The organism is Lacticaseibacillus sp. 22 (assembly GCF_055413445.1).
In genome coordinates, this window is sequence record NZ_JBVAYD010000001.1 from 115343 (window position 1) to 173013 (window position 57671).

At 46.9% G+C, this 57671-nt stretch carries 55 protein-coding genes and 1 riboswitch (2 of these 56 running past the window's edge); of the genes, 48 read left to right on the forward strand and 7 right to left on the reverse strand.

Annotated features, from left to right (window positions below):
• The 3 genes in view from ACWP87_RS00510 to ACWP87_RS00520 are tightly spaced (at most 9 nt apart) and all read right to left on the reverse strand, a layout consistent with a single transcriptional unit that may run on beyond the window.
• A protein-coding gene (locus ACWP87_RS00510; RefSeq protein ID WP_005686490.1) for a PTS fructose transporter subunit IIABC crosses the window boundary here: on the reverse strand, positions 1 to 1732 show its 5' portion. It extends 242 nt beyond the left edge of the window; only the first 1732 of its 1974 coding nucleotides appear in the window; the start codon lies at positions 1730 to 1732; its stop codon lies off the left edge, out of view.
• A 9-nt stretch (positions 1733 to 1741) separates the two neighbouring features.
• A complete protein-coding gene (gene pfkB / locus ACWP87_RS00515) occupies positions 1742 to 2656 on the reverse strand; it encodes a 1-phosphofructokinase (RefSeq protein ID WP_014569620.1) in 915 nt (304 codons plus the stop codon).
• Positions 2653 to 3402 carry a DeoR/GlpR family DNA-binding transcription regulator gene (locus tag ACWP87_RS00520; protein WP_005686487.1) on the reverse strand — a complete coding sequence of 250 codons (750 nt, stop codon included), beginning with the start codon at positions 3400 to 3402 and terminating at the stop codon, positions 2653 to 2655. The genes pfkB and ACWP87_RS00520 overlap by 4 nt, the downstream gene beginning before the upstream one ends.
• 249 nt (positions 3403 to 3651) lie before the next feature.
• Here ACWP87_RS00520 and obgE point away from each other — a divergent pair, with 249 nt between their 5' ends.
• The 10 genes from obgE to ACWP87_RS00570 all read left to right on the forward strand — a co-directional run bounded on the left by obgE (position 3652) and on the right by ACWP87_RS00570 (position 15764).
• Positions 3652 to 4938 (forward strand): GTPase ObgE, encoded by a 1287-nt coding sequence (gene obgE / locus ACWP87_RS00525; RefSeq protein WP_005686485.1) that lies wholly within the window; start codon positions 3652 to 3654, stop codon positions 4936 to 4938.
• Between the two features lie 40 nt (positions 4939 to 4978).
• Positions 4979 to 6973 (forward strand): acyltransferase family protein, encoded by a 1995-nt coding sequence (locus ACWP87_RS00530; RefSeq protein WP_029943882.1) that lies wholly within the window; start codon positions 4979 to 4981, stop codon positions 6971 to 6973.
• 214 nt (positions 6974 to 7187) lie between these two features.
• Positions 7188 to 8147 (forward strand): ribonuclease Z, encoded by a 960-nt coding sequence (rnz, locus tag ACWP87_RS00535; protein WP_005686481.1) that lies wholly within the window; start codon positions 7188 to 7190, stop codon positions 8145 to 8147.
• Positions 8148 to 8324: 177 nt separating this feature from the next.
• The gene (locus ACWP87_RS00540) at positions 8325 to 9110 is read left to right on the forward strand and encodes an SDR family NAD(P)-dependent oxidoreductase (RefSeq protein ID WP_014569622.1); all 786 of its coding nucleotides are present in this window, start codon (positions 8325 to 8327) and stop codon (positions 9108 to 9110) included.
• Between the two features lie 13 nt (positions 9111 to 9123).
• Positions 9124 to 9450 carry a LapA family protein gene (locus tag ACWP87_RS00545; RefSeq protein ID WP_005686475.1) on the forward strand — a complete coding sequence of 109 codons (327 nt, stop codon included), beginning with the start codon at positions 9124 to 9126 and terminating at the stop codon, positions 9448 to 9450.
• Positions 9451 to 9563: 113 nt separating this feature from the next.
• Positions 9564 to 12170, forward strand: a complete 2607-nt coding sequence (gene clpB, locus ACWP87_RS00550; protein ID WP_014569623.1) for an ATP-dependent chaperone ClpB — start codon at positions 9564 to 9566, stop codon at positions 12168 to 12170.
• Between the two features lie 180 nt (positions 12171 to 12350).
• Positions 12351 to 12542, forward strand: a complete 192-nt coding sequence (rpmF, locus tag ACWP87_RS00555; protein ID WP_005686472.1) for a 50S ribosomal protein L32 — start codon at positions 12351 to 12353, stop codon at positions 12540 to 12542.
• A gap of 168 nt (positions 12543 to 12710) precedes the next feature.
• Positions 12711 to 13265, forward strand: coding sequence for a DUF1836 domain-containing protein (locus ACWP87_RS00560; RefSeq protein WP_005686471.1), 555 nt, complete (start codon positions 12711 to 12713; stop codon positions 13263 to 13265).
• A complete protein-coding gene (locus ACWP87_RS00565) occupies positions 13262 to 14815 on the forward strand; it encodes a bifunctional metallophosphatase/5'-nucleotidase (RefSeq protein WP_014569624.1) in 1554 nt (517 codons plus the stop codon). The genes ACWP87_RS00560 and ACWP87_RS00565 overlap by 4 nt, the downstream gene beginning before the upstream one ends.
• An 88-nt stretch (positions 14816 to 14903) precedes the next feature.
• A complete protein-coding gene (locus tag ACWP87_RS00570; RefSeq protein WP_014569625.1) occupies positions 14904 to 15764 on the forward strand; it encodes a hypothetical protein in 861 nt (286 codons plus the stop codon).
• A gap of 113 nt (positions 15765 to 15877) precedes the next feature.
• Here the strand turns inward: ACWP87_RS00570 and ACWP87_RS00575 are convergent, their stop codons facing one another.
• Entirely contained in the window at positions 15878 to 16072 is a 195-nt protein-coding gene (locus ACWP87_RS00575; protein ID WP_005686465.1) for a YjzD family protein, read from the reverse strand.
• A 95-nt stretch (positions 16073 to 16167) separates the two neighbouring features.
• Here ACWP87_RS00575 and dnaE point away from each other — a divergent pair, with 95 nt between their 5' ends.
• The 11 genes from dnaE (at position 16168) to ACWP87_RS00630 (ending at position 28351) form a co-directional block, all read left to right on the forward strand.
• Positions 16168 to 19464, forward strand: coding sequence for a DNA polymerase III subunit alpha (dnaE, locus tag ACWP87_RS00580; RefSeq protein WP_014569626.1), 3297 nt, complete (start codon positions 16168 to 16170; stop codon positions 19462 to 19464).
• Positions 19465 to 19575: 111 nt separating this feature from the next.
• On the forward strand, positions 19576 to 20535 hold the full coding sequence (gene pfkA / locus ACWP87_RS00585; RefSeq protein ID WP_005686462.1) for a 6-phosphofructokinase: 960 nt from the start codon (positions 19576 to 19578) through the stop codon (positions 20533 to 20535).
• A gap of 59 nt (positions 20536 to 20594) precedes the next feature.
• Entirely contained in the window at positions 20595 to 22361 is a 1767-nt protein-coding gene (pyk, locus tag ACWP87_RS00590) for a pyruvate kinase (RefSeq protein WP_005686460.1), read from the forward strand.
• A gap of 227 nt (positions 22362 to 22588) precedes the next feature.
• Complete coding sequence (locus ACWP87_RS00595; RefSeq protein ID WP_005710606.1) at positions 22589 to 23050, forward strand: DUF441 domain-containing protein; 462 nt, start codon at positions 22589 to 22591, stop codon at positions 23048 to 23050.
• A 33-nt stretch (positions 23051 to 23083) separates the two neighbouring features.
• Entirely contained in the window at positions 23084 to 23968 is an 885-nt protein-coding gene (locus ACWP87_RS00600) for a CvfB family protein (protein WP_014569627.1), read from the forward strand.
• 1 nt (position 23969) lies between these two features.
• Positions 23970 to 24851, forward strand: a complete 882-nt coding sequence (gene xerD / locus ACWP87_RS00605) for a site-specific tyrosine recombinase XerD (RefSeq protein WP_005686455.1) — start codon at positions 23970 to 23972, stop codon at positions 24849 to 24851.
• Between the two features lie 191 nt (positions 24852 to 25042).
• Positions 25043 to 25429, forward strand: coding sequence for a hypothetical protein (locus ACWP87_RS00610; protein ID WP_005686453.1), 387 nt, complete (start codon positions 25043 to 25045; stop codon positions 25427 to 25429).
• Positions 25404 to 26129, forward strand: a complete 726-nt coding sequence (locus ACWP87_RS00615) for a segregation and condensation protein A (protein ID WP_005689268.1) — start codon at positions 25404 to 25406, stop codon at positions 26127 to 26129. The genes ACWP87_RS00610 and ACWP87_RS00615 overlap by 26 nt, the downstream gene beginning before the upstream one ends.
• Complete coding sequence (gene scpB / locus ACWP87_RS00620; RefSeq protein ID WP_014569628.1) at positions 26129 to 26746, forward strand: SMC-Scp complex subunit ScpB; 618 nt, start codon at positions 26129 to 26131, stop codon at positions 26744 to 26746. Before ACWP87_RS00615 ends, scpB begins: the two co-directional genes overlap by 1 nt.
• Positions 26730 to 27476: a pseudouridine synthase gene (locus tag ACWP87_RS00625; RefSeq protein ID WP_005686446.1), complete on the forward strand. Its 747-nt coding sequence runs from the start codon at positions 26730 to 26732 to the stop codon at positions 27474 to 27476. The genes scpB and ACWP87_RS00625 overlap by 17 nt, the downstream gene beginning before the upstream one ends.
• Before the next feature lie 76 nt (positions 27477 to 27552).
• A riboswitch (FMN riboswitch) is annotated at positions 27553 to 27674 on the forward strand.
• A gap of 98 nt (positions 27675 to 27772) precedes the next feature.
• Positions 27773 to 28351: an ECF transporter S component gene (locus tag ACWP87_RS00630; protein WP_005686444.1), complete on the forward strand. Its 579-nt coding sequence runs from the start codon at positions 27773 to 27775 to the stop codon at positions 28349 to 28351.
• A 170-nt stretch (positions 28352 to 28521) separates the two neighbouring features.
• Here ACWP87_RS00630 and ACWP87_RS00635 read toward each other — a convergent pair whose 3' ends face one another.
• The gene (locus tag ACWP87_RS00635; protein WP_005689273.1) at positions 28522 to 28779 is read right to left on the reverse strand and encodes a ferredoxin; all 258 of its coding nucleotides are present in this window, start codon (positions 28777 to 28779) and stop codon (positions 28522 to 28524) included.
• Positions 28780 to 28858: 79 nt separating this feature from the next.
• Here ACWP87_RS00635 and ACWP87_RS00640 point away from each other — a divergent pair, with 79 nt between their 5' ends.
• The 8 genes from ACWP87_RS00640 to ACWP87_RS00675 all read left to right on the forward strand — a co-directional run bounded on the left by ACWP87_RS00640 (position 28859) and on the right by ACWP87_RS00675 (position 37485).
• A complete protein-coding gene (locus tag ACWP87_RS00640) occupies positions 28859 to 29848 on the forward strand; it encodes a YpbB family protein (protein WP_005713853.1) in 990 nt (329 codons plus the stop codon).
• Positions 29835 to 31244, forward strand: coding sequence for a RecQ family ATP-dependent DNA helicase (locus ACWP87_RS00645; protein ID WP_014569629.1), 1410 nt, complete (start codon positions 29835 to 29837; stop codon positions 31242 to 31244). The genes ACWP87_RS00640 and ACWP87_RS00645 overlap by 14 nt, the downstream gene beginning before the upstream one ends.
• A 59-nt stretch (positions 31245 to 31303) precedes the next feature.
• On the forward strand, positions 31304 to 31945 hold the full coding sequence (locus tag ACWP87_RS00650; RefSeq protein ID WP_014569630.1) for a LysM peptidoglycan-binding domain-containing protein: 642 nt from the start codon (positions 31304 to 31306) through the stop codon (positions 31943 to 31945).
• A 65-nt stretch (positions 31946 to 32010) separates the two neighbouring features.
• Positions 32011 to 32679, forward strand: a complete 669-nt coding sequence (gene cmk, locus ACWP87_RS00655) for a (d)CMP kinase (RefSeq protein WP_014569631.1) — start codon at positions 32011 to 32013, stop codon at positions 32677 to 32679.
• An 84-nt stretch (positions 32680 to 32763) separates the two neighbouring features.
• Positions 32764 to 34074, forward strand: a complete 1311-nt coding sequence (gene rpsA / locus ACWP87_RS00660) for a 30S ribosomal protein S1 (RefSeq protein WP_005686432.1) — start codon at positions 32764 to 32766, stop codon at positions 34072 to 34074.
• A gap of 146 nt (positions 34075 to 34220) precedes the next feature.
• Entirely contained in the window at positions 34221 to 35528 is a 1308-nt protein-coding gene (gene der / locus ACWP87_RS00665) for a ribosome biogenesis GTPase Der (RefSeq protein WP_005686431.1), read from the forward strand.
• A 233-nt stretch (positions 35529 to 35761) separates the two neighbouring features.
• Positions 35762 to 36037: an HU family DNA-binding protein gene (locus tag ACWP87_RS00670; protein ID WP_005686429.1), complete on the forward strand. Its 276-nt coding sequence runs from the start codon at positions 35762 to 35764 to the stop codon at positions 36035 to 36037.
• Between the two features lie 182 nt (positions 36038 to 36219).
• Positions 36220 to 37485 carry a tetratricopeptide repeat protein gene (locus tag ACWP87_RS00675; RefSeq protein ID WP_014569632.1) on the forward strand — a complete coding sequence of 422 codons (1266 nt, stop codon included), beginning with the start codon at positions 36220 to 36222 and terminating at the stop codon, positions 37483 to 37485.
• An 18-nt stretch (positions 37486 to 37503) separates the two neighbouring features.
• Here the strand turns inward: ACWP87_RS00675 and ACWP87_RS00680 are convergent, their stop codons facing one another.
• Complete coding sequence (locus ACWP87_RS00680) at positions 37504 to 38382, reverse strand: YitT family protein (RefSeq protein ID WP_005686424.1); 879 nt, start codon at positions 38380 to 38382, stop codon at positions 37504 to 37506.
• 100 nt (positions 38383 to 38482) lie between these two features.
• Here ACWP87_RS00680 and ACWP87_RS00685 point away from each other — a divergent pair, with 100 nt between their 5' ends.
• From ACWP87_RS00685 to ACWP87_RS00705, 5 genes are all read left to right on the forward strand, one after another.
• On the forward strand, positions 38483 to 39679 hold the full coding sequence (locus ACWP87_RS00685) for a CCA tRNA nucleotidyltransferase (protein WP_014569633.1): 1197 nt from the start codon (positions 38483 to 38485) through the stop codon (positions 39677 to 39679).
• Positions 39680 to 39803: 124 nt separating this feature from the next.
• Positions 39804 to 40259 carry a hypothetical protein gene (locus ACWP87_RS00690; protein ID WP_005686420.1) on the forward strand — a complete coding sequence of 152 codons (456 nt, stop codon included), beginning with the start codon at positions 39804 to 39806 and terminating at the stop codon, positions 40257 to 40259.
• A gap of 148 nt (positions 40260 to 40407) precedes the next feature.
• On the forward strand, positions 40408 to 42321 hold the full coding sequence (locus tag ACWP87_RS00695) for an ABC-F family ATP-binding cassette domain-containing protein (protein WP_014569634.1): 1914 nt from the start codon (positions 40408 to 40410) through the stop codon (positions 42319 to 42321).
• Between the two features lie 16 nt (positions 42322 to 42337).
• On the forward strand, positions 42338 to 43288 hold the full coding sequence (locus ACWP87_RS00700) for a thymidylate synthase (RefSeq protein ID WP_005686416.1): 951 nt from the start codon (positions 42338 to 42340) through the stop codon (positions 43286 to 43288).
• 116 nt (positions 43289 to 43404) lie between these two features.
• Complete coding sequence (locus tag ACWP87_RS00705; RefSeq protein WP_014569635.1) at positions 43405 to 43896, forward strand: dihydrofolate reductase; 492 nt, start codon at positions 43405 to 43407, stop codon at positions 43894 to 43896.
• 135 nt (positions 43897 to 44031) lie between these two features.
• On the opposite strand, the gene trhA is transcribed toward ACWP87_RS00705, so the two are convergent.
• Positions 44032 to 44673 carry a PAQR family membrane homeostasis protein TrhA gene (gene trhA / locus ACWP87_RS00710; protein ID WP_005686412.1) on the reverse strand — a complete coding sequence of 214 codons (642 nt, stop codon included), beginning with the start codon at positions 44671 to 44673 and terminating at the stop codon, positions 44032 to 44034.
• 240 nt (positions 44674 to 44913) lie between these two features.
• Here trhA and ACWP87_RS00715 point away from each other — a divergent pair, with 240 nt between their 5' ends.
• From ACWP87_RS00715 to trmFO, 14 genes are all read left to right on the forward strand, one after another.
• A complete protein-coding gene (locus tag ACWP87_RS00715; protein WP_005686408.1) occupies positions 44914 to 45756 on the forward strand; it encodes a DegV family protein in 843 nt (280 codons plus the stop codon).
• Between the two features lie 262 nt (positions 45757 to 46018).
• Positions 46019 to 46864, forward strand: a complete 846-nt coding sequence (locus ACWP87_RS00720) for an SGNH/GDSL hydrolase family protein (RefSeq protein ID WP_005686405.1) — start codon at positions 46019 to 46021, stop codon at positions 46862 to 46864.
• 4 nt (positions 46865 to 46868) lie between these two features.
• On the forward strand, positions 46869 to 47510 hold the full coding sequence (locus ACWP87_RS00725) for a YpmS family protein (protein WP_014569636.1): 642 nt from the start codon (positions 46869 to 46871) through the stop codon (positions 47508 to 47510).
• 25 nt (positions 47511 to 47535) lie between these two features.
• Complete coding sequence (gene msrA, locus ACWP87_RS00730; RefSeq protein ID WP_014569637.1) at positions 47536 to 48054, forward strand: peptide-methionine (S)-S-oxide reductase MsrA; 519 nt, start codon at positions 47536 to 47538, stop codon at positions 48052 to 48054.
• A gap of 2 nt (positions 48055 to 48056) precedes the next feature.
• The gene (locus ACWP87_RS00735; protein ID WP_005686399.1) at positions 48057 to 48299 is read left to right on the forward strand and encodes a YozE family protein; all 243 of its coding nucleotides are present in this window, start codon (positions 48057 to 48059) and stop codon (positions 48297 to 48299) included.
• The gene (locus tag ACWP87_RS00740) at positions 48268 to 49710 is read left to right on the forward strand and encodes a S41 family peptidase (protein WP_014569638.1); all 1443 of its coding nucleotides are present in this window, start codon (positions 48268 to 48270) and stop codon (positions 49708 to 49710) included. The genes ACWP87_RS00735 and ACWP87_RS00740 overlap by 32 nt, the downstream gene beginning before the upstream one ends.
• Before the next feature lie 100 nt (positions 49711 to 49810).
• Complete coding sequence (locus tag ACWP87_RS00745) at positions 49811 to 50140, forward strand: DUF6176 family protein (protein WP_014569639.1); 330 nt, start codon at positions 49811 to 49813, stop codon at positions 50138 to 50140.
• Positions 50141 to 50202: 62 nt separating this feature from the next.
• Positions 50203 to 50751, forward strand: coding sequence for a hypothetical protein (locus ACWP87_RS00750; protein ID WP_014569640.1), 549 nt, complete (start codon positions 50203 to 50205; stop codon positions 50749 to 50751).
• A gap of 85 nt (positions 50752 to 50836) precedes the next feature.
• Positions 50837 to 51547 (forward strand): uracil-DNA glycosylase family protein, encoded by a 711-nt coding sequence (locus ACWP87_RS00755; protein WP_014569641.1) that lies wholly within the window; start codon positions 50837 to 50839, stop codon positions 51545 to 51547.
• Positions 51548 to 51561: 14 nt separating this feature from the next.
• A complete protein-coding gene (gene ylqF / locus ACWP87_RS00760; RefSeq protein WP_087307817.1) occupies positions 51562 to 52422 on the forward strand; it encodes a ribosome biogenesis GTPase YlqF in 861 nt (286 codons plus the stop codon).
• Complete coding sequence (locus ACWP87_RS00765) at positions 52406 to 53164, forward strand: ribonuclease HII (protein ID WP_005688024.1); 759 nt, start codon at positions 52406 to 52408, stop codon at positions 53162 to 53164. Before ylqF ends, ACWP87_RS00765 begins: the two co-directional genes overlap by 17 nt.
• Before the next feature lie 47 nt (positions 53165 to 53211).
• Positions 53212 to 54027: a DNA-processing protein DprA gene (gene dprA, locus ACWP87_RS00770; protein ID WP_005688023.1), complete on the forward strand. Its 816-nt coding sequence runs from the start codon at positions 53212 to 53214 to the stop codon at positions 54025 to 54027.
• A 245-nt stretch (positions 54028 to 54272) separates the two neighbouring features.
• The gene (topA, locus tag ACWP87_RS00775) at positions 54273 to 56357 is read left to right on the forward strand and encodes a type I DNA topoisomerase (RefSeq protein WP_005688022.1); all 2085 of its coding nucleotides are present in this window, start codon (positions 54273 to 54275) and stop codon (positions 56355 to 56357) included.
• Positions 56358 to 56526: 169 nt separating this feature from the next.
• Positions 56527 to 57671: the 5' portion of a methylenetetrahydrofolate--tRNA-(uracil(54)-C(5))-methyltransferase (FADH(2)-oxidizing) TrmFO gene (gene trmFO, locus ACWP87_RS00780; RefSeq protein WP_005688020.1), read on the forward strand. Its footprint extends 175 nt past the window's final position; 1145 of the gene's 1320 nt are visible here — the first part of the coding sequence; the start codon lies at positions 56527 to 56529; the stop codon falls past the right edge of the window.

Below are 57671 nucleotides of genomic sequence, written 5' to 3' on the forward strand. Positions count from 1 at the left end.
CTTCAGTAATGAACGTTAAACCAAGCGCATAGTTAGATAAGCCGGCATTGCGTTCCTGTAGGGTGAATTTCTTCGGGAAGAAAGTGGAAGCAACCGCGATAGCCAATGGTGGAATCATACCGCCGATCATAACGGCAGCCATCCAGCGACCATCTTTAAAGCCAGATGCTTGATAAACGCCAATTGCAAACGTATAGGCCGCTTTGTTGAAAGGACCACCCATATCGATACTCATCATGGCGGCTAGGATGACGCCAATGAGAATGGCATTGCCAGTACCTAAACCTTCAAGGAAGTTAATGAGTGCACCGTTGATCGCTGCAAAAATCGGGTTGATAATGAAGAACATTAACAGCCCCATAATCGCAAGACCGATGACCGGATAAAGGAGAATGGTCCGCATACCGTCTAATGAGCGCGGCATCTTAGCCAATGCTTTTTTAAGACCCACGATCATCCAGCCGGCAGCAAACCCGGCAACCAGACCGCCAAGGAAGCCGGCCGGGTTTTGCGCTTTCACAACCGATGCCGAGGCAACGGTTGCCATATAACCACCGACAAACCCAGGCATCAAGGCAGGGCGATCACCGATAGATTCGGCAATATAAGCAGCTAATACCGGGACCAAGAAACTAAAAGCAAAAGAACCCAGATTATTCGTGAACGTGAACCACATAGAGGTCTTACCCAGCCATTGTTCCAGGATGAATGAGATCGCCATGATAATCCCGCCGCCAACAACGAATGGTAACATGTTGGAGACACCATTCATGAGGTCTTTATAAATGCGATTCCAGAGGGTGCCGCCGGAAGTCTCTTCACTTTCACTGGTTTCGGTGTTGGCTTCACCAGCAGCGTGAAAGACTTGGCCTTGACCTTTAAGGGTTTCTTCGATCAGTTCTTGCGGTTTCTTAATGCCATCAATGACAGGGCGATTCAGCAATTTCTTGCCATTAAACCGATCCATCGCAACTTTTTTGTCTGCGGCAACGATGACACCGGCCGCACGGTTGATGTCAGCATCGGTTAGCTTGTGCTTGATGCCTTCAGAGCCGTTGGTTTCGACTTTAATATCAACGCCCATTTTCTCGGCAGTTTCTTTTAAAGCTGCTTCGGCCATGTACGTATGGGCGATTCCAGTTGGGCAGGCAGTAACGGCAACGATAAATGGCCGTTCTTTGCGCTTTTCGTCTTTAAACTCAGCTTGCTTAGCGGCTTTGTCCTTGGCTTCTTGGGCTTTTTCCGCTTCTTCTTCAGCTTTGTCCTTGGCTGCTTTTTCCGCTTGTGCTTTTCCAAAAAGATCGATGACTTCATCAGGGGTTTTAGCCTGCTTTAAGTCAGCGACCAGTTTTGGATTGATCAAAAGTGAAGACAAGGCAGCTAGAGCAGCTAAGTGTTCGTTATTGGCGCCTTCGGGAGCGGCAATCATGAAGAACAAGTGCACGGGCTGGCCGTCTAATGCGTTAAAGTCAACGCCTTTGGTACTTTTGGCAAACAGAACCGTTGCCCGGGTAACCGCGCTGTCTTTGGCATGCGGCATCGCAATGCCTTCACCGATTCCGGTAGTTGATTCTGATTCACGCTTTAAAATGTCATTGCGATATTCGTCAGCGTCAGTCACAATGCCTTCCGCGTGGTATTTAGCAACCATTTCATCAATCACGGCCTCTTTGGTGGTGCCTTTGAGGTCCATGATCATGACATTTTTTAGTAGTAAGTCACGAATGTCCATTTTGTCCTCCTAAACTTCTTTAATGTTAATCGTCTGCTTGACGGCAGCGATCTTATCGGCAGTGGCAAGATCCTCAGAAAAAGCAGTTGCAGAACCGCATGCGATTCCAACCTTAAAGCTTTCCAGAACATCATGTGTTTGCGCAAAAGTTCCGGTGAAACCCGCTAACATACTGTCGCCTGCACCGACCGAGTTCACAGCAGGTTGCTTTGGTACGTTACCGAACCAGGCATGATCCTGCTCAATCATGAGGGCACCACCGCCTGCCATCGAGATCAAAACATGTTGTGCGCCTAAATCAAGTAAGCGGCGACCGGCTTTGATAATTGCCTCATGACTGGTATATGGTGCGTCATTGAACAGAGCAGCTAATTCATGGTGATTTGGTTTCACAACAAGGGGATGATCGGGAAGGGTATCCAGTAGTGCCTGACCGGTGGTGTCAATCACGAAGTCTGCGTCATGCGCATGAATTAAGGGGATAAGGTCCCGATAAAATGTGCTTGGTAATCCTTTAGGCAAACTTCCGGACATAATAACGACATCACCTGATTTTAGGTTGGCCAGCTTAGCTTTAAAGTCGGCAATTTCGGTCTCGCTGATAGCAGGGCCGCTGGCGTTGAGTTCGGTTTCCGATTCTGCTTTGAGCTTGACGTTAATCCGGGTATCACCTTTGACTTTTGTAAAATCGCAAGGCATGGCAAGCGCGTCTAACTTATCTTGAATAAACGTCCCGGTGAATCCGCCAAGGAATCCCCAGGCAGTTGTGGGCAAGCCGAGTGTTTGTAATATACGACTCACATTGATGCCTTTTCCACCTGGCAATTTAACGTCGTGGGCCAAACGATTGACAGCGCCAAGGTTAAGCCGAGGCAACTCAATGACATAATCAATCGAAGGGTTGAGCGTAACTGAGTAGATCAAGAATGAACCTCCTTAATATTTTGATACCTTTGATAGCTCGCTGGAAGCCCTTGTAGTGAACTGGTCAGGATGGTTGCATCGCCAATATCGGCGAATTTGACGAAACTGACCTGTTCGAACTTACTTGGATCTGCGAGAATGATCGGTTGACGCGCTTGGTGAATGGCCAAGCGCTTGATCACGGCTTCTTCCGGATCGGGTGTGGTGTTCCCAAATTCAGGGTGAATACCATTTGTACCGATAAAGGCGATATCGAAACGATAATGATGAAGTGCTTCCGCAGTCGTTGCGCCAATCAGCGCCTTGGTTGCTGACTTGACCATACCGCCAAGCATTAAGGTCGGAATTTGATAATCAGCTAACAATGAGGCATTATCAACCCCGGTCGTAATAACCGTGACCCCAAGATCGGCCAAAAAAGGAATCAACTGGGCAGTGGTCGTCCCGGCATCCAAAAAGACCAGATCGTCTTGTTCAACTTGGCGAGCAGCGGCATGAGCAATGGTTTGTTTTGCCCGTAAGTTTTGCGTTGACTTACTTGCCACGTCCGGTTCATCGCCAAGACCGTTGACACGTTTGGCCCCGCCATGGATCCGTTTAAGTTCGCCGGCTGCTTCAAGTTCATCCAGATCGCGACGAATGGTTGATTCCGATGCATCCAACGCGGCCATTAACGCTTTAGATTTAATGACGGTATGTTGTTGCAATTGAGCAAGGATGTATTGTCGCCGTTCTTCTGTAAGCACTTTCGTTTCACCTCGTCCTTCATTATACTGATGAAACGTTCAAAATCAACCTAAAACCGTTAAAAACATTCACTGCTGTCACAATTCGAACCTTTTCATTTTGCTTTACATTTTTACGATATTGTTGCGCTTGAAGTGTGAGTCCTTGTCTTGGACGTGTTAAAATGAAAAAGGCATCTGATTTACTATGCGAACAGCGCGATAACGCGTATAATTAAAAATTATGTTTTTTCAGAAAGGGGATCGCCAATGTTTGTCGATCAGGTACAAGTAGAAGTTCAGGCGGGCAAAGGCGGTGATGGCATGGTCGCGTTTCGGCGCGAGAAGTTCGTGCCGTTTGGCGGACCAGCCGGTGGTGACGGCGGCCGCGGTGGCAGCATTATTTTATATGTTGATGAAGGCTTACGAACCTTAATGGATTTTCGCTATCAACGGCACTTTAAAGCGCCAGCCGGGGGTAACGGCCAAGGCAAGTCGATGTATGGTCGCGCCGCCGAAGATCGCCGAATTGCCGTACCAGCTGGGACAACGGTCACGGACGCTGATACTGGTGAAGTCCTCGGCGATCTTACTGCACCGGGGCAAGAGTTGGTCGTGGCAAAAGGCGGTCGGGGTGGACGCGGCAACATTCACTTTGTCTCGCCTAAAAATACCGCTCCGGAAATTGCGGAAAACGGTGAACCCGGCCAGCATCGGTTTATTAAGCTGGAATTGAAAGTGCTGGCTGACGTCGGTTTGGTTGGCTTTCCGTCTGTCGGTAAGTCCACCTTGTTGTCGGTGGTAACCCAAGCTAAGCCTAAAATTGCTGCCTATCAGTTTACAACGCTCGTTCCCAATTTGGGAATGGTGCAGTTGGATGATGGCACCGATTTTGTAATGGCTGATTTGCCGGGTTTGATTGAGGGCGCTTCACAGGGTGTTGGCTTAGGCATCCAATTTTTGCGCCATGTTGAACGGACTCGGGTCTTGTTGCACCTAGTTGAGATGGATCCGGAAAATGGCCGTGAGCCGCTGGAAGATTATGATCAAATCCGTAAAGAATTAGGCGCTTATGACGAAAATATCTTAAAGCGTCCTGAACTGATTGTTGCCACCAAGATGGATTTGCGGGGTGCAGCGGAACGGTTTGCCAGCTTTAAGGCAGCTTTAGTTGATCGCGGCATTGATCCGGCTAATATTTTTGAAATTTCAAGCCTGACCCACCGCGGCGTCATGCCTTTGATGCATAAAACCGCAACAGTCTTGAAGACGGCGCCGCAATTCGAGCCAAAACAGGAACCGGTTCAATCGACCGAGTACAAGTACACGCCGGAACCAGCATTGAAAGTGACGCGTGATAGTGACGGTACCTTTGTTCTAACCGGCGAGAAGGTGGAGCGGGCATTTAAAATGGCCAATCTTGATCATGAAGACGGCGTCATGCGGTTTGCACGCCAATTACGGAGCATGGGCGTTGACGATGCCTTGCGTGAGGCCGGTGCACAAAGCGGCGATTTAGTCGCTATTGATGATTTTACTTTTGAGTTTGTTGAATAATCTTCGAGCAGCATGTTGTAAAGAATTAATTTTATAAAGAATGGTGGGGCCTCAAGTGAAACAGACGCGCAAACGAAAGCGTCGGTATATCCATGGATTCGACGGGTTACGGACAATTGGTGTTATTGGTGTTATTTTATATCATTTACGTCCTGAACTTTTTAGGGGCGGATATCTGGGCGTCCCAATTTTCATGGTAGTTTCCGGTTATTTAATTACGGATGGCCTCCTGATAGAATTTGACCGCTATCGGCACATTGACTTTAAAAGTTTTTTTATTCGCCGATTTAAGCGACTTTATCCGGCGCTTACCACCGTGTTGTTTGGTACGGCGGCCTATATTACGCTTTTCTCGCAGAATCTATTGCATAACCTGCATATGATGGTTCTGACAAACCTGTTATACGTTTATAACTGGTGGCAGATTTTAAATGGACAATCCTATTTCGCCCGCTATGCGAATGGAGAATCGCCGTTTACGCACTTGTGGACGCTCTCAATAGAAGGTCAGTATTATCTTATTTGGCCGTTTTTGGTTCTGGGCTTACTATTGTTGGTTAAAAATCGGCATCAGATTGCCAATATTGTCCTGATTCTGGCAGCTGTTAGCGGCGCGTGGATGGCGATCTTGTACATGATGACGGTTGCCCACACATCGCCAGCGGCTTTTGACCCAAGTCGGCTTTACTACGGGACGGATACCCGTGCGTTTTCCATTCTATTCGGTGCGGCACTTGCCTTTATTTGGCCGAGCAGTCGGTTATCGACGCATTTACCCCGCAAATGGGTTTTTAGCCTCGATCTAATCGGAACGGTGAGCCTTGTTGGGTTACTGACGATGGTTTTCACGGTCGATGCCCAGAGTAGTTTTCTTTATGAAGGGGGCATGGTCCTTTTCTCCATTTTGACAACGATTTTGGTTGCAGTGGTTGCGCATCCGGCCGCACATTTTGATCGCTTGTTGACGAACCCGCTGTTTAGTTATATCGGCAGTCGCAGTTATGGTCTTTATCTCTATCAATTTCCGGTCATGATCTTCTGGGAGAATCGTTTCCGCAACATTGCCGATCATCCGGTTTTATATCCTGTGATTGAAGTGATTTTGATTGTTCTGATTACAGAGATTTCTTATCGGTTGATTGAGCAGCCGGCCGCGCATTTTGATTATCATAAAACCTGGGACTTTCTTAAGGCACTGGTTGACCCCAAAAAACGAATGGGTATGGCCCGTTGGATCAGTTATGCCGCTGTTATTATTTTGGCAATTGGGAGCGTTGGCCTTGCTAAGGCACCTTCAGCCAAGGCGGTCGGTGATAATTCACCTCTGGCAAAGCAGTTGAAGCGACACAGTGAGTCGGCTAAAGAAAAGGCTAAACGTCTGGAAGCAATGCGCTCCAGTCTGTCAGAGCAGAAAAAAGCGGATAAAAATAAGGCCAATGAGTCGTCAAGTTCGCGCGCGCAACAATCCAGATACGCTTCGCAGGCCAAAACAAAGCCGGTGAATCAGGACTATGAACGTTATGGGCTAACCCAAATTCAACTTCAGCAAGCTCAGGATGTTACCTTCACGGCAGTCGGTGACTCAGTTATGCTTGACGGTGAGCCGGGACTTCAACAGCTTTTCCCAAAAGCGGTGATTGATGCCGCGGTTTCCCGACAAATGATCAATAGCATTGACTTGGTGCGCAGTTATGCTGAAAAAGGCGTGTTGGCAAATATCGTTGTGATCGGTCTTGGGACTAATGGACCGTTTTCGGACGATCAATTAGCCCAAATGATGCAAGCCATCGGACCTGATCGTCAGGTTTTCTGGATTAATGTTCGCGTACCGACCCGCGCATGGCAAAATGATGTCAATGGCAAATTAGATGCTGCCCAAAAGCAGTACAAAAATCTGACGGTTATTGACTGGTTCCATAAATCCGATGGTCATCCTGACTGGTTTTACAATGATATGGTGCATATGAATCCAACCGGCAATCCCGAGTATGCGGCATTTGTTGCCAAAACTATTTTGGAAAAGATTAATGAATAGCCGTTTTTATGACGTTCTTTAGTGAACGGTCATTGTTCAGTTAAATCGAGCCTAGAGGTCATGCCATTCTCTAAGCTCGATTTTTTATAATATTGGCGACTCGGTTTAGAAAAAATAGACGGCGTGAAAGTCTATGACAGCAATGATTCCGGGATAATCGCAGAGAACTTGTGGTAGACTACAAAGTGAAGTTTGACAGAATAGGAAGTATGGTATGGAAATTCAATTTTTGGGGACAGGCGCAGGTTCACCTTCCAAAGTCCGCAATGTTAGCAGTTTGGCGCTCAAGTTGCTTGACGAGCGCAATGAGGTTTGGTTGTTTGATGTGGGCGAAGGAACTCAGCATCAAATCTTACAGACCACGATTAAACCAAGGAAAATTGCCAAAGTATTTATTACCCATTTGCATGGTGATCATATTTTTGGCTTACCGGGCTTTTTAGCTAGTCGGGCAAATCAAGGCGGCACTGAACCGTTAACGATTTATGGACCTCCGGGGATTGAGGACTTTGTTAAGACGAGTTTGAAGGTTTCTCAGAGTCATTTGAGTTATGCAATTAAATTTGTATTGTTGCGACATCCAGGCGTGATTTTTGATGATCAGACCTTTAAAGTCAGTTTTGATCGGCTTGATCATCGGATTACCAGTTTTGGATTTCGAGTTGAAGAAAAACCACACCCGGGCGAGTTATTGATTGATAAGGTCCGCGCCGCCAAGATTCCGGCTGGACCGGTTTATGCTTCGTTGAAAGCAGGCAAAACCGTCACATTACCGGATGGCCGGACTTTTGATGGTCATGACTTCATCGGATCCGCGCAACCCGGCCGAACAGTGGCCATTTTTGGCGACACGCGTATGTGTCGTCGGGCCTTACCATTAGCAGCCGGGGCAGATGTCTTGGTTCATGAAAGCACGTTTGGTCCGGATGAAAGTCAACTGGCCAAGCAGTATTATCACAGTACGAATCTTCAGGCAGCCGAGTTGGCGAAACGAGCTGGCGTTGGTCGGCTGTTGTTAAATCATATTTCGGCACGCTATCTTGGCCCTGGTGTGGCAATGTTAGAAAAAAGTGCACGGCATATTTTCCCGCAAACGCATGTTGTCAGAGATTTGGAGGAAATTAACATTCCATTTGCAAGCCCGCAACTGCAACCGACAGTTTCTGCTAAATGACGATTCCGGTTTGATGAGACATCAGGCAAGCGTTGTTGAAGATTACGGGAAAATTGGGCAATATACCGAGTTGAAATGCGAAAACTGGCGCAGAAGTATAGGGACGCGTCACGACTCCTTACTTTTTGACGATTATCGGTACCAGTTCACACTCACACGTGCTCAGGAGGGAACTTTATGGTGAAAAAACATCTGACCGTTGTCATTTCTGGCGGATCGGCTGGCTTGGGAAAGGCGATCGGACTCGAGGCGGCGAAAAATGGTGCGACGGTTGTATTTTTGGCGCGGCGCCGAGATAAATTACGTCAGGCTCAGGCTGAAGCAACAGCGCTTTCCGGACATCCGGCTTATGCTTTTCCAGTGGATGTGGGTGATCCGGTGGCAATTGAAGCGGCGGTTGATCAAATTCACGAAACGGTTGGATCGGTTGATGTTTTGGTTAATGCAGCCGGTTTTGGTCACTTTGAAAATGCTTTTGACACGGATATGCGGTTAGTCGAACGGATGTTTCGGGTTAATGTTTTAGGTGTTATGTATCTGACCAAACTGTTGGGTCGTGATATGGCAATACGCGGTCAGGGACAGATTATTAATGTTGCCTCAATGGCTGGTAAAATGGCTACCCCAAAATCAGCCATTTATTCAGCAACAAAATCTGCAGTGATCGGTTATAGCAACGGATTGCGACTTGAACTTAAACCATTTGGCGTTCATGTCACGACGGTTAATCCCGGTCCGATTGCGACGGATTTTTTCAAGGCAGCCGGTGCTTTGGATTATCTCGCAACCGTTTCCTGGCTGGCATTGGATCCGGATCAACTTGCGCGCCGAATCGTTGGGACATTTGACCATCCGGTGCGGGAAATCAATGCACCGCGCGTGATGAATCTGGGTGCCAAACTATACACATTATTTCCAGGTATCGGTGACTGGCTAGCCGGTGGTATGCTTAATAAAAAATAAAGGGGTGGCTCACATGAAAAGTCAGCAACGTTTTATTATCGGACTGGTTCTTGCCTTAATCTTGATTATTTTTGCTTTACTGAACGGCCAAGGGGTGTCCGTTAACTTCTTCGGCATTCAGTTAGAATGGCCGCTGATTGTGATTATCGCAGTATCCGTACTGATCGGTGCGGTGGTAACCTGGTTAATCTCCACCAGTGCCGTTGCGAGCGCTAAGAAGCAGATCAAAGAACTTCAACAGCGCGTAACGGAATTGACCAAGACAAACAAAAACGAAAAACCGGCGCCGAAACCGGTTCAGGCACCAAAAGAAACGCCTTCTGATACATCCAAAAACTAAACGAAACGACGCGGATATTTTGTTCGCGTTTTTTATTTAAAATAGTTTGACCTTAACTGACCAATATCGTAAAGTGAATTTGAAAACAATGAACAGTTATGGAGGCATGATGGATGAATCCAGATAATTTTACGCAAGCGGTGGCTGAAGCCTTGGGTGCTGCCCAACAAATTGCCCAAGTCCGCCACCATCAAGAAATCGATATTCCCCACGTCATGAAAAGTCTGGTGCAGCCTAATCAATTAGCTGAGCAGATTTATCGTGAAGCTGGTGTCAACATTCACGGGTTAAATGCCGCGATTGACGCTGCGATTGACGCAGAGCCGGTGATTGAAGGCGCAAGCGGATACGGCCAAAACATGTCGCAGAATCTGGCGCAGATGTTAAGTGATGCCGATACGATCAAAGATGAGTTTGGTGATACGTATGTTTCTACCGAGGCGCTGTTACTGGCACTCTATGAGCAGCGTTACAACACGATTACCCGCTATTTATTGGATGATGCCAAAGTTGACGCCAAAAAGCTGCGGGCAGTCATTACCGAGATTCGCGGCGGCGAGAAAGTTACCAGTAAAAACGCTGAGGCTAATTATAAGAGTCTTGAAAAATACGGGACTGATCTGGTTAAAGAAGCACGCAGCGGCAAGATGGATCCCATTATCGGTCGCGATGAAGAAATCCGCGATGTGATTCGGATTTTAAGTCGCAAAACCAAGAATAACCCAGTTCTGATCGGAGAACCGGGTGTTGGTAAAACAGCGATTGTGGAGGGCTTGGCGCAGCGTATCGTTAAAAATGACGTGCCAGACAATCTAAAGAATAAAACGATTATTTCCCTCGACATGGGCAGTTTGGTTGCCGGTGCCAAGTATCGCGGTGAATTTGAAGAGCGTCTGAAGGCCGTTTTGAAAGAAGTCAAAAAGAGTGAAGGTCAAATCATTCTGTTCATTGACGAAATTCATAACATTGTCGGTGCTGGCAAAGCTGAGGGATCAATGGATGCCGGCAATTTGCTTAAACCGATGCTGGCACGTGGCGAGTTACATTTAATCGGTGCGACGACGCTGGACGAATATCGCGAAAATATTGAAAAAGATAAAGCATTAGAGCGCCGATTCCAACGGGTGCTGGTACAAGAGCCAACTGTGGAAGATACGATCAGTATTTTACGGGGCTTGAAGGAACGGTTTGAAATTTTTCACAAAGTGCGCATTCATGATTCGGCGTTGGTGGCTGCCGCGACATTATCCAATCGCTACATCACGGATCGGTTTTTACCGGATAAGGCGATTGATTTAGTCGATGAAGCCTGTGCCACGATTAATGTTGAAATGAACTCGCGCCCAACTGAACTGGACGTGGCCGAGCGTAAGCAGATGCAGCTTGAAATCGAGCAGCAGGCGTTAAAGAATGAAAGTGATCCCGCAAGTAAAAAACGCCTGGAAAATGCAAACGCCGAATTGGCAAATTTAAAAGAAAAAACCAATAAACTCAAAGCACAGTGGGAAGCTGAAAAGAAGGACATTCGCCAGCTTAACGAGAAGAAGTCAGCGATCGACAAAGCCAAACACGAACTGGAAGATGCCCAGAGCCGTTACGATTTGGAAACGGCTGCTCGTCTGCAACACGGAACGATTCCACAACTTGAAAAAGAATTGCAGGCAATGGAGCACAGTGATCGGCCGCAGTCTTGGCTGGTCCAAGAAAGTGTCACGGCTAATGAGATTGCTGCTGTTATTTCACGAGAAACCGGTATTCCCGTGGCAAAACTGGTTGAAGGCGATCGTCAAAAATTGCTGCATCTTGCCGATAATCTGCATCAGCGTGTCATTGGTCAGGATGAAGCCGTCACGGCAGTTTCAGATGCGGTTTTGCGTTCACGCGCCGGACTGCAAGACCCAAGCCGGCCATTAGGGAGTTTCCTTTTCCTTGGTCCGACCGGGGTGGGGAAGACCGAACTCGCAAAAGCGCTGGCCGAGGATCTATTTGATTCTGAAAAACACATGGTTCGAATTGATATGTCCGAATATATGGAGAAGGCGAGTGTTTCACGGTTGGTCGGTGCGGCTCCGGGTTATGTCGGTTATGAACAAGGCGGTCAATTAACCGAAGCAGTTCGCCGCAATCCGTATACGATTGTCCTATTAGACGAAATCGAAAAGGCCAATCCGGATGTCTTCAACATTCTTTTGCAAGTGTTAGACGATGGGCGGTTAACGGACGGGCAAGGACGCACCGTTGACTTTAAGAACACGATCATCATTATGACCTCTAACCTCGGCTCTGAATATTTGCTGGATGGCGTGCAAAAAGACGGAACTGTCAGTCAGCAAGCTAAGGATCAGGTTCGTCAGTTGATCGGTAAAGCTTTTAAACCGGAATTTCTCAATCGCATTGACGATATCATCATGTTCCATCCACTTTCACTAGATGATGTTAAGAAGATTGCCGTTAAGGATCTGCATGAGCTGGGAACACGCTTGGCAGACCAGCAAATTAGTTTGGACATCACGCCAGAAGCTCAGACCTGGTTGGCGGATAAGGGCTATGACCCGGCATTTGGTGCGCGTCCGTTGCAGCGTCTAATTACCAGTGCCGTTGAAACGCCGTTAGCCAAAGAGCTCATTCGCGGAACGATTCAGCCCGGTCAGGAAGTGGTCATAACCGTTGCGGATGATCAGCTGCAATTCAAAGCAAAACAAGTAGCAGCGAAGTCATAAGCCTGTAATAGCTGAATTATTCTGTAAAGACCCTTGCCTTGACGCCGCTTTTCATGTATGATTAGCGTTGCTGTGACAGAACATGTTTCTGTCCACGCGTGACGATGATTGGACTTGCATTTTGATCATCGACCGTATAAAGTAGTTTAGAAATCTTACTAAAAAAGGGGTTTTCCGCTCATGGCAGTTCCAGCACGCAGAACGTCAAAGACCAAGAAGCGTATGCGCCGCGGTCACATTAAGTTGAATGTGCCTAACTTGCAATTCGATGCAGCAACCGGCGAATACCGTGTTTCTCACCATGTTTCACCTAAGGGTTATTACAAGGGTGCACAAGTGGTTAAGAAGTCTGACGACAACGCAAATGCATAACAAAAAGCCAACATCTCGGGTGTTGGCTTTTTTGTTGGCGCCAAAGGATGGCGGCACTAGACGTCAGCAGTACGTGGCGTTCAACATTTCTTTCATGACGAAACTGAGGGTTATCTAGTTTTCAAAACCACATCTCATGATATAATACGACTAAAAGAGGTGCGATCAATGGCTGATAACAAACAATTTTCGGATTACTTAGCCCAGCTTCAAAAAGCCCAATTTCCGCGGTGGGCTGACTTACCGCAATTTGATCTTTACATGGATCAGGTTATTCAGTATGTCAATGATATTGTGACGCCACTTGGTTTTGGCGAAATTACATCGACTATGGTCAATAATTACGTCAAAAAAGGCGTCATCCAAGCACCCGTCAAGAAAAAGTATCGCCCCGAACAATTAGCCAACATACTGGTCATTGCCATGTTAAAACCGGTTTTTGCTTTGGATGCCATTGCCAAGGGGATTCAGTTTGCTAAAGAAGGCCGCCCGGTAGCTCAAGCTTACGATACATTCATTTTGACTTTTATCAGTGCCATTGAGCAGGCAAACTCCGACTTCAACGACACCGTTGCCATTAATCGAACCGTTCAGCCAAGCACCGCTGCCACGCAACATGCCGTGGTTTCGTTAGCCATCAATGCGGTTTTGCAAAAACTGATGGTTGAGAAGCTGCTGACGCTCACCCAAGTCCCTGCTAATGAGAAAGGAAAAAAGGCATGAAGCTGACCATTTTATCGACGAGTGATACCCATGGCTTTGTTTTGCCAACGAATTATGTTAAACGCGACCAGAATCTGCCGTTTTCATTGGCCAAGGCCAAAACGGTTTTGGATGCCCAAAAAGCGATGGCAGAAGGGCCTGTGCTGACCATCGAAAACGGTGACTGGTTGCAAGGCTCGCCATTAGCCTATTATGCCGCCAAGATGAGTCGGAAGCCTGAACAGTTGACGCAAATCTACAATGCGGTTGGGTATGATGCGGGAATTATCGGTAATCATGAATTTAACTATGGTTCCGATTATTTACGTCAAGCGTTGGCGACACTCAACTACCCAACGTTAAATGCCAATATCACGAAAGCCGGTCAACCAGCGTTTGGCGCGCCATATAAGATTTTTGAACGGTCAGGGATCAAAATAGCTGTTCTCGGCTTAACCACCGCGTATATTCCGCATTGGGAGGCACCCAAACATATTGCCGACCTCCAATTTGAGGATGTCATTGCCACTGCGAACGATTACGTGCCGCGGTTGCGCAAAGAAGCAGATGTGGTGATCGTTGCTTACCATGGCGGGTTTGAACGCAATTTAAAAACCGGCGAACCAACTGAACGCTTGACAGGAGAGAATGTTGGCTACGCATTGACGCAAATACCGGGAATCGATGCACTGATCACCGGTCATCAGCATCGACAGTTGGCGGCGATCGTCAATGGTGTGCCGGTGACGCAACCGGGTTATCGTGGTGAGGCAGTCGGAAAGATAACGCTGACGCTTGCGCAGACAACGACCGGTTATCAAGTGACGGATCAGCAAGCAGTTTTGGTTAAAGCCGGCACGGTTAATCCCAGCGCAGTTATTGAGCAAGTAGCAGAACCGTTAAATCAAGTCGTTGAAACGTGGCTCGATCAACCATTAGCACGAGTTGAAGGCGATATGCGGATTCACGATCCATTTGCGGCGCGGGTTAAAGAAGTACCTTATATTGAATTCATTCAGCGGGTGCAAATGGCAAGTACCGGTGCGGATATTTCCGGGACCGCCTTGTTCAACAATGAAGGGCGTGGCTTTGGCTCAATAATCACGATGCGCGATGTTGTCACTAATTATATTTATCCCAACACTTTGGCGGTGCTGCGGCTGACTGGTGCTGAACTGAAGGCCGCGTTAGAGCAGTGTGCTACTTATTTTTCCCTAAATGCTCAGGGTCAATTGATGGTCACGCCGCGATTTGAACGGCCTAAACCGCAGCACTACAATTACGATATGTACCAAGGCATTGATTATACTTTGGATATTTCCAAACCGGTTAAACAGCGCGTCACGAAACTAACTTATCATGGCAAGCCCGTGGTCAGCACGCAAACTTATGACGTGGTGATGAACCAATATCGAGCTGCAGGCGGGGGCAATTTTGCCATGTTCGGCCCGGAAAAGGTTATCCGCGAAAACCAAAAGGACATGACTGAACTGATTGCTGATTATTTGAAAGCTCATCCGGTTTTAAAAGCCGAGGCCGACCATAACTTTACCGTGGTACCGTCAATGTGACACTGAGTCATATTCTGCTTGTCAAGTGGCGGGTGAACGCTTATGCTGATGAGCGTCATCATTAGGTTAAGTGAAAGGAATGTTCCGCATGAAGTTTTGGAAATATGGCCTGATTGGTTTATTAGCACTGCTGCTAGTAGGCTGCGGCCAACAATTAAGTACGACAAAGGCAACTTACGGACGCAATGGTTTGGTTGCGACGATCAAAGGCAGTGCGAGCGGGGTTGATCGGGTTCATTATACTAGTCAAGCCGGTAATGGAAGCGTGCCGGTGAAGAGCGGAACGTTTGTGGTCAATGTACCGGTAACGGATACAACCCAACAGATCAAACTAACAGCGGGATCGCTTAAACGTGAAGTCAACGTTAAGGCAGGCACATCACTAGGGCAGTACACTGCTATTGCGACCAAATTTAATCAAATGTTGGCCGTTTCGAGTCTCTCCAAAGCAGATCAGGCAAAACTAAAGCAAGGACAGGCAGCAGCGGCTGAGCTTCAGAAAAGTGCGGCAACGATGACGCCTGCAGAAAAATTGACGGCGGCACAACAGGCACAGACGCTAAAAACATTGATGGCACAAGCAACTGCCAATACCCGGGGCAAGCAGTTACCAACCACCGCTAAAACCGGCATCCAGTCGATTTTAAAAACGGCTGGCGTCAATTATCGTGCCAGTATCGTCAACGGTAAGGCGATGGGCTTTGCCGTCGTTGTGCCTTTGTCCGTGCTTAAAGACAGTAAGAAGATGGAACAATTCGCGACTGGTTTTGGCTTGTTGAGTACAGCAGTCGGAGCTAATGCTAAGACTGTCTTCTCGCACTTCAAGAAACTGACAAAAGATGCCAAATCGAAGAACAACTCGACAACGATCAAGACAATTAAGAGTAACAATGTTAAGTTTGATGTGGGTTATTCAACCACCGACTTGTATCTTTATGTAACCAAGTAGCCAAGTTTAAGCGGTTGACGATACCATTAAAAAAGCACTCGAGAAATGTCTGCCATCTCTTGAGTGCTTTTTTGGCGCCGCTTCGCTTGATTCACATGTTCGGCGCACCTTACTTAATGTTCTGGTTTTTCCGCTGACTTAGCAAAATGTTGCATAATCGGTGGGAAGAAAAATAAAATGACAACAAAGATCACACTGACAATGGCACTTGTCTTTGGATCGTAACTGCTGCCGCTCAAGGCGCCAATCAGGAAGCCAACAACTTGGCCGAGGATCACGCCCCAGATGATGGTAGGTAAATACCGCATGAAATCCCTCTTTTCTGTCGTCATCTTACCACGACTATCGAGGAATTCAACTGAAATTAAATTATTTTCCAGTATAATGGAAATGAGGTGGCAAGATGACGTTTACCCAATTACAGGTTCACAGCAATTATACCTTATTACACAGCCCTTTGGCACTGCCTGATTTGATTCAGGCCGCAAAAAATCGGGGTTATTCAGCCGTGGCATTAACTGACACCAATGTTGTTTATGGCCTAGTAGAGTTTTATCGGCAGGCAAAAGCGGCGGGGTTAAAGCCGTTATTAGGGATGCAAATCGAAATTGCCGATGCCAAGTTGCTTGTGATTGCCGAAAATAATACCGGTTATCATCAATTGTTGAAACTCTCAACCCAAATTATGCTTGCCCAACAGCCGCTTGCATTTGCTGATTTGCTGCCGCTGAATGGGCTGGCAGCCGTAACATTGCCCGATTCACCTTTTGGCGTAGCAGTTTCTGAGCGTCACGAAGATCAGGCACAGACTTTTCTGACAACGTTAAAAGCTAAGCAACCAAGCTCCTTGTACATTGGTGTGGATGAGGAACATCTTGAAGGAACATTACCTGCGTTTGCGGACACCGTAAAGTTACCGTTACTTGCTTTGGGGAATGTTTTGTACCGCGACCCCACCGATGCCTTTACGCAAAAGGTGATGGTGGCAATTGAAGCAGGAAGTCAATTAAACTTTCGCGATCCGGTTTTAACGGATGCCGGGCCAGCGTGGTTAAAACCGCCAACCGATGCGGCCAAGCCGTTTGTGCAAGCCGGCTTGCAAGCGGCGGTGACACAGACTGAAGCAATTGCTGCGCGTGCCGATGTGACGATTGATTTTAAACAGCCCCAGTTACCGCACTATCAGACGCCTGATCAAACGTCTTCAAAAGATTATTTGACCAAGTTGGCTGAATCGGGTTTGGCCAAGCGCTTTCATGGGCAGTCGATTCCGCCGGCTTATCAAGATCGGTTGGAGTATGAGCTACGGGTCATTATTGAAATGGGCTTTGCGGACTATTTTTTGGTTGTCTGGGACGTGATGAATTATGCGCACAAGGTCAACATTATGACAGGCGCCGGCCGTGGTTCTGCAGCAGGTTCCTTAGTTAGTTATGCACTAGCCATTACTGAAGTCGACCCGATTGAATATAATCTGTTATTCGAACGATTTCTCAATCCTGCCCGAGCGCAAATGCCGGATATCGACTTGGATATTCCTGACAATCGGCGCGGTGAGTTGATTCAGTATGTTCACGACAAATATGGCAAGAATCATATGGCTCAGATCATTACATTCGGGACTTTTGGGGCCAAGCAGGCAATTCGCGATGTCGCCCGGGTTTTTGGCTTGAGTCAATTTGAAAGCAATACCTGGAGTAAAGCTATTCCTAACTTATTTCATATTGATTTGAAAACCGCGTACGAACAAAGTCAGCCATTGAAAAATCTGGTTGCCGATTCGCCAAAAAATCGGATGCTTTTTCAAACAGCTTTGGCTTTGGAAGGGTTGCCGCGGCATTATTCAACCCATGCGGCTGGGATTGTTTTGTCAGAAGAACCATTGACTGATACCGTCGCGCTCCAGCCTAGTGGCGATGGACTCGAACAGACTCAGGTTCCCAAAGACGATGTGGAAGCACTCGGATTGTTGAAGATGGACTTTTTAGGTTTAAAAAACCTCAACATCTTGGCAGCAGCAAGTCATTTCGTCACCCGCGATACAGGCAAGCCGTTTGACCCCAAGGCAATCCCGCTTGATGATCAACCCACGCTGGCGTTATTTGCGCGTGGCGACACAAATGGGGTCTTCCAATTCGAGTCATCCGGCATCAAAAACGTTTTACGCAAACTACGACCAACTGCTTTTGAAGATGTTGTAGCGGTTAATGCCTTGTATCGTCCCGGGCCGATGGAGAACATTGATACCTTCATTGCGCGCAAAAACGGTCAGGAGCCAATTGCCTATCCGGACCCAGCGCTGGCCAAAATCCTAAAGCCGACTTATGGCGTCTTGGTTTATCAGGAACAAGTCATGCAGGTTGCCAACGTCATGGGTGGTTTCAGTCTTGGCGAAGCGGATTTGCTTCGGCGGGCGATGAGTAAGAAGAAATCTTCCGTTCTAGCTGCGGAACAGGATAAATTTATTGAAGGTGCCCTTAAGCAAGGCTTCCCGGAAGCAACCGCGAAAACCGTTTACGCCTATATTGATCGATTTGCTAATTATGGATTCAATCGGTCACACGCGGTGGCCTATAGTAAAGTGGCGTTTTGGCTGGCTTATCTCAAAGTTCACTATCCTGCCGCCTTTTTCGCAGCATTGATGAACGCCAGCATGAACAACCTGCCAAAGCTACGGACGTATGTACAGGAAGCTAAAGCGCGCAAAGTGGGGTTACTTGGTCCGGATATCAATCAAAGCAATGGCGGCTTTAAATTGAGCCAAGGAAAGATCCGCTTTGGGTTACTATCAATTAAAGGCATGCGGCGGGATTTTGTCGAAGCCATTTTTGCCGCCCGCAAAAATGGACCGTTCAGGGACCTTCGTGATTTATTGCAACGGCTTGATCCTAAGTGGTTGAAAACCGACTACTACAAAGCACCAACGCTTGCTGGCGCTTTTGACCAATTCAGCAATAACCGTGCGCAAACGCTGGCTAATTTGGATGAGCTGATTAATTCCGTTAAGTTAGCCGGTAATGATGTCGGGTTATTTTCAATGTTAGCGCCAAAGACCATTGAGGTTCCCGAGATGCCGGCGAGCGAGCGCTTAGAGGCAGAAGCAGAAGTGCTCGGGGTTTATCTCTCCGGGCATCCGGTTGATAAGTATGCCCCGCTAAAGACCCAGTATCGCCTTATTAATGTTAGCGATCTTGAAGAAGGACGAGCCGTTGACATCTTGCTATTAGTCCGGCATATCAAGCGGATTCGAACCAAAACCGGTAAACCCATGGCATTTATCGATGGTCAGGATGCGACCGGTAACGTGTCATTAACAATCTTTCCCAATTTGTATCCAACGATCGAGAATCTTTCGGAAGACATGGTTGTATTAGTCAGTGGCCGGGTCGAGAAGCGCAATGATGATTTGCAATTGGTGGTCAATCGGATACAGGATGCCCAGCCATTGTTAGCCAATTTGCCGACCGCGGAATTGTTCATTCGCATGGATGCCAAGGATACGGCGATGCGAACCGATTTACTGAAAAAACTGCAAGCTGCTCACGGGACAACCCCCGTCATTACGGTTGATACTGCCACCCGCGAAAGCATTTTGCTGGATAAACGTTACTGGGTCAAGGCGCAGACGGAACTGATCGATGCGTTAAAGACACAGTTTGGCGCGAACAATGTTGTGTTAAGAAAACGGCAGGAAACCTAGAGAAAATTGTAAAATGTTCTCATTTTCAGGGACTTTGTTTCAGAAAAGTGGTAAACTCAATGAGTATTTGTGGTAGGACATATCGCAAAAGAATATGCATGAGGTGAAATAATGAAACGCATTGGTATTTTGACCAGTGGCGGTGATGCTCCAGGCATGAACGCCGCGGTTCGAGCCGTTGCTCGCAAGGCGATGCATGAAGGCCTTGAAGTATATGGCATCAATTATGGCTTTGCCGGTTTAGTGGCCGGTGACATTTTTAAAATGAGCGAGTCAACGGTTGGTGACAAGATCCAACGTGGCGGTACCATGCTGTACTCCGCCCGTTATCCGCAGTTTGCTCAAGAAGAAGGCCAATTGCGCGGGGTTGAACAGCTTAACAAGTTCGGTATTGAAGCACTGGTTGTTATTGGCGGCGATGGTTCATACCACGGTGCATTGGCACTAACCCGTCACGGTTTCAATACAATCGGCTTACCCGGCACGATTGATAATGATATTCCGTACACTGATTTCACGATCGGATTTGATACGGCGGTTAATACCGTGGTTGAAGCGGTGGATCGGTTGCGGGATACGGCTGCATCCCATGAACGGACCTTTGTCATTGAGGTTATGGGACGTGAAGCAGGCGACATCGCATTGTGGTCTGGCGTTGCCGGCGGGGCCGAAGATGTCATTATCCCCGAACACGACTTCGATGTTAAAAAGATTGCTTCGAAGTTACAAAGTTCCCGTGAACGTGGTCAAAAGCATGCGGTTATCTTGCTGGCTGAAGGCGTGATGCACGCCGATCAGTTTGCCAAGGAACTTGCTGCCTATGGTGATTTCCAGTTACGTGCTACCGTTTTAGGTCATATCGTTCGTGGTGGTGCGCCATCAGCACGTGACCGCGTATTGGCTTCCCAAATGGGTGCTTACGCCGTTGAACTCTTGCTGCAAGGCAAGGGTGCGTTGGCAGTCGGCATTGAAAATAACAAAATTACGGCGCATGATGTCCGGACTTTGTTTGATGCCAAGCACCACGCCGAACTTTCGCTCTACACCTTGGCGGAAGAGTTAACATTTTAATTTTTGTAAACAAACGACATTAACGTCTGTTTAAATAATTGCAAGGAGCGATTTCATTTATGAAAAAAACCAAGATCGTCAGCACACTTGGACCTGCAAGTAACACCACTGATATCATCGTTAAGTTGATTGAAGCGGGTGCCAACGTTTTCCGTTTCAACTTCTCACATGGTGATCACGAAGAGCATTTGGCACGGATGAACATGGTTCACGAAGCTGAAAAGATCACGGGCAAAACCGTTGGTATCATGCTTGATACAAAGGGTGCCGAAATTCGGACGACTGTTGAGGATACCCCTAATGGCAAGATTGAATTCCATACGGGCGATAAGGTTCGTATCTCCATGGATGCAAGCCTGAAGGGTACTAAGGAAAAGGTTGCCGTTACTTATCCTGGTCTTTATGATGATACCCATGTTGGTGGCCACGTTTTGTTCGATGATGGCTTGATCGACATGAAGATCACCGAAAAAGATGAGAAGAACCGCGAACTTGTCACCGTTGTTCAAAATGACGGTGTTCTTGGTGGCAAGAAAGGGGTCAACGCACCTGGTGTTGCGATCAACTTGCCAGGTATCACAGAGAAGGATTCCAACGATATTCGTTTTGGTCTGGACAATGGCATTAACTTTATTGCTGCATCCTTCGTTCGTAAGCCTCAAGATGTTTTGGACATTCGTGAACTCCTTGAAGAAAAGAACGCACTTAATGTCCAAATCTTCCCTAAGATCGAATCTCAAGAAGGTATCGACAATATCGATGACATCTTGAAAGTGTCTGACGGCTTGATGGTTGCTCGTGGCGACATGGGTGTTGAAATTCCGTTTGAACATGTTCCGATCGTTCAAAAGCGCTTGATCAAGAAGTGCAACGCTTTGGGCAAACCGGTTATTACCGCTACCCAGATGTTGGATTCCATGCAGGAAAACCCACGTCCTACTCGTGCCGAAGTTAATGACGTTGCTAACGCTGTTTTTGATGGCACCGATGCAACCATGCTTTCCGGTGAATCTGCTAATGGTGAATATCCAGTTGAATCTGTTGCTGCAATGGCACGGATTGATGAATACACCGAAGCAGCTATGCAGGATCAGGATGCTTTTGCATTGAAGGAATACAGTAACAAGAACATTACCGAAGCAGTAGGTCAGAGTGTTGCACACACGGCTCGTAACCTTGGTGTTAAGACCATTGTTGCTGCTACTGAATCTGGCTACACCGCACGGATGATCTCCAAGTATCGTCCTAAGGCTGATATTCTTGCGATTACCTTCAGTGAAAAGACTCAGCGTGGTTTGATGGTCAACTGGGGTGTTTATCCTATTGTTGCCGACAAGCCTGCCAACACTGATGCAATGTTTGACTTGGCTACCAAGAAGGCTCAAGATCTTGGCTTTGCTAAGGAAGGCGACTTGATTCTGATTACAGCCGGTGTTCCAGTTGGCGAATCAGGTACGACTAATGTCATGAAGGTTCAACTGATCGGTTCCAAGCTGGTTCAAGGCTCTGGTGTCGGTGATGAATCTACAATCGGTAAAGCTGTCATTGCAAGCAACGCTCAGGAAGCCGCTGCCAAGATGCAAAAAGGCGACATTCTGGTTGTTAAGACAACTGACAAAGATTACCTGCCAGCAATCGAAAAGGCCGCTGCCTTGGTTGTTGAAACAGGCGGCTTGACCAGTCACGCTGCTGTTGTCGGCATCGCGATGGGTATTCCGGTTGTCGTTGGTGCTGAAAATGCTACCAGCGTTATCTCTGATGGTCAGATTATCACCGTTGATTCACGTCGCGGGATTGTCTACAAGGGTGCTACTAACGCACTTTAATCATCATCAGTTTAACAACGATTTTTCTGAAACTCCTGAGGAAACTCGGGAGTTTTTTATTATATCGGCTAGATAACCCGCTAACCTGAGTGCCAGTGGGTAAAATCGCTTAACAGGCTCGTCAGTGTGATTGGGATAGCATATAATAAGACCCAGCGTGCTTGATCGGATAAAAATATAATTTCAGCCGATGAAGGAAATCGGCAAATGATTGGAGGAAGATAGCCATGGAAAGTTGGCTGTTTTTACTAGCGATTCTTGCTATTGCACTCATTGGTAAAAATAAAAGCCTCGTCATCGGTGTGGCCGTTGTCATGGTGTTAAAATTAATTCCGCAAACGCAACATTTACTCAAGTTATTGCAAAGTCAGGGGATCAATTGGGGCGTGACGGTTATATCGGCCGCAATCATGGTACCCATCGCAACCGGTGAAATTGGCTTTAAGGAACTACTGCATGTCATTAAAAGTCCTGCAGGGTGGATTGCAATTGGCTGTGGGGTATTAGTGGCGGTATTGTCTGCCAAAGGTGTCGGCTTGTTGGCGGTAAGTCCGGAGATGACGGTTGCTTTGGTTTTTGGTACGATTCTGGGAGTTGTTTTCTTAAAAGGGATTGCCGCCGGTCCGGTGATTGCAAGTGGTATGACCTATGTAATTTTAACCGTTTTTAATCTCTTACCGGGTCGTTAAGACGGTGTTGTTAACATGTGAAGGAGCAAAAAAATGAAATTTAATGGTCAAGTCGTCACCGCACAAGTGACGGATCACAATGGAAAAGAAGTGTTTGCCCAATATGAGGGTGTAACTTTAGCAATCGACCGGCTTGAATTGCCGACATTACCAGAAATCGGTAGTCAACTTAAGGGCCTTGCGTATGAAAATAAACATGGCCAGGCGCGATTGACGACCAAGTTGCCTAAGGTGGGGCGCGATCACTACGCTTTTGCTCCGGTTGTTGAAGTTCGCCGAGATTTAGGCGTCTTTGTCGATATCGGGTTACCGGATAAGGATATCGTGGTCAGTGAAGATCAGCTGCCGGAATTAAGTCGTTTATGGCCTCAGCGCGGCGATCGTCTCATGATCGCGCTGACAATTGATAAGAAGGATCGGTTGTGGGGGAACCTAGCTGATGAAACGATTATTCGTGCCGTTGCCAATCGTGCGAAACCGGATCAAATGAATGCTGATGTCACGGCAACTGCCTATCGTTTGAAAATGGCAGGAACCCGGGTATTGACAGATGACTTTTATCTTGGTTTTATTCATCCAAGTGAGCGCGATGTTGAACCACGGCTAGGACAGGTCCTGCATGCCCGCGTCATTGGCGTGAGTGACCAAGGCGAATTGAACCTGTCATTAAAGCCGCGTGCTTATCAAGCGATTGGTGACGATGCTGCTATGATTTTAGCCGTTTTGCAACATGATCCGGCAGGCAAGATTGCCTATACCGATAAAAGTGATCCAGCTGTCATCAAGCAGGTTTTTGGCATCAGCAAAGGCGCATTTAAGCGAGCATTAGGTCATTTACTGAAGGCCGGCTTGATCAAAGAAGAAGCCGGTTACACGGTTTTATTAGATTCGAATAGTCAACCATCTCAGGAGGCATAGTATGCATGGGTTGATTGCTGATTTTATTCATTATCTGGATGTTGAGCGCGGGCTGGCCCGAACAACGCAGGTCAGCTATCAGCAGGATTTAACCACCTTTATGGCGTGGTTAAGCGACCAAAAGCAAACAACTTTTCCCGAAGATTTTGGGGTTATTCAGGCGTTCTTAAAGCATCAAAATGATACCAAAGCGCCTGCATCAGTCAGTCGAATGATTTCGGCGTTACGCAAGTTTTACCGGTTCTTGTTACGCGAAGGTGCCATTAAATCTGACCCGATGACCAAAATTGATACTCCGAAAAAAGCACAACATTTACCGGCCACGTTATCAGGGACAGAAATTGATGCTTTGATGGCAAAGCCGGATACCACTAAGCCGTTGGGATTGCGTGATCGCGCTATTTTTGAGCTGATGTATGCGACTGGCTTGCGGGTATCGGAAGTTGTGGGATTGCGATTGGATCAGTTACATTTAGCAATGAACTTGCTTCAGGTTACCGGAAAGGGCGATAAGGAGCGACTGGTTCCAATCAGTCCCCAAGCAGCCGATTGGGTTAACCGTTATTTGCAGGAATCCCGTCCGCGTTTGATCAAACACCAGCAACCCAAGGCAGTGTTCGTCAACTTTCATGGTCATGCGCTCACCCGTCAAGCAATTTGGAAGAATCTGAAAGCCTATATTGCAAGTGTTGGCATTGAAAAGGACGTAACACCGCATACGTTACGGCACAGTTTTGCCACGCGCCTGTTGGAAAATGGCGCCGATTTACGGGTGGTTCAGGAGTTACTGGGGCATAGTGATATTAGTACCACCCAAATCTATACACATCTGAGTAATCAGCATCTAGTGGCGGTTTATCATAAAACCCATCCTCGTGGCTAACCGTAACCGACAACCGTTGAGACGTTACGGGCCAGATCTTTTGTTGCTTTGCGGAAGGTGACTAAAGTTTAAATCTAAGCACAACGGCAGGTAGCCAACCGCTATTCCCATGGCATAGTCCAATTTAGTTCACATTGCCCCGGTCTCGTTTCTATGATAGAGTGTCTGGAGAGTATCTTTTGGAGGCAAATATGCTGGTTAAATATAAAAACGACTATGAGAAAATCGCGATGGGACTTTTATCCTTTATCCCGGATCTCAAAGATGTCGGGCATCTGAAGACTGAACTTAAGATGTACACTGAAGATGATTCCCATGCGTTGTATTTGTATAAACATCATCATGATTTTGTCGGTGTGGTCGGTGTTGAATTAAGTGCCGATTTTGTTTTGGTGCGGCACTTGAGCTTCTCGCCAAACTTCCGTGATGAGGCCACCGCATTTGCCGCATTGGCAGAATTAACAAAGCTTTTTCCAGATAAGAAACTGATGGGTGCATTGGAACACGCATCGTTGATAGCTGCTTTTAACAAGTTTCGAAAAGAGGATGACCATGGCACTGACACTCGTGCTGAATGATTTCTCCGGGCCGTTGGATTTGCTTTGGCATTTGATTCGGACTAACGAAGTCGATATTTATGATATTCCAATCGCCGAGATCACCACCCAGTACCTTGACTACCTGCACCAAATGCAGGATTTAGCACTGGACGTGGCCGGCGATTATTTTGTCATGGCCGCTAATTTGATGGTCTTAAAAAGCCGGCTATTGTTGCCACAACCGGAACCGGAAACAACCGCGCCAGATGAGCCGACTGATCCGCGAGCTGACTTAGTGGCGCAGTTGTTGACTTATCAGGTGTATCAGGAAGCGGCAAAGGATTTAAAGCAACGTGAAGCCAAGCGTGCCCAGGCTTTTGCCAAGCCAACAACTTTGCCGGATGAAAAGATGGCGGTCCCGCTTGCTCCAGGAACGGTCAAACTAATTGATCTTCAAGCGGCGATGGCGCGGGTCATGAAGGCCCAACAGGCAGCGCGGCAAACGATTGCCCACATCGAAACGGAACCGGTCTCGGTAGAAAAACGCATCGGTGAAGTTTTGCGTGCCTTGCAACAAGATGGTCAGTGTTTATTTGCGGATTTATTAGCAGTCAACTCGGTGGAACAGGTCGTGACGACTTTTTTGGCTTTGTTGGAACTAATGAAGAATGATCAGGTGATTTGCGAACAAGATGCGCCATTTGATCCGATTACGGTGACATTGAAGGAGGCTGCTTGATGGAGCCGGTATTAGAGGCAATCTTATATACGGCTGGCGAAAGCGGTGTGACGCTTGGCGAACTTGCCAGTATCTTGGAAATCAGTGAAAGTGCCATGCGCCAACAACTGGAGGCGTATCAGCAACGATTGGCCGCAGACGACCAGCGCGGATTACAAGTACAACAGTTTGCCGATCGATATTACCTGCTGACCAAACCGGCCTTTGTATCCGCGATTAAAAAATATTTTGCGGGGCCACCCGCTGCTGGTCTATCCCAGGCAGCATTGGAAGTGTTGGCCATTATTGCGTATCAGCAACCGATTACCCGGATAGAAATCGATGAAATTCGCGGCGTTCAGAGCTCCGGTGCGCTTACAACCTTAGCATCGCGACAACTGATTAAAGAAGCAGGGCGCAAAGAAGCACCGGGGCGTCCGATTCTATATGCCACCACCCAGTTTTTCCTGGATTATTTTGGCCTCAATCAATTGGCCGACTTGCCGCCACTAGCCGATGCACCTGAAGATACAGGAGAAGTCGATCTCTTTACGGCATTTCGCGATGATGATCAGTCACAAATGGCTGAAGATGATAAGAAAATGGAGCAAAACCAACAACATGACAACCAAAAATGAACGACTGCAAAAAGTCATTGCCAACGCCGGTATTGCATCACGGCGACATGCAGAAACACTCATCGCATCTGGCCACGTTAAAGTTAACGGTCACGTTACGACAGAAATGGGCATCAAGATCGGACCGCATGATACCGTTGAAGTAGATGGGGTGCCAATCGGGAAGGAAGCCAAGCGCTATTTCCTGTTCTATAAACCACGTGGCGTTATTAGTGCTGTCGAAGATAATAAAGGGCGCAAAGTTGTGACTGATTATTTCGAGGACGTTCAGGAACGTCTTTATCCAGTAGGCCGACTGGATTACGATACGAGCGGTTTGCTAGTCATGACCAATGATGGCGAATTGGCCAACCATCTCATGCATCCGCGCTATGCCCTGGAAAAGAAATATGTTGCCAAGGTTGAAGGAATCCCTAACCGACCGGCGCTAGCACCACTTAAGACCGGTGTTTCAATTGATGGTAAAATGACGGCACCGGCAAAGGTCGAAATTTTATCAACTGATAAGGCTAAGAAAACCGCAATTGTGGCCTTAACCATTCACCAAGGTATGAATCATCAGGTAAAAAAGATGTTTAAAGCAGTTGGTTTTCCAGTGATCAAACTTTCTCGTGAAGCTTATGGTAATCTGACCTTGGCCGGATTGCAGCCAGGGGAACACCGGCCAATCAAACCTCAGGAGCTTCATGATCTTCGTCAATTAACCGGTGAGCAAGAAGAAGCACATTAATTGTTAACGCATTCAAGGTAAATGCTTGAATTTGTGAGGGTTGTTTGCTACAGTGTGATTGTAATTAAATAATTTGGTTCGTCTTCAGGGCAGGGTGTAATTCCCGACCGGCGGTATAAAGTCCGCGACCCGCTTTTTGCGGTGGAACCGGTGTGATTCCGGTACCGATAGTGATAGTCTAGATGGAAGAAGATGGGGCTTTTTTGAATCTGTATTCAATCAAAGACCTATTCCCCCCTGAAGGAGGAATAGGTCTTTTTAAGTTCCGGAAGACGGCCTCACGGAGGTAATGTTTTATGGCAAGTCGTTCTAAGGTTCATCGTTTGGTGGGCATTGCACTTTTGGCGGCAATCGGGTATGTGCTGATGATGTTTTCATTCCCGATTATTCCGGCATTTCCCTTTTTAAAGTTGGATTTGTCTGACTTGGTTGTTCTTTTAGGGGGATTACTTTACGGTCCTGTTGGCGGGATTGCTGTTGCGTTTGTTCGGAGCTTGGTTCACTTCGCTTTAACTGGCGGTGGTGTTGTTAACCTGATTGGTGATTTGGCCGCCTTTATTGCCAGTGTCGGCTTCTTGTTACCAGTCGTTTATACGATTCGCGGTAAGCATCGGATTTGGCGGCAGATTGAAGGGCTGGTTTTAGGGACCTTGAGTTTGACAGTTGTGATGAGCGTGCTGAACTGGCTGGTGATCACCCCGATGTATATGGCTGTCTTCAATTTCAATTTAGGGATGTCTTTGACTAAATATGTTCTAATTGGGGTTGTGCCATTTAACTTAATCAAAGGCGTCGTCATTTCAGTTGCCTTCTTTGCAATTGCAAAGGCACTGGCTCCATGGTTAGCACGTCAGGAAATGCAAATGAGCCATTAAAAGCTGTTCCGGTTTTCATTTGACTGATCGGTTCACTTAGACAAGCAAAAAGCATCCAACTTGCGCGGATGCTTTTTGTTTGCCTGAAAATGTTAGCGACATAAACGTTAACAGGAATCAATGCGTAATTTATCGATAGCGGTCTAATTTGGCTGGCCGGTTACGCTTGATTATTCCGCTTTTGTTGGCGTAAACGGAGCCGTGTTAAACGGGTGGTCACTGCGTTTGATGGCATGTGTCGGGCAACGCTGATACGCAAGCCGAAAATCAATTTTTGCATGATCATCCAGTGGCTTTGTGCCAGTGTTGCGATCAGGCTTATAATAAGCAATACCGGCTTCGTCATAGTCAAACAAGGCTGGTGCCAACATTTGACACAGTCCACAAGCAATGCATTCGGGACGTTCCACTCTGCCATATAATGCCATGTTAATAGAGGACTCCTTTATAATTTTCAGTTTAACCACACCCAAGTATACAATAATCAATGAAAAAGAGGTGACTGGCTTGTTGACAGACTTGGCCATTCAATTTTTTGATACCCAGCCACGGCGAGAGCGAGCTGTATTCGGCCTGTTAGCCGGTAAGAAAACCATTTCAAATCTCTATGCCGCTTTAACCCACCAGCAATTGCAATGGTTGCAGCTTTATCCAAGCCTGTCTAAAGAGTTGTTTTTACAGGCAGTGGCGCAGTTAAAAATGCATGGTCAGTTAACAACGACAGAAACCGGGTTGGTGTTAACCGCAAAAGGCCAACAGTTTCAGCGTCAAGCGGCAAAACGGGTGCCATTACCGACCTACTATCAGCCGTGGATGCACCTGGCAAAATTTGCGCCGCGGTTCTTTTTGGCCATTCAGGTTTTGTCAGAAGCCAGTTACCACTCACAGGCATATCGTCCGATTAGTACCGATTGGGCGAATCAGCAAGCGGTTAAACGCTGGTATCGCCAACTGAATATCGAGTCTGCGATTGCGGATTTGATTGCGCTTTTTGAACGGTTGCCGCCGCAGTTAGCTGACATACTAGCGGCTAATCTAATTGGTCACGATTATGCTGGTCAAGCGCAACCACCTACTTTAAGCGCACATTTCAGCCGCATCAATGCTTTGGCAGCCTTAGTTAACGAGATTGCGGCAATTAAGGATGAAGGCAATCCGTGGTACGAGCTATGGGGCGGCCCGCAAGATCTGGTGACGCGTCCGGCACGTTATAGTTTACAGCAAGTCCAAGCCGGTGTTGGCTTAAAGGCGATTGCAAGTAAAAGTCACCGTAAACTGAGTACCGTGAAAGAGCATTTGCTGCTGGCGGCTATCATGGGAGAGTCGCTTCCGGTCGAAGAATTGATTCCGCAACCGATCCATCAAGCATTGGATCAGATCGATCAGTGGCAAGATCATCAAGTCTTATTGGATACGGTTCCAGCCACTGATTTCTTTCAGGTACGCTTGTTTCAAATCTTGAAATTGCAAGGGAGATGGTCGCGTGTCGCAACTTGAAACGGCCTTGGCGCAGCATTTTGGCTTTAAACAGTTTCGTCCTGGACAAAAAGCCATTATCGAATCTGTTCTTAGTGGGCGTGACACCTTAGGCATTTTACCCACCGGCAGCGGCAAATCACTTTGCTATCAATTGCCGACCTTAATTAACCATAAACCGACTTTAATTGTCGAACCACTGATTGCATTGATGCATGATCAAGTGGGAAGGCTGCAGGCAGCGGGCGAAAAACGCGTTTTGGCATTATCCGGGCAAATTGCGCCGCCCCACTTTGCTCAGATTTTAGCGTATTTGAACGTTTATCGCTATCTGTTTATTTCCCCTGAAATGCTACAGCGAACCGATGTTATGTCTGCGTTGAAGCAGCTAGATCTTGGGCTGCTGGTAATTGATGAGGCACATTGTATTTCACAGTGGGGACCGGATTTTCGTCCTGCCTATTTACAACTGGGGCGAGTTAGGGCGCAGTTACATGTGGATGCCGTTTTAGCGTTAACGGCAACTGCACCGAATCAAGTCCGCAGCGATATTTTAAACCAACTGGCAATGCAAAATCCGAATACAATTGCGGATTCAGTTGATCGGCCTAATATTTTTCTGGGCGTTGAGATGTGTCAAAATGAACAGGAGAAGCATCAGCGCCTAGTTCAACTCTTGCAAGCCAATGTCGGACCAACGATTATTTATTGTGCCACTAGGGCAGCAGCGGAAAACTTGGCAACGGTGTTAAAGAACGCGGGATTGAAAGCCGCTTTTTACCATGCCGGGTTGGATTCACATCAACGTGATTTGATTCAACGTCAATTTCAATTTGATCAACTGCAAGTCATCTGTGCTACGAGCGCATTTGGTATGGGGATAGATAAGGCTAATGTGCGCTTAGTGGTTCATTTATATGTACCCGAGTCGCTTGAAGCCTATTATCAGGCAATCGGTCGGGCAGGGCGAGACGGAGCCGCGAGTCTGGCTGCAATGATTGTGACGCAAGATGACTTGAATCGAAGCCGGGGACTGGCGGGGATGTTGCCGGATCAGACGATGATCCAGACAGTTTTTGCCCATCCTGATATTTATCGCGATTTCGACGATCCTCAGATAAATCTGATCGAAGCCTATATTGCAGCTGGTTTTTCGCTGGCACAAACGCAACAACAATTGCAGCATCGGCTAGCAGAAAAGCAAACAAGTTTTATGGCCATGGCCGCATTTGTCAATGAATCAGGTTGTCGCCGTGCACTGTTACTCAAGCACTTTGATTCACCGTCCATTTCACATCATGCCTTTTGTTGCGGGCCGGTGACGGCGGAAGTGCTAGAGAAGTTAGAGACAGCGAATGTATCGGCACAGCTTCCGCCTAAGCACTGGCAGGCAGTTTTTAGGCAAATCTTTAGATAAGCGGCGTCTTGATCCGGTTCAATATGATACAATAAATCCATGTAGTGAGGAGGATCGTGATGGCGGAAAAAGATAAAAACCAACATGATAACGCGGATCAAGAACAACATCAGGGTGAGGATGCCAATAAGCCTTGGGAAACCCTTTTCGATGACGACCGTGACGATCAGGGCAATTTAAGCCGAGTCGCCACCCGTAAGAAGCGGCAAGGTAGTTCGAAGCTGACTTGGATATTGGCTATTTTGCTGATATTGGCAGTTTTAGCACCGATTATTTATTATAAAGTCATGGATAATCAAGGAAGCAGCGGTGGCAACCTGTCAAATGACAAGGTTGTGATTCAAAGCGCCAAAAAGACCAGTCATTCATCCAAGACCAAGAAATCCGCCAAGTCTTCCAAAACGTCTAAGACTTCTAAGACTTCTGCAAAGGAAGCCTCAAGTAGCCAACAGGCAACATCTGCGCAAGCGAGCTCAAAGGTTAGTCAAGCACCCAGCGCCTCCCAAAACCAGGAGCAGGCAAGCGCGTCAGCAGCACCAAGTCAGGCCAGTACGGCTGGCAACTCCTATACGGTCAAGTCAGGCGACAATCTTTATCGGATTGCGGTTAACCACAACATGACGTTGGACGAGTTGTTACAGTTAAACGGTCTTAGTGCCAACTCCGGAATCACACCGGGAACCGTTTTAAAAGTGAAATAATAGTGACACGGCCCTGTTCGGATAGTTAAATCGATGAACAGGGTTGTGTGTTGTGGAGGAAGTTCATGCAGATTGCGATTGACGGCCCTGCAAGTGCCGGCAAAAGTACGATCGCGAAACTTGTGGCAAAAAAATTAGGTTATATTTATTGCGATACCGGTGCGATGTATCGGACTGTTACTTATATGGCGCTTAAAGATCAGTTGCCATTGGATGATGAAACGACCATTTTACAGCATTTGAGTCAGCTGCAGATCCGGTTTGCGCCTGGCGATCCAGAACAACGTGTTTTTATGAATGATGAAGATGTGACGTTGGCAATTCGTGAACCGGACGTGACAAATAATGTTTCTCAAGTTGCTGCTTTGCCAGGTGTCCGAACTGAATTGGTTGAGCGGCAGCGGGATATTGCTGCAAAACATGATATTGTGATGGATGGCCGCGATATTGGAACAACCGTCTTACCGCATGCGGCGTTGAAAATCTTTATGGTGGCTTCGGTGTCGGAACGCGCAAACCGTCGCTACAAGGAAAACGTTCAAAAGGGAATTAAAACGCCACTTGCCACGCTGGAAGCGGAAATTGCTGAGCGTGACCGCAAAGATTCCCAGCGGAAGGTTTCACCGTTACGTCAAGCTGCCGATGCCATTCGTATCGACACAACGCGTATGACAATTGAAGAAGTTGTCGCGAAGATATTAGCATTGGTTGCAGAAAAGAAGCAGGCAGATTGACCAGAGCAAAATAAGCGCTGGTAATTTGATTCGTTTTCAAGTACAATAGATCCAGTATACAGCTGCATAGGAGGATTTTTTGGCATGAGTGATAATAACGTTAATGAGAACACCGAAACAATGGCGGACGCCCTTAAGAGTGTCACCACAGTAAAGATTGGTGACACTGTTAAAGCAGATGTCCTTGCTGTTGAAGATAAACAATTGATCGTTGGGATCGAAGGAACAGGCGTTGAAGGCGTGGTCCCGATCAAGGAGTTATCAACTCAGCCAATCGATGACATTCACGATGTTGCCAAAGTTGGCGACAAACTTGATTTAGTTGTGCTTTCAACGGTTGGCAAAGATAAAGAAAATGGTCAGTTCCTACTGTCCAAGCGCCGTCTGGAAGCACAGAAGGTTTGGAAAGAAATCCAAGCTAAATACGAAGCCGGCGAAACCATTACCGCACCGGTTACCAGTGTGGTTAAAGGTGGTTTGGTTGTTAACGCAGGTGTCCGTGGATTCGTTCCGGCATCCATGGTTGAAGACCACTTCGTTGAAGACCTCAATCAATACAAGGGCAAAGAGCTTGAATTTAAGATTATTGAAATTGAACCTAGTGAAAACCGTTTGATTCTTTCACATCGGGCAATTGTTGAAGCAAGCAAAGCCGAAGCACGCAAAGAAATCTTTGCAAAAATTCAGCCTGGTGATGTTGTTGAAGGCAAGGTTGCTCGTTTGACCAACTTTGGTGCCTTTGTTGATCTTGGCGGTGTTGATGGTTTGGTTCATGTTTCTGAAATTTCATTTGACCATGTTGATAAGCCAAGTGATGTTTTGAAAGTGGGACAAGAGATTAAGGTTAAGGTTTTGAATGTTGACCCTGACCGTAACCGTATTTCCCTTTCGATCAAGGCAACCTTGCCACAACCATGGGATGACATCGAAGAAAAAGCGCCTGCTGGCTCGGTTTTAACCGGTACCGTTAAGCGTTTGACAACTTTTGGTGCTTTTGTCGAAGTATTCCCTGGGGTTGAAGGACTTGTTCATATTTCCCAGATTTCCCATGAACATGTTGCGACCCCGGCGGATGTTTTGAAAGAAGGCCAAGAAGTTAAGGTCAAGGTGCTTTCGGTTGATCCGGATGCTCATCGTCTGGCATTGTCCATCAAAGCCTTGCAGGATCGTCCAGCTGGTTCCAGCGATGCGTCTGAGGGTCACGAAGGCGGCAATAACGGCAATCAGGAACGTCGGCGTTCATCCCGTCCTCGTCGTGGTAACGATCGCCATCAGTCAAGCTCGATCCCTGCTGAATATCAGCAAGATGATTCTGGCTTCTCACTCGGCGATATCCTTGGTGATGCGTTGAAAGATGCCGCTAAAGGTAACGATGATCAGGATGATAACAAGTGATTTTACCATCCGTTAAAAAGTTGAGCCTTGGCTCAACTTTTTTTATGCTAACGCTGCTGTTTATAATTTATATACTGGCAGTGAGTGAACTAGATCATGTTAAGCTACCAATAACAAACTTGGTTAAAGAAAGGAGGCCGTGATATATGGTCTTACCAACACTTGCTATTGTCGGACGTCCCAATGTCGGTAAATCGACAATTTTTAATCGAATTCTTGGTGAACGGGTCTCAATTGTTGAAGATACTCCCGGCGTCACGCGTGACCGAATTTATGGCAAAAGCGAATGGCTAGGAAAGGAATTTGCGGTGATTGATACTGGTGGTATTGATCTCGGTGATGAACCTTTTTTAGCGCAAATCAAAGATCAAGCAGAAATTGCGATTGACGAAGCCGATGTCATTTTATTTTTGACCAGTATTGAAGCAGGCGTGACTGACGCAGATGAACGAGTTGCCCAGATTCTTTATCGGGCCAATAAGCCGGTCGTTTTAGCCGTGAACAAGGTTGATAACCCTGAACGCCGCCAAGACATTTATGATTTTTATTCCTTGGGTTTTGGCGAGCCGCTACCGCTTTCAGGTACGCATGGTATTGGCTTAGGTGATGTTTTGGATGCAGTCCTAGCGGCGTTTCCTAACGAAGCCAGTGCGGACGAGGATGATTCAATCAAATTCAGTTTGATTGGCCGGCCCAACGTCGGAAAGTCCTCGTTGGTAAATGCGATTCTGGGAGAAAATCGGGTTATTGTCAGCCCGATCGAGGGAACGACACGAGATGCCATTGATACTAAATTCGAAGCTGACGGTGAAACTTTTACGATGATTGATACTGCCGGCATTCGTAAGCGTGGCAAGGTGTACGAAAATACCGAAAAATACGCGGTGATGCGCGCGTTACGGGCCATTGATCGTTCGGATGTGGTGTTATTCGTGATCAATGCAGAAGAAGGCATTCGGGAACAGGATAAAAAAGTGGCCGGTTATGCCCATGAAGCCGGGCGCGGCATTATTATTGTCGTCAATAAATGGGACACACTTGAAAAAGATAATCGCACCATGAAAGACTTTGAGAACTTAATTCGTCAGGAGTTCCAATATCTAGACTACGCCCCGATTATTTTTGTTTCTGCGAAGACACATCAGCGTTTACAGAGTCTTCCGGCCATGATTGTCGAGGTTTCAGAAAATCAAACCCGGCGAATTCAAAGCAGTGTTTTAAATGATGTCTTAATGGATGCCATTACTGTTACCCCAACACCGACAGTCAATGGGAAGCGTTTGCGTATTTATTATATGACGCAAGTGGCCGTCAAACCGCCTACATTCGTGGTTTTTGTGAATGATCCCGATTTATTGCATTTTTCTTATGAGCGTTTCCTCATAAACCAGTTACGGCAGGCATTTGACTTTTCCGGCACGCCGATTCATGTTATTGCGCGTAAACGTAAATAAATTTGACAATTTCTGACAATGACTTTTCATTTAATAAATCGTGATTTTCGATAAAGGTTTCAAGGATCTCAGCCAAAAAGTTTGGCAAAAACCTTGTCACAACGGGCTTGCTATGCTATGTTTAAACCTGAAATGATGATACATAATTATCATTGTTTCTTCATTCCTGAGCGGTCAGGAATGAGCATGTTTAGATGTTCACGCATCTAATCAATTATGGAGGTGAAATATTCATGGCAAACAAAGCAGAATTGATCGAAAGTGTTGCAAGTGCAACCGGTTTGACCAAGAAGGATGCAACCGCTGCTGTTGATGCAGTTTTCGGTTCTATCCAAGATTCCCTTTCAAAGGGTGACAAGGTTCAATTAATCGGCTTTGGTAACTTCGAGGTTCGTGAGCGCGCTGCTCGTAAGGGTCGCAACCCACAAACTGGTGCAGAGATCAAGATCCCAGCATCCAAGGTACCAGCATTCAAGCCTGGTAAAGCACTTAAGGATGCCGTTAAATAAACGGTTTTCTGAGGCAACAATGAAGTAACACCAAAAACCGAGTCTTAACGGACTCGGTTTTTGCGCGTTTTGGCGAAAGCCGTTTCCGGTGATGGTCATCAGGAGCATTCAAAATCGTCAGACGCGTGTTAGACTTACACTAGATAGCGTTCATATTTAATTATTAAGTCACGGAGGCAGCTATGAGTTACGCAAAAAAGATGCTGGATGCACTCGAGGCGGGACAAATGGAAACAGCGCGCCAACTGTTTACGCAGGTTCTGGCGCATGACGATGACGAAACCCAATACAATCTGGCCGAAGAACTTTACGCACTGGGATTCAACGGTCAGGCTAAGCGTTTGTACCAGGGCTTGCTGGGCCGTTACCCGGAGCAAGGGGATTTAGCGACCGCCTTGGCTGATATCGCGGTTTCTGACGGTGATGCCGATGCGGCTTTAAATTATCTCAGTCGGATTCAGCCGGATGATCCCGCTTATGTTCAAAGCCTCATCAGTGCGGCTGATGTTTATCAGTCGTTGGGATTGTATGAGGTTAGCGAACAGAAGTTACTAACAGCGAAGCGACTGGCCCCCAAAGAGCCGGTTGTGACGTTTGCACTAGGCGAATTTTATTTTGACTGGGGACATTTTGGTCAGGCAATCGCGGCTTACAACGAATTGCTTGCTGGGGGTACAAAAGAACTGGCCGGTGTGAATGTCGAAGCGCGGCTTGCCGCCAGCTTGGCTCAAACCGGTCAATATGAAGATGCCGTTGCTGCGTATGAAGACGTTGGCGTTGACGCATTGGATCTGAATGGCCGGTTTGAACTAGGTGGTTTGTACCTGCAGCTGCACGATCCGGCTAAGGCTATTGCGAATTTGCAGGCAGTGATTGATACCGATCCGAGTTATGCCAATGCCTATTTACCCTTAGCAACTGCCTATGAGGCACAGAACCAGCCTGAGAAGGCCCTGGATACGGTTCAGGCCGGGGTTATGGTTGATGATACGAATCCGGACTTGTACGCGTTAGGCGGCAAACTAGCGCTTAGTGAGGACAATCCTGATTTAGCGGAAACATATTTACAAAAAGCATTGAAGATCGATCCTGAAGATCAAGGCAATATGTTGGCATGGAGTAATTTTCTGGTGCAAGAAGAACGTGATCAGGAGAACATTGATTTTCTTAGTCGCATTGATCAATCCGGCGATGTTGATCCGCAAATCTACTGGAATATGGCCAAAAGCTACGATCGGCTGGATAACGTCAAAAAAGCCCGGGAAAATTACCTGTTAGCGTTTAACCGTTTCCAGGATTCGCCGGACTTTCTACATGATTTAATTGATTTCTTCCAGTCAACCGGAGCCCGTGCCGAGCTAAAGGCAGCGCTGGTTCGTTATCTTAAACTGGTACCGACTGATGATGAGATGCAAATGCGGTTGGACGATCTTAATGATGAGACGTGATCCGGTTTCGGTCTTAGGTTAATGGCCGAATAAAAGGCGTCGGCGTTTCTTTTGATAAGTGAACCCTTCACCCAGTGCTTCATGGACATCCAGAATGCTAATAAAAGCACGCGGATCAATGGCTTCAATCAGCCGTTTTGTGTGGGCAATTTCGCTGGAAGCCACCACGGCGTAAACGACTTGCTTGCGGTCATGGGCAAAGCCGCCTTCTGCATGCAAAAAGGTCGTTCCGCGTTCAAGCTCGTCCATAATCGCCGTGGCAATTGCCTGGCTGTGGTCCGATACGACTAAGACACCCTTGGCAGCATAGGCACCATCAAGCGTAAAGTTGACGATGCGCGAGAAAACGTAGGCGCCAAGCAGCGTGTACATCATGAGCTCAATGTTTAAGTATGTCAGGGAAACGGTCAAGACAATGGCATCGAATATGAGCAGCGTTCGCCCCATTGGCACGCCGGTTTGCTGCTCAAGGATGCGGGCAACGACATCGGTACCTCCAGTGGTTCCGCCATGTCGATAAATAATCCCACTACCAAAGCCGCCAAAAAGCCCGGCTAAAACCCCGGATATAAACAAGTCATGGTGAATATCAATGCTTAAGGGCACCCGTTGCCAAATCCACAACCAAGCAGATAACATCAAAGTTCCATAGATGGTGTAGGCTAAAGCACGCTTGCCCAAAAATTTGTAGCCCACAATCAGCAAGGGAATATTCAACAAAACCGTGCTATAAGCCGGATCCAGACCCCACCAGTAACGAATCAGCAGAGTGATCCCGGTGACGCCACCTTCTGCTAGGTGATTGGCAATATTGATATACACGAGTCCAAAGCCGTAAAGCGCACAGCCCAAAGTGATCACTAAAAGATCCAGTCCGATTCGCGTGTTACGTGACATGAGATGCCTCCCTGAAAAGATTTTAAGCTCATTTTAACAGAGATTTTATTTTTCGGTATGATTAAGGGGAGGTGCCGGACGAAAGTAAGAGGAGAATTTGATGCAATTAGATTTAAACCAGCCAGATTTTAAAGCAGCGATCCCGATCTTGAAAAAAATCGAAGCAGCCGGATATGAAGCCTATTTTGTGGGTGGCAGTGTGCGAGATGCTTTATTGGGACTGCCGATTCATGACGTTGATATTGCCAGTTCCGCGTATCCTGAAGAAATCAAGCGGATTTTTAAGCGTACCGTGGATACTGGCATTGAACATGGCACGGTGATGGTTCTGGATCATGGCACTGGCTATGAGGTGACAACGTTTCGGACCGAATCGGCTTACCAAGATTTTCGCCGGCCGGATCATGTGACATTTGTACGCTCGTTAGCTGAAGATTTGAAGCGCCGCGACTTTACCATTAATGCCTTAGCAGTGCGCCATGATGGGACGATTATTGACTTATTTGACGGGTTAACGGATTTAAAAAATCGCCAATTGCGCGCTGTTGGCGACCCGCATGAACGGTTTCATGAGGATGCCTTGCGAATGATGCGTGCCGTCCGGTTTGAAAGTCAACTCGGGTTTCATATTGAAGCGACGACTAAAGCCGCGATTGCCGCTAATGCACCATTATTGAAGCATATTTCAGTCGAACGGATTGCTGCAGAATTCAACCGGCTTTTGGTTGGCATTGACCGGCGTGCCGGGATGCAAGACTTTCTTGATACGCACCTGTTTGCCTATGCACCCAAGCTAGCGCCTCATCAAGCAGCATTGCAGCAATTTAGTGAATTGCCAAATCAAGCGTTCACAAGTATTGCCAGTGGCTGGACGGCGTTGATCTTCATGCTTAAAGTCGCGCCGGAATCGTTTTTGCCTGCGTGGAAGCAATCCAATGACTTGATGGGTTTAGTTGACCAAGCCGTGACCTTGTTGCGGAAAATGCCGACTCCGACTGCTTGGGATCTCTACAGCGCCGGATCAGCAGCCGTGGCCGTGGTCAGTGAAGTCGCCGCATTGATGGATCACCAGTTTGTCCCGGCATCGCTGACGACTGCTTATGAAGCGTTGCCGATCCATTCCAAAAAAACCTTAGCACTGACTGGGCGTGATTTAATTCAAGCTGGCGTACGCCCGGGGCCGGCGATGGGCAAGATTTTGCATCAAATTGAGTACCGCGTGGTTGATGGCAGCTTGCCGAATGATTCAAAAAAGTTGTTAGCTGCAGCTATTGAAATGTCTCGAGAACCGTCGTAAGTGTGTTATGATAGGCATGTAAGCACATTCAACAACATCATGAAGGGCGACCATATTAGCCGTAATGCGCGTGAAAGTATCCGGTTGATTGTTGCTCTGACTTGATGGCGAAGGGGGATTTCCAATGGCAGAACATGTTTTTGAACAGTTAGTTTTTCATTTTCGTAATGGTGACGAATGGACGGTGCAACATGATGAATTGGCAGATGTCTGGATCAGTCGGGTGACGACCAGTTACGGCCGGATTCACGGTGGCCAGATTCAAGAAATTCATCCATGCAAGAGCTTTAAGGTCGAGATCTTGCCTGAAGCCGACCACGTTAAGTCCAGTGATATTAACACCGGCTCACTGGAAATGGGGATGTTTGGGCGCGCAACAAAGTATCAGGACATTGAAAAGATGGATCTGGTTTTTGATGATCAGACCAAAAAGCAGGTTCAGATTTATTTTCCGTTCAAGCAAAAAGATCCAAGCGGGCTCGATAATGAATATCAAACGAGCAAGCTTGCCAAAAATGGCCACCTTTACATTGTGATTGATGCTCAGCATACCGTGGATGATGAATATCCGCGAATTTAAAGCGGCCTGCTAAACTTTAATTATTTCATCAATATCAGGGGCGTCTGATTCCAGTACGAGCGATTGACCGCTTACGACTGATCACGCGCCCCTTTTCTTGTGCCTTGCTTCTTGCTAAGATGGACAACGACAGGAAATGAGGGACGACATGCAGACGCTAACAGCACAGGGCCTGAGCAAGGCTTATGGTGATAAGCAATTATTCAATCAAATCGACTTTTTGATTAACGAAGGCGAGCGAATCGGTTTGATTGGGGTGAATGGTACCGGGAAAACGACGCTCATCCGGTCTTTAGCCGGGATGGAATCGGTTGATGCCGGTACGATTAAGACCCCAAAGCAGTATCGCATCAGCTATCTCGCACAGATTCCGGAGCTTGATCCCGACTTACCGATTATGGATGCAATCTATCATGGTGATTCACCGGTTTTTCAAGCAATTCGCCAATATGAACGCGCTTTGGCTGCCTATACAAAGGATCCGTTAAATCAAGCAAAAACCGATGCCTACACCAAGGCCGATGCCAAAATGACGCAAGAAGATGCGTGGTCGGCGGAAACCGATATTAAAACGATCCTCACGCAATTGCACATCGGCGACTTAACGGCACGGGTCGGCAGTTTATCTGGCGGCCAACAAAAGCGGGTCGGTCTTGCCCAGGTATTAATCGAGTCGCCGGATTTGTTATTGTTAGACGAGCCCACGAACCACCTTGATTTTGACTCTATTGCCTGGCTGGAAAATTATTTGAGTCATTATCGCGGCGCCTTGGTCGTTGTGACTCACGACCGTTATTTTCTGGATCGCGTAACCAATCGTATTTTCGAATTAGACCGCGGTCGGCTTTTCCAGTATCAAGGCAATTACCAAGCGTATGTCGCCAAAAAAGCAGAACAACTGGAAGCCGAAAAGTCGGCTGGGCATAAGCAGGCACAACTTTATCGCCAGGAACTGGCATGGATGCATGCTGGTGCCCAGGCACGATCAACGAAACAACAGGCCCGTATTAATCGGTTCAAGGCGCTACAAAAAGCAAAAGACGAAGCACCGGCACCTGACCAGCAGCTGGATCCGATTCAAATCGCAAGTACCAGACTAGGCAAGAAGGTTATTGAAATGCATGATGCGAGCTTGCGATTTGATCAGCAGGTCATCTTAAATCATTTTGATTGGCTGGTGCAGCCGAATACCCGCATCGGCATTACCGGTCAAAATGGTGCTGGTAAGTCAACCTTGCTCAATATTATTGCAGGTAAACAAGCGCTTGATAGCGGCACCATTGAATTGGGGGAGACAGTTCGGTTAGGTTACTATACGCAGCTTAATACGAATCTGGATCCAAAAAAGCGGATCATCACCTACTTGCAAGAAGTGGGCGAAGAAGTCGTGCAGGCAGATGGGCAGCGCGTTTCGGTGACTCAGATGCTGGAGCAATTTCTATTTCCTCGCAGTATGCACGGCACTTTGATTGGCCGCTTATCAGGAGGCGAAAAACGGCGCCTATATTTACTACAGGTATTAATGCGCCAACCCAACGTTTTACTGTTGGATGAGCCGACCAACGACTTGGACATCGCCACCTTGACCGTTTTGGAAGATTATCTTGATCATTTTTCCGGCACCGTGATCACCGTGTCACACGATCGTTACTTTCTTGATAAAGTTGCGGATCAGCTGCTTATTTTTGATGGTAATGGCCGAATTGAACGCGCCGTGGGTGAATTTTCCGATTATCTGGCAAAACAAAAACCGCAGTCCGCTGCATCAAAAACAGACTCAGCCTCGGCCAAGCCAAAAGCACCGGCAAAAAAAGCGGCGCCAAAACAGAAGTCAAAGCTGACATATGCTGAGCAGATAGAGTATGATAAGCTCCAACAAGAACTTGATGAATTAGACGAGCAGTTGGCCAAGGTTAAAGCAGAAATGGCGCAGGTCAATGGTGAGGATTACGTGAAGCTGGGCGATCTGCAGGCACAGCTTGATGCGATTAATCAGGATATTGACCAGAAGTTCGATCGATTCGCCGAGTTGGATCAATATGTGTCAAGTAGTGAACGGTAAAGGAGCAGAGCAGACAATGTTAGAACAGCCATATCTTGATCTTGCAAAAAAAGTTCTTGATGAAGGCCACTTCAAGCCTGATCGGACCCATACAGGAACTTACAGTATTTTCGGTCACCAAATGCGTTTCGACCTTAGCAAGGGCTTTCCATTACTGACGACCAAAAAAGTACCATTCGGCCTTATTAAGAGTGAGTTGTTGTGGTTTTTACACGGTGATACCAACATTCGGTTCTTACTCCAACACAAGAATCACATTTGGGATGAGTGGGCGTTTGAAAAATGGGTGAAGAGTGATGAATATCGCGGCCCGGACATGACTGACTTTGGACATCGCAGCCAAAAGGATCCGGAATTCGCGGCAGTTTATCATGAAGAAATGGCTAAATTCGATGACCGGGTGCTTCATGATGATGCTTTTGCAGCCAAATATGGTGATCTTGGCTTGGTTTATGGATCCCAATGGAGGGCTTGGCATACGAGCAAGGGTGACACGATCGACCAGTTGGGGGACGTTATTGAGCAAATCAAAACGCATCCCTATTCACGACGGCTCATCGTGTCGGCATGGAATCCGGAAGATGTCCCGACAATGGCGCTACCGCCTTGTCACACGCTCTATCAGTTTTATGTCAATGATGGCAAGCTGTCTTTGCAGTTGTACCAACGTTCGGCTGACATTTTTCTTGGCGTCCCGTTTAATATCGCGTCCTATGCGTTGTTAACGCATCTGGTCGCGCATGAATGTGGCCTTGAAGTTGGCGAATTCATTCATACATTCGGCGATGCGCATCTTTACGTCAATCATCTTGACCAAATTAAAGAGCAGCTCAGTCGCACGCCGCGGCCGGCACCGACTTTACAGTTGAATCCGGATAAACATGATATTTTCGACTTTGACATGAAGGATATTAAGTTGCTTAATTACGATCCTTATCCGGCCATTAAGGCACCGGTTGCCGTTTAATCGCTAGAAGACGGCAAGTCATAACAAGTGTCTGATTGCTTTGTCAGGTTTACCAATGACACAACAGGCGCCATTTTGTTCGGCTTTGGATTGCATACTCAAAGGAGGGGTCTCGAATGACCGCATTTTTATGGGCACAGGATCGCGATGGCTTAATTGGCAAAGATGGTCATTTGCCATGGCATTTACCTGATGATTTACATTATTTCCGGGCGCAGACAGTTGGTAAGATCATGGTCGTTGGTCGGCGCACCTATGAAAGTTTTCCTAAACGTCCTTTACCTGAGCGAACCAATGTTGTTTTGACTCATCAGGAAGACTATCAAGCGCCAGGTGCCGTGGTCGTGCATGATGTTGCGGCGGTTTTTGCTTATGCTAAGCAGCATCCCGATCAGGAACTGGTCATTGCTGGTGGTGCGCAGGTCTTTACGGCGTTTAGAGATGATGTCGATACGTTACTGGTGACACGGTTGGCTGGCAGTTTTGAAGGCGACACGAAAATGATTCCATTAAACTGGGATGATTTTACCAAAGTCTCCAGCCGCACCGTTGAAGATACCAATCCGGCGCTGACGCACACTTATGAGGTTTGGCAAAAGAAGGCTTAAGCAGAAGCCGATGACCGGAATTGGTGGTTGCCAGCTGGTGCGGTTGTGAGTTAAGACGCATATTTGCGTGCACTTAAAAAATCGTCTCTCGTACAGAAGAGGCGATTTTTTTGTCGTTTATTTTAATTAATTATTTTACAGATAGAAATAAATCGATAAGTACATGCACAGGCTGCCGAGAATCACAAAGAGGTGCCAGATAACGTGGATGTAAGGGATGCCTTTTTGCAGATAAAGCATCGCTCCGCCTGTATAGGCCACACCACCGGCGACTAGCAGCCAAAAACCGACTGGGCCCAAATGATGCCACAATGGAACCATGCCGACTAAGCAAAGCCAGCCGAGGACAACGTAGATCATCGTTTCCAGATGCTTGAAGCGATTCAGAAAGAAAAGTTTGTAGGCAATGCCGCCAAGACATAATGCCCAGATGGCGATTAGCAGACCAATGCCAAGTTTCCCGCCAATAGCGACCAAACAATATGGCAGGTAAGAACCGGCAATCAGAATGAAGACACCTGAATGATCAAGTACCTGCAAAACATGGCGCGCCTTGCTAAAATAAAAACCATGAAAAGCAGTCGAGGCGGTGTAAAGTAACATGAGCGAAACGCCAAAACCGATAAGACTGAAAAGTTCAACCTGACTGCCGCTATTGACGCCTTTAATGCCTAACGCAATGGTGCCGGTTACGGCTAAGCCAAGTGCAAACGCATGGGTGATGGCGCTAAACATTTCATTGTTAAATTCATAATGACTTGATTTTGACACGCGCATTGTTTACCTCCTGATGAACATTTGTATGGGTGGGGAAGCTGGCAGGCTTGCAACCACAGCATCGCTTAAATCAGGAACTCGATCGTTTGGCTGCTACCTGTTTATTAAAAGTTTAGCATGTTGCGTTTTACAATACAACTAAATCTAGTTATGACAACTAGGTGATGTGTACTGACATTGTTTAAGTAGTTTGCTATAATAATCACGATAGACGAACCTAACAGAAAGCGTGGCTCAGACATGGCAAATATCAAGATCGTCACGGATTCTTCCGTTCAGCTGACTCCAGAAGAAATCAGCCAACACAATATTACGGTTGTTCCGTTGACCATTATGATTGACAATACGGTTTATATTGATGGTGAAACCATTACGCGGGAAGACTTTATGGACGAGATGGCAGCAGCGCAAAATCTGCCTAAGACCTCGCAACCGGCGATCGGTACGTTTACCGATGTTTTCGATAAACTAACGGCAGACGGCAGCCAAGTATTGTCAATTCACATGACAGAAACCATCAGTGGCACGGTAAATTCGGCACGACAGGCGGCTCAGCTGGTAAAAGGCGATGTGACCGTCATTGATTCGCAATTTACCGATCGCTCAATGGCATTTCAGGTGTTGGCAGCCGCAGAAATGGCCGAGGCAGGTAAAGACATGCCAACGATTCTTGATAAGCTCAAGCAAATTCGTGACCATACTATCTTAGTGTTGGGCGTGACTAACTTAGATAATTTAGTCAAAGGCGGCCGGCTCAGTCGCGTTTCTGGCTTGATTTCGTCATTCTTGAATATTAAAGTTGTTTTGCAAATGGAACATGGCGAACTGAAGGCCTTGCGTAAAGGACGCGGCATGAAGACGATTAATAATTTCGTGACCGAAACTATCAGCAAAATGGCCAAGCTGACCGATATTCAAAGTATTGGCGTATCAACGGCAGGTGCTAAAGAAATCGGTGAGGATATCGGGCGGCGATTAGCAGAAGTCTTGCCCAACGTTCCGATTCTGGTTCGACCAACCGATCCGGTCATCGCAACGCATACCGGACCCGGTGCCTTTGCCATCACTTATTACACTGATTAATTTTAAAATAAATTTAACCGGCCGGCGTCAGCGTCGGCTTTTTTTAATGACAATGGTATTTGGGTGACGATTGCCTGAAGTAATGCCTCACCTATGAGTCGGGAACCGGTGATAGGGTTGCGATTGTTCGCTCGAAAAATACAGCTGCTGAACCTGATGCGACTAGCGGAGAAACACTAAAGCAGCAACCTTTGTTTATTCACGAGACCTCAAGTAAAATAATATATTATAACTTGTTATTCATGTATTTATGGGAGGCAACATGCGTACATTAAAAAATTTCTTTATTTCCTGCGGTGTCTTGCTGCTCGCTTGTCTGCTCGCGTTTGGTGGATGGCAATTATTCGGACCAGTCAGTTCGCCAAGTGAAGTGAAAGTTGTTGCCAACACCCCCAAACATTTGCAGTTGACGGCACTCGGCGATTCATTGACTTATGGCGTTGGAGATGCGACTAATAATGGTGGCTTTGTCGGACTGACTAAAGGTGAGCTGGAGGCAACCGGGCAATATCAAGTCACCACGAAGAACTATGGCGTCAGTGGCAATACCAGTGGGCAGATTCTCACTCGCGTCAATAAGCAGCCTAAAATCCGGGCAGACTTAAAACGGGCCAATATTATTACGGTGACAGCCGGGGGCAATGATTTAATGCACGTCTTGCAAAAGCATTTTTTGACGTTGTCGGAAAAGCAGGTGACGGCTGGTAGTGTTGCATTTCAAAAACGGCTGGCAACATTACTGACAACGATTCGCAAAGAAAATCCAACTGCACCCATTTATGTTTTTGGCATCTATAACCCATTTTATGTTTATTTCCCGAAGATGACGGCGATGACGAATAGTGTGAAGGCCTGGAACCAAGCAACGCAAAAGACCTTGCAGCAATTTGATCGCACGTATTATGTGGATATCGACAGTGTGTTATCCAATGGCGAAACAGCAGCAAACAAGGCATCCGCTAAAGAAGCGCTTAAAGAAGCGACTTCCGGTGATGGCAATCCGCTGATCTTTTCACAGGATCATTTTCACCCTAATAATGCCGGTTATGGGCAGATGACGAAACAGCTCATGAAGCAAATGAAAGCAACTAAGAAAGCGTGGGAGTAAGAAGATGCAGGCAAAGAAACGATCGCTTCAAAGAAATGCGGCTAAACAAAAGGCGGTGAGAACCGGAATTAATTGGTGGAAATGGTTATTTCTTATTTTGGTCGGGCTATTGCTTGGAACCGGGATCTGGTTTACGAAGACCGCACTGATGCCAGTCAAGATCAACTCGACCCCCCAAACGACCATGACATCCAAAGACCCGGTATTTACCGTCAAAGTAACCAAAAACAGCGCCAATCGAATTATGGCGCATTATCTGAAATCATACCTGAAGGACAGCAAGATCAAATATGCCGTCACTTTGGGAACCAATGAAGCAGCGTTAAGTGGATCGTTCAAATTTCTAGGGAATGCCGTTAAGTTCCAGTTAACATTTGATCCGCTTGTGTTGAAGAATGGTGATGTTTTGCTTAAAGCCAAGAACCTGAATATCGGCGCATTGCCAGTACCAATCAGTTTTGTCATGAGCTATATTGGCAACAGTTATAAAATTCCAAAGTGGGTAAGTCTAGATAGTAAGGCTGGTACGGTTGTGCTAAAATTGACCCAATTTAAACTCCAAAATGGCATGACCCTTAAGGCAAACAAGTTGGATCTGACCAATGATGATCTTGAATTTGCGGTTTATTTGCCTGATGAAGAGTGACCATTAGAAAGAAGTTGAAACAATAATGAAAAAAGAAACGGCTATTTTTGCAGGCGGCTGCTTTTGGTGCATGGTTGAGCCTTTCGAGGAGCAACCCGGGATTTTGAATGTGGTTTCCGGTTATACCGGTGGCCATGTTGCCAATCCTACCTATGAACAGGTTTCTTCGCATACCACGGGTCACACGGAAGCCGTGGAAATCACGTTTGATGCGGATGTGATCGATTATCCGTCACTTTTGAATATTTACTGGCAACAAACCGATCCAACCGATGCAATGGGGCAATTTCAGGACCGCGGCGATAACTATCGACCGGTTATTTTCGTCAAGGATGAAGCACAACGACAGGCTGCTGAAGCTTCAAAAGCGGCGTTGGAAGCCAGTGGTCGGTTTTCTGATCCGATTGTGACTAAAATCGAGGCAGCGAAGCCATTTTATCCTGCCGAACCGGAGCACCAGCAATTTTATGCCAAGAATCCGCGGCGGTATGCAATGGAGCATGCGCAGCGGCAGGCGTTTATCGACAAAAACTGGAAGGATTAATCATGCATCGGACTTTTTACGAGTATCTTATGACGCTGCGTAACCCCAATGACCACAGCGAGGTAGCGGAATTTGCCAAAAATGCTTTCCTGGATCAAAGCTTTCCGAAACATGAAAAAGATTATCATCGGTTAAGTGATTATTTAGAACTCAACGGTAATTATTTACCGACGATGGCCATTTTTGACGAAACATACCGTGATTACGAAGCCAGTGAAAGCACAGGAGGCGATTCATATCAATAAACACAAGGTGCCATTGTGGGCGGTCATTGTTTTATTCCTAGTTGCGCTTGGTGGCGGTGCGGCAGGTGGTTATGCCCTGTCATATCAGCAAGCACAACAGTCTGTCCTTAAAACCGGAGTTCCCAAAGCCTTAGCACCGGTGATTTCGGCCTATGAAACGGTTACGAATAATTATTATAAACAGGTCAGCACAACCAAACTGACCGATGGGGCGATCAAGGGCATGTTAAGTTCTCTTGATGACCCATATTCGGTTTATTTGCAAAACAATGACAAAACCAATTTAGACGACACCATTTCTGCTTCATTTGGCGGGATTGGTGCAACCATTCAGCAGGATCACAACAGCCTTTCCATTGCCAGCATTCTACCGGGAACACCGGCGAAAAAAGCAGGTATGAAGGTCGGCGATGTGCTGCTTAAAGTGAATGGTAAAGATGTGTCTAAAAAAACCGTCACCCAAGCAGTTGCCAAAATTCGTGGCAAAATCGGCACCACAGTAGCAGTGACCGTTAAACGCGGCAGCAAGCAGGCCACCTTCTCCATGAAGCGGAAAAAGATTACCGTTGACACGGTGATCGGGAAACTTGCGCCTGCGAATAAACAGGTTGGGGTCATTACGATTTCGACCTTCAGCGAACCGACTGTTAAGCAATTCAAAGCGACTGTCAAGAAATTACGCAAAGAAGGCGCTAAATCCTTTATCCTGGACTTACGGCAAAATCCGGGTGGGATGATGACGGCTGCTTTGTCAATCAGCTCGATGTTCTCCAAAAACGGCCAGACCGTCATGCAGATTGAAGATCGCAATGGTGCAAAGGAAGTCTACAAAGCAGGCAAAAAGCTTGATGGCGGCTTCAAAGTGACTGAAAAAACCGCGGTGCTTATTGATGGTAATTCCGCCTCTGCCAGTGAAATCACCGCAGCAGCACTGCACCAGAACAGTCAAATTCCGCTAGTTGGCGAAAAGAGCTTTGGTAAAGGCACCGTTCAAAATGTCGGCGAGATGAGCAGCAACAAAGAACTCAAGCTGACCGTTGCCAAATGGTTAACGCCAGATGGCACCTGGATCAACCACAAAGGTCTAACGCCTGATGTGAAAGTTGCTTACCCAGCAGCAGCCAAAATAACGTTAATCAATGCAACCCAACTCAAACCCGGTGACAAGGGCAGTGATGTGAAATCGCTGCAACAGATGCTAAAAGCCTTAAAGATCGGCTCAGCTACGGTCAACGGTCAATACGATGATGCGACCCAGGCCGCCGTTAAATCCTTCCAGGAGGCCAACGAGCTGGACGCAAGCGGTACTGCCGATCAAGACACCTTAGCCGCACTGGCACAAAAGCTCAGTGCTCAACTGACGAAGGATGATCCGATGGTAGCGGCTGCTGTCAAGGAAGTTACGAAATAGTTCGTTTGAATCAATATCAATGCGCGCGCATGCCTTTGAGGGTGTGGGCGCGTTTTTAATCTGCTAAAATAAAAAAGATAACGAAAGGAGAAACCTCTGTTTGATTGAATTAGAAGGCTTTGCAGTGTATCCAAACAAAGTTGAGCGAGCAAAAGAATGGATGTCTTTTTTAAAAGGTCATCAAGAAGCAGTCAACGAGACCCTTGGCCCTGAGAACATAGAAGTGGAACGTATTTTTTCTGTTTCAGTTAATGGACGGATGTACCTTTGTTGGTATTCTGAACAGACGGCGCCCATTCCTGATGTTACCCGCAGCACTAATCCGATTGATCAGGTTCATGTCGACTTTTGGAAAGAATGTATCGATGAGAAAGCACCAAGGCTTGAATTTAAGCTGGAGAATGAGTTTAAGCGGCCAGGTGTAAATTAAGACAATTAATGTGGAAGATTTAAATCCGGCTATTCCGATCGATCAATATAGTGCAACGATTTATGGAAAATAAAGGGGTGAATCTGACGACTTATTGGAAGTATTTGAACACAATAGTGGTGTTGATCGTATTTTTTCTTATATCTCTAATCTTTGCGAGTCACACAATGATTCAGACACTTCTTGGTGTAGGTTCGCTTGCCTGGTTTTTGTTTTTTCTTATTAGAGAAATTTATTTGAATAATAGGCGAACGCAACGAACAAGGTTTCAAGTTCGTCTCTCTCATGGCTTGATTGTTTTGGGATTACTTTTATTCAATACAAGCGTTCATCAAACTGTTATTTCTACTTTTGGACAGACTGACATGATTCAATTTTGGGGTGAGCATGAAGCTGCAATTCACATGAATGGTAGAGCATACCACTTGATATGGACAAAGAGGTCATTTCATAGCACCACGTATTTTTATAACTTGTATGAGCGACGAGGACTGTTCTTTTACCGCGTTAATTCTGAAGTCATGTCGTGGACAATCAATCCCCCTGAGCAAAGAGATTATGGTGCAGTTAGGACATTTCTTTATCACGGTGAAGAGCAAGGAGTAAAATAGTGTCATGCACACATACCCAAGGCACGGCTGCTATCGCCTTTAAGTAGCTGCCTAATTCGAACCTATTTGCAAACGAGGAGTCTAAATGAATGAACAAGCGAATTTCGCCACCAAAGTTCTAACCCTTCATCAACGACTGGCAAGCGTCAAAATGACGTTACCTGGTTGCTATCAGTTGGTGAATCCATATAGCGGAAAGCAGAAGCATGCAGTTGACCAGATCACGGCAGCTTTTTATCATAAATATTTTAATGATAATCACAAACGGCGATTAATCTTGGGGAGCTCGCCCGCGCGAAAAGGCACTGCCATAACAGGAGTTCCCTTTGAAGATGCAGCCGAGTTACAAGCAGAGACAGGTATCGCTGTGGCGAAGTTCCAGATTAAGCCATCGTCAACAAACTTCTTATATGATGTAATGCAGCAATATGGTGGCAAGAGAAAATTTTATAGTGACTTCTACATGAGCTTTGCTTGTCCTTTGGGGTTAAGTAAAATAAGTGCTAAAGGAAACGTGATAAATAGTAATTATTATGAAACTAACGTGATTAAGGATAGACTAATGCCATTCATAGTTGCTTCATTGCAGGAGCAAATCAAATTAGGCGTAGACACCTCAGTTTGTTACTGTATTGGTAGTGGCGAGAATTTTAAGGTGCTAACAAGTATCAATCAGACGTATCATTTCTTTGGTAGCATTGTCCCATTAGAGCACCCGCGCTATGTCATGCAGTATCACTTTAAGGACAGAGCCCGCTATATTCAAAAATACGTTGCTGCCTTAAATTGTAAATAAAAGGAGTTTGAAATATTTTGGCAATTCAATGGTTCCCCGGTCATATGGCCAAGGCCCGTAAGCAAGTACAGGAAAAAATTAAACAAGTTGATCTGATTCTTGAAGTCGTTGATGCTCGAACGCCTGAATCGTCACGTAATCCGATGCTAGATGAATTGGTGGGTGATAAACCGCGGCTTATCATTTTAAACAAGCAGGACTTGGCTGATCCTGTACTGACGAATGAATGGGTTCGGTATTATCAAACACAAGGCTTTGCTGCAATTGCGATTGATGCACAACATGCTAAGCGGCTACAGCAGATCCCCCAAGCGGCCGCGAAGTTAATGGCGGAAAAGATAGCGCGGAAAAAAGCCCGCGGAATTCGCAATCCCATGATTAAGGCAATGTGTATTGGTATTCCTAACGTTGGGAAATCAACGGTTTTGAATCGGTTGGTTCGAAAAAATATCGCGGTGACCGGCAACAAGCCCGGGGTAACCAAGAATCAACAATGGCTAAAAGCGAGCGACAACTTTCAATTACTTGATACGCCCGGAATTCTTTGGCCAAAGTTTGCCTCCCAGACAATCGGGATGCGCTTGGCATTCACGGGAGCAATTGCCGACGCCGTTTTCCAGGAGGATGTGGTTGGTTTGTATGGACTGAACTATTTTATGGCGCATTATCCGGCGGCGTTGAAAAAAGCATATCATCTGACTGACACGGATCTGCAGGCTGCACCGCATGATGTATTGGTAAAACTAACGAAAACGCAAGGATTTGGTGAGGAATTTAATCGGATGGCGGAACGGCTGATTTTCGATGCGCGCCAAGGAAAGTTAGGTCGATTTACGTTAGAGAAACCGGGTGAATTAGATGCCGACGCTGAGTGAGTATAAAACTCTTTTACAAGCTGATCATGTTGATCCCGCGGTTTTAACGGCGCTAGAGCAGGATAGTCGGATTGGGGCGCGGAAACTCTTGGCGGCTTATCAACGCCGACAGGACCATCAAGCAGCAGAAGCGGTTGCGCTACGATATCGTAGCAGGTATGAGCGTAAGTTATGGAAAATGTATTCCCATGTTGCAGGGTTAGACGAAGTAGGGCGCGGACCACTTGCTGGCCCAGTTGTCACCGCCGCCGTTATCTTGCCGCATCAGTTTAAATGGCCGGTGAACGATTCTAAGCAGCTGACAGCGCATGAACGTGATGTCTTGTATCCGCATATTTTGACGGAAGCCATTGCGGTTGGTATCGGGGTGGCAGATAATCACGAAATTGATCGGGAAAATATTTACCATGCGACGGAGCTAGCGATGGCACAAGCAGTTTCGCATTTGCGGGTTGCCCCAGAGTTTTTACTGGTTGACGCCATGCATGTCCCCGTTAATTTGCCGCAAGAACGGCTCATCAAAGGGGATGCCAATAGTATCAGCATTGCGGCTGCAAGTATTGTCGCCAAAGTCATTCGGGATCGCTTAATGGTGATGTATGATCGGGTTTACCCGGGCTATGATTTTAAAGACAACATGGGTTATGGTACGAAAGCACATTTAGCCGGATTAGCTACTCATGGCGTGACGCCGATTCACCGGCGCAGTTTTGGACCGGTACGACATTGTCTGAAATCCTAGATGTTTCTTAAAATATTCGCGTAATGTTCAAGTAGGAGGAAGACAGCATGACATTACGTGATTTTTTATTAGCATGGCACTTGGCCACCCATCAGAATCCGCGCTTGGCAGTTAGTTTACAGCAAGCCATTTTGAAAAAAGCTGATCTAAGTACCTATCAAAATGACCTCAAACAGAAATTAACGCCAGCAGTTGCACGGATATTAAGTGCAGCACGCGAGACCCCGTATCTGACGTTTGTTGATACTGCCTATCCTCCGCGCCTGCGCGAAATCCCGCAGCCACCGTCTGTCCTCTTTTATCAAGGCAATCTCGGCTTAATCAATCAATTAACTTTAGGGGTCGTCGGTTCGCGGAAGGCAACCAACTATTCAGCTGAAGCACTGACGCGACTGTTTCCGCAATTACCGCCTATGACAATTGTTAGTGGGTTAGCCGCTGGTGCTGACAGTATGGCGCATGAAGCGGCACTTGCAGCCGGACTACCGACGATTGCCGTGATTGCTAACGGCATCGATCAAGTGTATCCGGCTAAGAATCGCAGCTTACAGCGACAAATTAGTCGGGTGGGATTGGTTGTAAGCGAATATCCTCCGGGAACAGCACCGCAACGCTTTCAATTTGTGGCGCGTAATCGCATCATTGCCGGTTTAGCGCATGGCGTCATGGTAACCGAAGCCGAAATTAAAAGCGGCAGTCTGATTACGGCTAACTATGCCTTGCAACATAATCGCGAAGTTTTTGCGCTGCCCAATCGGTTTGGCGATGTGCTAGGTGCAGGCACCAACGCATTAATTCAAGCAGGGGCCGCCATTGTCACCGGTCCGGAAACCTTAATGGAAAATCTGCATTTTTACCCGTAAAGTGTCAAAATCTGCTTACTTTATAGTAGAAAAATTTTCGTTTGATTTGACAAGAGCAAAATGACTAGCTTATGATAGCAACTGTTTTGAGCCAGCAGGCAAGATGGCACCCGTTTTAAGCAGCGAGACGCACCGTAAATTTTTTGCCTAGCTGAAACTCATGAAGCGTTGACGGTGAATCGTCAGCCTGCACAAATTAAACAGGGCTTGCTTATTGTAGCAATGCCACCGGAAGGAGCGCGTTCATGGCCGACAAGAAGTTAGTCATTGTTGAATCGCCAGCCAAAGCCAAGACCATTGAGAAGTATCTTGGTCGCACCTATAAAGTTGTTGCCAGTTTAGGCCATATCCGTGATTTACCTAAGAGTCAGATGGGCGTCGATGTTGAAAATAACTACAAACCCAAGTACATCTCGATTCGGGGTAAAGGCGATGTGATTAAATCTTTAAAAAAAGACGCAAAAAAAGCCAGCCGCGTTTATCTCGCCGCCGATCCGGATCGTGAAGGAGAAGCAATTGCCTGGCATGTCAGTCATATCTTAGGGCTTGATCCGAATGCCAAGAATCGGGTTGTTTTTAACGAAATCACCAAAGATGCCGTAAAAAATGCATTTAAAACCCCTCGTGGTATTGATATGGATCTTGTCGATGCGCAACAAGCACGCCGAATTCTCGATCGGCTCGTGGGGTACTCGATCAGCCCGCTGTTGTGGAAGAAGGTCAAAAAGGGCCTGAGTGCCGGTCGGGTTCAAAGTGTTGCGTTAAAGCTCATCATTGACCGTGAAAATGAAATCAAGAACTTTATTCCTGAAGAATATTGGTCCTTGGATGCCGAATTCCAAAAAGGCCGCAGCAAGAAATTCTCCGCCAGTTTTTATGGCATCAAAAACAAGAAAATGGCGCTGAAGAACAATGAGGCGGTTCAAAAAGTCTTAAGTCAGATTGACAAGACGAAGCCGTTTTCCGTTACCAATGTGGTTAAAAAAGAACGCAAACGTTTCCCTGCACCGCCATTTACCACCAGTACCTTGCAACAGGAAGCCAACCGTAAGCTAGGATTCCGCACTCGTAAGACCATGATGTTAGCCCAGCAGCTCTATGAAGGGATTAACTTAGGCGGCAAGTTGGGTACGGTTGGGCTCATTACGTATATGCGTACTGATTCAACCCGGGTTTCCAACGTTGCCAAAACCGAAACGAGTCATTATTTGCATGAAAAATATGGCGAGGCTTATGCCGCTGTCAAAATTCGCCAAGGTAAGCTTCAAGAAGGGGCTCAGGATGCCCACGAAGCCATCCGGCCGACGAGTACGTTACGAACACCGGAAAGCTTGGCGTCGGTTTTAGACAAAGATCAGATGAAACTGTACCGTTTGATCTGGAGTCGCTTTGTTGCTAGCGAAATGACGCCGGCGATTATTGACACAGTCGCCGTCACGCTCAATCAAAATGACGTGACGTTCCGGGCAAATGGCAGCCAAATGAAGTTTGAAGGCTTTACCAAGCTATACGTTTCCTCGCGTGATAGCGATGAAAAGGATAACGTTTTACCACCGCTTGCAGTCGGCGATGCTGTGAAGATGCTGAAAACCGATCCGGCGCAACACTTTACCCAACCACCGGCACGTTATTCTGAAGCCAACTTGGTTAAGGCTCTGGAAGAAAACGGGGTTGGCCGCCCATCGACGTATGCACCGACCATCGAAACCATTCAGAAGCGCTATTACGTCAAACTCAACGCCCGCCGCTTTGAGCCCACGGAATTAGGCGAAATCGTCAATAGTTTGATCGTTGAATTTTTCCCGGACATCGTCAATATCAAGTTTACGGCGAATATCGAATCCGAACTTGACAGTATCGAAACCGGCGAAGCCAATTGGGTCAAAGTCATCGACCAATTCTATAAGCCGTTTGAAAAAGAAGTTGCGCACGCCGAGACCGGGATTGAAAAAATCCAAATCAAGGATGAACCGGCCGGCTTTAACTGCGATATCTGTGGCGCGCCAATGGTGATCAAAATGGGACGTTATGGCAAATTCTACGCCTGCTCCCGATTCCCTGACTGCCGTAACACCAAAGCGATCGTCAAAGAAATCGGCGTTATTTGTCCTAAGTGTCACAAAGGGCAGGTTGTGGAACGCAAGAGCAAGCGTAACCGCGTCTTTTATGGCTGCTCTCGTTACCCTGACTGTGACTTTGTTTCCTGGGATAAACCGGTCGGCCGCGACTGCCCGGTTTGCGGACATTTCTTAGTCGAAAAGAAATCTAAAGCCGGCACCCAAGTCGTCTGTCCCAACAACGATTACAAAGAAGCCTTACAAAAAGCATAAATCACCTGACAGCAAGTACGGATCCTTTGTACCTGCTGTTTTTTTCGGGTACACTAAGGCAAAGTGCGAGCAGAATCGCTTAAAAATAACCAAACACAACCAAGATAAACGTCTTAAGATCAGTGATCCATTCAATCAAATTAATAACCTCACCAAGGAGGAATTCATGATGCCTACTGTTAACGTTATTGGAGCCGGGCTTGCCGGTTCAGAAGCTGCCTGGCAAATTGCCCAAGCCGGCGTCGATGTTAATCTCTACGAAATGCGCCCCGTGAAGATGACGCCGGCACATCACACCGGTAATTTTGCCGAACTCGTCTGTACGAACTCACTGCGCGCTAATCAAATTACTAATGCGGTCGGACTTTTAAAAGAAGAAATGCGGCGGCTGCATTCCATTATCATGCAAAGTGCCGATGCAACCGCGGTTCCTGCCGGTGGTGCGCTAGCCGTGGATCGCGAGCCGTTTTCCGAGCTGGTGACCCGGCAGCTGACAAACCATCCCCATATTCATGTCATTCATGACGTATTAACCGATTTTCCGGCTGGCATAACCGTTGTAGCGACCGGGCCATTGACAGCGCCGGGACTTGCCGATGCGATTGTTGCGTTGAATGGCGAAGCAGGCTTGTCCTTCTTTGATGCTGCGGCGCCGATTATCGACGCCAGCACGATTGATAACGACATCGTTTATAAAAAATCGCGTTATGACCGGGGTGAGGCTGCTTATTTGAATTGCCCGATGAATAAGGAAGAATTTCAGGCATTTTACAAGGCGCTGGTGACAGCTGAGGTTGCTGAAGGTCACGATTTTGAAAAGATGACGGTGTTTGAAGGTTGCATGCCAATTGAGGTAATGGCCAAGCGCGGGATCAAAACCATGCTATTTGGTCCGCTGAAACCGGTTGGCCTGGAAGATCCCAAAACCGGCAAGACGCCATATGCGGTGGTGCAGTTGCGTCAGGATAATGCTGCAGCCAGTCTTTATAACATTGTTGGTTTTCAAACGCACCTTAAATGGGGTGAGCAAAAGCGGGTTTTCCGCATGATTCCGGGTCTGGAACATGCTCAGATCGTCCGTTATGGCGTCATGCATCGCAATACATTTATGAAATCGCCAGTGGTTCTTGAGCCGACTTATGCGTCCAAACGCCGCGGTGATCTCTTCTTTGCCGGGCAAATGACCGGGGTTGAAGGTTACGTTGAAAGCGCGGCTAGTGGCCTGATTGCCGGTACCAATGCGGCGCGTCTGGCTTTGGGGCAAACGCCCATCGCTTTTCCGCAAACAACTGCGATGGGGGCTATGGCACACTA

Coding starts and splice junctions, on each gene's coding strand:
- obgE (WP_005686485.1), top strand. CDS start 3,652: ATGTTTGTCGATCAGGTACAAGTAGAAGTTCAGGCGGGCAAAGGCGGT.
- ACWP87_RS00530 (WP_029943882.1), top strand. CDS start 4,979: ATGGTGGGGCCTCAAGTGAAACAGACGCGCAAACGAAAGCGTCGGTAT.
- rnz (WP_005686481.1), top strand. CDS start 7,188: ATGGAAATTCAATTTTTGGGGACAGGCGCAGGTTCACCTTCCAAAGTC.
- ACWP87_RS00540 (WP_014569622.1), top strand. CDS start 8,325: ATGGTGAAAAAACATCTGACCGTTGTCATTTCTGGCGGATCGGCTGGC.
- ACWP87_RS00545 (WP_005686475.1), top strand. CDS start 9,124: ATGAAAAGTCAGCAACGTTTTATTATCGGACTGGTTCTTGCCTTAATC.
- clpB (WP_014569623.1), top strand. CDS start 9,564: ATGAATCCAGATAATTTTACGCAAGCGGTGGCTGAAGCCTTGGGTGCT.
- rpmF (WP_005686472.1), top strand. CDS start 12,351: ATGGCAGTTCCAGCACGCAGAACGTCAAAGACCAAGAAGCGTATGCGC.
- ACWP87_RS00560 (WP_005686471.1), top strand. CDS start 12,711: ATGGCTGATAACAAACAATTTTCGGATTACTTAGCCCAGCTTCAAAAA.
- ACWP87_RS00565 (WP_014569624.1), top strand. CDS start 13,262: ATGAAGCTGACCATTTTATCGACGAGTGATACCCATGGCTTTGTTTTG.
- ACWP87_RS00570 (WP_014569625.1), top strand. CDS start 14,904: ATGAAGTTTTGGAAATATGGCCTGATTGGTTTATTAGCACTGCTGCTA.
- ACWP87_RS00575 (WP_005686465.1), bottom strand. CDS start 16,072: ATGCGGTATTTACCTACCATCATCTGGGGCGTGATCCTCGGCCAAGTT.
- dnaE (WP_014569626.1), top strand. CDS start 16,168: ATGACGTTTACCCAATTACAGGTTCACAGCAATTATACCTTATTACAC.
- pfkA (WP_005686462.1), top strand. CDS start 19,576: ATGAAACGCATTGGTATTTTGACCAGTGGCGGTGATGCTCCAGGCATG.
- pyk (WP_005686460.1), top strand. CDS start 20,595: ATGAAAAAAACCAAGATCGTCAGCACACTTGGACCTGCAAGTAACACC.
- ACWP87_RS00595 (WP_005710606.1), top strand. CDS start 22,589: ATGGAAAGTTGGCTGTTTTTACTAGCGATTCTTGCTATTGCACTCATT.
- ACWP87_RS00600 (WP_014569627.1), top strand. CDS start 23,084: ATGAAATTTAATGGTCAAGTCGTCACCGCACAAGTGACGGATCACAAT.
- xerD (WP_005686455.1), top strand. CDS start 23,970: ATGCATGGGTTGATTGCTGATTTTATTCATTATCTGGATGTTGAGCGC.
- ACWP87_RS00610 (WP_005686453.1), top strand. CDS start 25,043: ATGCTGGTTAAATATAAAAACGACTATGAGAAAATCGCGATGGGACTT.
- ACWP87_RS00615 (WP_005689268.1), top strand. CDS start 25,404: ATGGCACTGACACTCGTGCTGAATGATTTCTCCGGGCCGTTGGATTTG.
- scpB (WP_014569628.1), top strand. CDS start 26,129: ATGGAGCCGGTATTAGAGGCAATCTTATATACGGCTGGCGAAAGCGGT.
- ACWP87_RS00625 (WP_005686446.1), top strand. CDS start 26,730: ATGACAACCAAAAATGAACGACTGCAAAAAGTCATTGCCAACGCCGGT.
- ACWP87_RS00630 (WP_005686444.1), top strand. CDS start 27,773: ATGGCAAGTCGTTCTAAGGTTCATCGTTTGGTGGGCATTGCACTTTTG.
- ACWP87_RS00635 (WP_005689273.1), bottom strand. CDS start 28,779: ATGGCATTATATGGCAGAGTGGAACGTCCCGAATGCATTGCTTGTGGA.
- ACWP87_RS00650 (WP_014569630.1), top strand. CDS start 31,304: ATGGCGGAAAAAGATAAAAACCAACATGATAACGCGGATCAAGAACAA.
- cmk (WP_014569631.1), top strand. CDS start 32,011: ATGCAGATTGCGATTGACGGCCCTGCAAGTGCCGGCAAAAGTACGATC.
- rpsA (WP_005686432.1), top strand. CDS start 32,764: ATGAGTGATAATAACGTTAATGAGAACACCGAAACAATGGCGGACGCC.
- der (WP_005686431.1), top strand. CDS start 34,221: ATGGTCTTACCAACACTTGCTATTGTCGGACGTCCCAATGTCGGTAAA.
- ACWP87_RS00670 (WP_005686429.1), top strand. CDS start 35,762: ATGGCAAACAAAGCAGAATTGATCGAAAGTGTTGCAAGTGCAACCGGT.
- ACWP87_RS00675 (WP_014569632.1), top strand. CDS start 36,220: ATGAGTTACGCAAAAAAGATGCTGGATGCACTCGAGGCGGGACAAATG.
- ACWP87_RS00680 (WP_005686424.1), bottom strand. CDS start 38,382: ATGTCACGTAACACGCGAATCGGACTGGATCTTTTAGTGATCACTTTG.
- ACWP87_RS00685 (WP_014569633.1), top strand. CDS start 38,483: ATGCAATTAGATTTAAACCAGCCAGATTTTAAAGCAGCGATCCCGATC.
- ACWP87_RS00690 (WP_005686420.1), top strand. CDS start 39,804: ATGGCAGAACATGTTTTTGAACAGTTAGTTTTTCATTTTCGTAATGGT.
- ACWP87_RS00695 (WP_014569634.1), top strand. CDS start 40,408: ATGCAGACGCTAACAGCACAGGGCCTGAGCAAGGCTTATGGTGATAAG.
- ACWP87_RS00700 (WP_005686416.1), top strand. CDS start 42,338: ATGTTAGAACAGCCATATCTTGATCTTGCAAAAAAAGTTCTTGATGAA.
- ACWP87_RS00705 (WP_014569635.1), top strand. CDS start 43,405: ATGACCGCATTTTTATGGGCACAGGATCGCGATGGCTTAATTGGCAAA.
- trhA (WP_005686412.1), bottom strand. CDS start 44,673: ATGCGCGTGTCAAAATCAAGTCATTATGAATTTAACAATGAAATGTTT.
- ACWP87_RS00715 (WP_005686408.1), top strand. CDS start 44,914: ATGGCAAATATCAAGATCGTCACGGATTCTTCCGTTCAGCTGACTCCA.
- ACWP87_RS00720 (WP_005686405.1), top strand. CDS start 46,019: ATGCGTACATTAAAAAATTTCTTTATTTCCTGCGGTGTCTTGCTGCTC.
- ACWP87_RS00725 (WP_014569636.1), top strand. CDS start 46,869: ATGCAGGCAAAGAAACGATCGCTTCAAAGAAATGCGGCTAAACAAAAG.
- msrA (WP_014569637.1), top strand. CDS start 47,536: ATGAAAAAAGAAACGGCTATTTTTGCAGGCGGCTGCTTTTGGTGCATG.
- ACWP87_RS00735 (WP_005686399.1), top strand. CDS start 48,057: ATGCATCGGACTTTTTACGAGTATCTTATGACGCTGCGTAACCCCAAT.
- ACWP87_RS00750 (WP_014569640.1), top strand. CDS start 50,203: ATGGAAAATAAAGGGGTGAATCTGACGACTTATTGGAAGTATTTGAAC.
- ACWP87_RS00755 (WP_014569641.1), top strand. CDS start 50,837: ATGAATGAACAAGCGAATTTCGCCACCAAAGTTCTAACCCTTCATCAA.
- ACWP87_RS00765 (WP_005688024.1), top strand. CDS start 52,406: ATGCCGACGCTGAGTGAGTATAAAACTCTTTTACAAGCTGATCATGTT.
- dprA (WP_005688023.1), top strand. CDS start 53,212: ATGACATTACGTGATTTTTTATTAGCATGGCACTTGGCCACCCATCAG.
- topA (WP_005688022.1), top strand. CDS start 54,273: ATGGCCGACAAGAAGTTAGTCATTGTTGAATCGCCAGCCAAAGCCAAG.